The 56,067-nt window shown below is 63.6% G+C and carries 53 protein-coding genes, 2 tRNA genes and 2 pseudogenes (1 of these 57 only partly in view); 21 read left to right on the forward strand and 36 right to left on the reverse strand.

The annotated features are described in order from the left end of the window. A pseudogene (locus E8E91_RS19035) lies at window positions 1-229 on the forward strand (IS481 family transposase); the annotation flags it as partial. Between the two features lie 196 nt (window positions 230-425). After that, on the forward strand, window positions 426-1,682 hold the full coding sequence (locus E8E91_RS19040; protein ID WP_280377822.1) for an MgtC/SapB family protein: 1,257 nt from the start codon (window positions 426-428) through the stop codon (window positions 1,680-1,682). Between the two features lie 4 nt (window positions 1,683-1,686). Here E8E91_RS19040 and E8E91_RS19045 read toward each other — a convergent pair whose 3' ends face one another. After that, window positions 1,687-2,496, reverse strand: coding sequence for a MerR family transcriptional regulator (locus E8E91_RS19045; protein WP_280377824.1), 810 nt, complete (start codon window positions 2,494-2,496; stop codon window positions 1,687-1,689). Between the two features lie 261 nt (window positions 2,497-2,757). On the opposite strand from E8E91_RS19045, the gene E8E91_RS19050 reads away from it, so the two are divergent. Genes E8E91_RS19050 through E8E91_RS19060 form a run of 3 tightly spaced genes read left to right on the forward strand, consistent with a single transcriptional unit; the run spans window position 2,758 to window position 6,279 of the window. Continuing rightward, window positions 2,758-3,624: a M24 family metallopeptidase gene (locus E8E91_RS19050; RefSeq protein WP_280377827.1), complete on the forward strand. Its 867-nt coding sequence runs from the start codon at window positions 2,758-2,760 to the stop codon at window positions 3,622-3,624. Beyond that, window positions 3,621-5,384, forward strand: coding sequence for an SDR family oxidoreductase (locus E8E91_RS19055; protein WP_280377829.1), 1,764 nt, complete (start codon window positions 3,621-3,623; stop codon window positions 5,382-5,384). The genes E8E91_RS19050 and E8E91_RS19055 overlap by 4 nt, the downstream gene beginning before the upstream one ends. Before the next feature lie 10 nt (window positions 5,385-5,394). Further along, window positions 5,395-6,279 (forward strand): metal-dependent hydrolase, encoded by an 885-nt coding sequence (locus tag E8E91_RS19060; protein ID WP_280377831.1) that lies wholly within the window; start codon window positions 5,395-5,397, stop codon window positions 6,277-6,279. Window positions 6,280-6,655: 376 nt separating this feature from the next. Here the strand turns inward: E8E91_RS19060 and rmuC are convergent, their stop codons facing one another. Both rmuC and E8E91_RS19070 read right to left on the reverse strand, forming a co-directional pair. Beyond that, window positions 6,656-8,020, reverse strand: a complete 1,365-nt coding sequence (gene rmuC / locus E8E91_RS19065; RefSeq protein WP_280378214.1) for a DNA recombination protein RmuC — start codon at window positions 8,018-8,020, stop codon at window positions 6,656-6,658. Between the two features lie 166 nt (window positions 8,021-8,186). Beyond that, window positions 8,187-8,597 carry a sel1 repeat family protein gene (locus E8E91_RS19070; protein ID WP_280377832.1) on the reverse strand — a complete coding sequence of 137 codons (411 nt, stop codon included), beginning with the start codon at window positions 8,595-8,597 and terminating at the stop codon, window positions 8,187-8,189. Window positions 8,598-9,174: 577 nt separating this feature from the next. On the opposite strand from E8E91_RS19070, the gene E8E91_RS19075 reads away from it, so the two are divergent. Then, on the forward strand, window positions 9,175-9,657 hold the full coding sequence (locus tag E8E91_RS19075; protein WP_280377835.1) for a GreA/GreB family elongation factor: 483 nt from the start codon (window positions 9,175-9,177) through the stop codon (window positions 9,655-9,657). A gap of 31 nt (window positions 9,658-9,688) precedes the next feature. After that, window positions 9,689-10,099: a hypothetical protein gene (locus tag E8E91_RS19080; RefSeq protein WP_280377838.1), complete on the forward strand. Its 411-nt coding sequence runs from the start codon at window positions 9,689-9,691 to the stop codon at window positions 10,097-10,099. A gap of 230 nt (window positions 10,100-10,329) precedes the next feature. On the opposite strand, the gene E8E91_RS19085 is transcribed toward E8E91_RS19080, so the two are convergent. The 5 genes from E8E91_RS19085 to E8E91_RS19105 all read right to left on the reverse strand — a co-directional run bounded on the left by E8E91_RS19085 (window position 10,330) and on the right by E8E91_RS19105 (window position 17,731). Then, window positions 10,330-10,641: a hypothetical protein gene (locus E8E91_RS19085; RefSeq protein WP_280377841.1), complete on the reverse strand. Its 312-nt coding sequence runs from the start codon at window positions 10,639-10,641 to the stop codon at window positions 10,330-10,332. 156 nt (window positions 10,642-10,797) lie between these two features. Further along, window positions 10,798-13,878 (reverse strand): error-prone DNA polymerase, encoded by a 3,081-nt coding sequence (locus E8E91_RS19090; RefSeq protein WP_280377843.1) that lies wholly within the window; start codon window positions 13,876-13,878, stop codon window positions 10,798-10,800. Continuing rightward, window positions 13,875-15,290, reverse strand: a complete 1,416-nt coding sequence (locus E8E91_RS19095; protein ID WP_280377845.1) for a DNA polymerase Y family protein — start codon at window positions 15,288-15,290, stop codon at window positions 13,875-13,877. Before E8E91_RS19095 ends, E8E91_RS19090 begins: the two co-directional genes overlap by 4 nt. Before the next feature lie 7 nt (window positions 15,291-15,297). After that, window positions 15,298-15,912, reverse strand: coding sequence for a translesion DNA synthesis-associated protein ImuA (gene imuA, locus E8E91_RS19100; RefSeq protein WP_280368421.1), 615 nt, complete (start codon window positions 15,910-15,912; stop codon window positions 15,298-15,300). A gap of 205 nt (window positions 15,913-16,117) precedes the next feature. Continuing rightward, entirely contained in the window at window positions 16,118-17,731 is a 1,614-nt protein-coding gene (locus E8E91_RS19105) for a M28 family metallopeptidase (protein WP_280377848.1), read from the reverse strand. A 268-nt stretch (window positions 17,732-17,999) separates the two neighbouring features. On the opposite strand from E8E91_RS19105, the gene E8E91_RS19110 reads away from it, so the two are divergent. Beyond that, complete coding sequence (locus E8E91_RS19110; protein WP_348532221.1) at window positions 18,000-18,716, forward strand: SOS response-associated peptidase; 717 nt, start codon at window positions 18,000-18,002, stop codon at window positions 18,714-18,716. A gap of 24 nt (window positions 18,717-18,740) precedes the next feature. On the opposite strand, the gene E8E91_RS19115 is transcribed toward E8E91_RS19110, so the two are convergent. Then, window positions 18,741-18,983, reverse strand: coding sequence for a hypothetical protein (locus E8E91_RS19115; RefSeq protein ID WP_271472082.1), 243 nt, complete (start codon window positions 18,981-18,983; stop codon window positions 18,741-18,743). Between the two features lie 305 nt (window positions 18,984-19,288). On the opposite strand from E8E91_RS19115, the gene E8E91_RS19120 reads away from it, so the two are divergent. Beyond that, window positions 19,289-19,675 (forward strand): hypothetical protein, encoded by a 387-nt coding sequence (locus E8E91_RS19120; RefSeq protein ID WP_280377850.1) that lies wholly within the window; start codon window positions 19,289-19,291, stop codon window positions 19,673-19,675. Window positions 19,676-19,729: 54 nt separating this feature from the next. Here the strand turns inward: E8E91_RS19120 and E8E91_RS19125 are convergent. The 4 genes from E8E91_RS19125 to dapA all read right to left on the reverse strand — a co-directional run bounded on the left by E8E91_RS19125 (window position 19,730) and on the right by dapA (window position 22,960). Then, window positions 19,730-19,819 (reverse strand) — tRNA-Ser (locus E8E91_RS19125). A 159-nt stretch (window positions 19,820-19,978) separates the two neighbouring features. Next, the gene (locus tag E8E91_RS19130) at window positions 19,979-20,848 is read right to left on the reverse strand and encodes a phosphoribosylaminoimidazolesuccinocarboxamide synthase (RefSeq protein WP_151136152.1); all 870 of its coding nucleotides are present in this window, start codon (window positions 20,846-20,848) and stop codon (window positions 19,979-19,981) included. Window positions 20,849-20,943: 95 nt separating this feature from the next. Further along, window positions 20,944-22,062 carry an outer membrane protein assembly factor BamC gene (gene bamC, locus E8E91_RS19135; protein ID WP_280377853.1) on the reverse strand — a complete coding sequence of 373 codons (1,119 nt, stop codon included), beginning with the start codon at window positions 22,060-22,062 and terminating at the stop codon, window positions 20,944-20,946. Window positions 22,063-22,081: 19 nt separating this feature from the next. Further along, the gene (dapA, locus tag E8E91_RS19140) at window positions 22,082-22,960 is read right to left on the reverse strand and encodes a 4-hydroxy-tetrahydrodipicolinate synthase (protein WP_190831253.1); all 879 of its coding nucleotides are present in this window, start codon (window positions 22,958-22,960) and stop codon (window positions 22,082-22,084) included. Window positions 22,961-23,138: 178 nt separating this feature from the next. Between dapA and E8E91_RS19145 the strand changes: the two genes are divergently transcribed. Next, the gene (locus E8E91_RS19145; RefSeq protein WP_151136158.1) at window positions 23,139-23,696 is read left to right on the forward strand and encodes a glycine cleavage system protein R; all 558 of its coding nucleotides are present in this window, start codon (window positions 23,139-23,141) and stop codon (window positions 23,694-23,696) included. A gap of 13 nt (window positions 23,697-23,709) precedes the next feature. Next, window positions 23,710-24,183 (forward strand): peroxiredoxin, encoded by a 474-nt coding sequence (locus E8E91_RS19150; RefSeq protein WP_280377856.1) that lies wholly within the window; start codon window positions 23,710-23,712, stop codon window positions 24,181-24,183. Between the two features lie 75 nt (window positions 24,184-24,258). Here the strand turns inward: E8E91_RS19150 and E8E91_RS19155 are convergent, their stop codons facing one another. Further along, complete coding sequence (locus tag E8E91_RS19155) at window positions 24,259-25,332, reverse strand: AI-2E family transporter (protein ID WP_280377859.1); 1,074 nt, start codon at window positions 25,330-25,332, stop codon at window positions 24,259-24,261. A 38-nt stretch (window positions 25,333-25,370) separates the two neighbouring features. Beyond that, window positions 25,371-25,622 (reverse strand): sulfurtransferase TusA family protein, encoded by a 252-nt coding sequence (locus E8E91_RS19160; RefSeq protein ID WP_280377862.1) that lies wholly within the window; start codon window positions 25,620-25,622, stop codon window positions 25,371-25,373. Window positions 25,623-25,779: 157 nt separating this feature from the next. On the opposite strand from E8E91_RS19160, the gene E8E91_RS19165 reads away from it, so the two are divergent. After that, on the forward strand, window positions 25,780-27,213 hold the full coding sequence (locus tag E8E91_RS19165) for a M48 family metalloprotease (protein WP_280377865.1): 1,434 nt from the start codon (window positions 25,780-25,782) through the stop codon (window positions 27,211-27,213). Window positions 27,214-27,270: 57 nt separating this feature from the next. On the opposite strand, the gene nadA is transcribed toward E8E91_RS19165, so the two are convergent. From nadA to E8E91_RS19180, 3 genes are all read right to left on the reverse strand, one after another. Continuing rightward, entirely contained in the window at window positions 27,271-28,329 is a 1,059-nt protein-coding gene (gene nadA / locus E8E91_RS19170) for a quinolinate synthase NadA (RefSeq protein WP_151136168.1), read from the reverse strand. 382 nt (window positions 28,330-28,711) lie between these two features. Next, window positions 28,712-29,005, reverse strand: coding sequence for a hypothetical protein (locus E8E91_RS19175; protein ID WP_280377868.1), 294 nt, complete (start codon window positions 29,003-29,005; stop codon window positions 28,712-28,714). A gap of 357 nt (window positions 29,006-29,362) precedes the next feature. Next, window positions 29,363-30,004 (reverse strand): response regulator transcription factor, encoded by a 642-nt coding sequence (locus tag E8E91_RS19180; protein WP_280368397.1) that lies wholly within the window; start codon window positions 30,002-30,004, stop codon window positions 29,363-29,365. 280 nt (window positions 30,005-30,284) lie between these two features. Here E8E91_RS19180 and E8E91_RS19185 point away from each other — a divergent pair, with 280 nt between their 5' ends. Further along, window positions 30,285-34,583: a response regulator gene (locus tag E8E91_RS19185; protein ID WP_280377871.1), complete on the forward strand. Its 4,299-nt coding sequence runs from the start codon at window positions 30,285-30,287 to the stop codon at window positions 34,581-34,583. Window positions 34,584-34,619: 36 nt separating this feature from the next. Further along, entirely contained in the window at window positions 34,620-35,765 is a 1,146-nt protein-coding gene (locus E8E91_RS19190; protein WP_280377873.1) for a response regulator, read from the forward strand. 82 nt (window positions 35,766-35,847) lie between these two features. On the opposite strand, the gene E8E91_RS19195 is transcribed toward E8E91_RS19190, so the two are convergent. From E8E91_RS19195 to aspS, 15 genes are all read right to left on the reverse strand, one after another. Next, a tRNA-Lys gene (locus E8E91_RS19195) sits at window positions 35,848-35,923 on the reverse strand. Window positions 35,924-35,981: 58 nt separating this feature from the next. Next, window positions 35,982-36,656 (reverse strand): 7-cyano-7-deazaguanine synthase QueC, encoded by a 675-nt coding sequence (gene queC / locus E8E91_RS19200; RefSeq protein WP_280368391.1) that lies wholly within the window; start codon window positions 36,654-36,656, stop codon window positions 35,982-35,984. Window positions 36,657-36,724: 68 nt separating this feature from the next. After that, the gene (gene queE / locus E8E91_RS19205) at window positions 36,725-37,372 is read right to left on the reverse strand and encodes a 7-carboxy-7-deazaguanine synthase QueE (protein ID WP_280377875.1); all 648 of its coding nucleotides are present in this window, start codon (window positions 37,370-37,372) and stop codon (window positions 36,725-36,727) included. Window positions 37,373-37,498: 126 nt separating this feature from the next. Then, window positions 37,499-38,323: a tol-pal system protein YbgF gene (gene ybgF, locus E8E91_RS19210; RefSeq protein WP_280377878.1), complete on the reverse strand. Its 825-nt coding sequence runs from the start codon at window positions 38,321-38,323 to the stop codon at window positions 37,499-37,501. Window positions 38,324-38,329: 6 nt separating this feature from the next. Next, complete coding sequence (gene pal, locus E8E91_RS19215; protein ID WP_028627602.1) at window positions 38,330-38,827, reverse strand: peptidoglycan-associated lipoprotein Pal; 498 nt, start codon at window positions 38,825-38,827, stop codon at window positions 38,330-38,332. A 58-nt stretch (window positions 38,828-38,885) separates the two neighbouring features. After that, window positions 38,886-40,190, reverse strand: a complete 1,305-nt coding sequence (gene tolB, locus E8E91_RS19220) for a Tol-Pal system beta propeller repeat protein TolB (RefSeq protein ID WP_280368384.1) — start codon at window positions 40,188-40,190, stop codon at window positions 38,886-38,888. Continuing rightward, window positions 40,187-41,227 carry a cell envelope integrity protein TolA gene (gene tolA / locus E8E91_RS19225; protein WP_280377879.1) on the reverse strand — a complete coding sequence of 347 codons (1,041 nt, stop codon included), beginning with the start codon at window positions 41,225-41,227 and terminating at the stop codon, window positions 40,187-40,189. The genes tolB and tolA overlap by 4 nt, the downstream gene beginning before the upstream one ends. Beyond that, window positions 41,227-41,685 (reverse strand): protein TolR, encoded by a 459-nt coding sequence (gene tolR, locus E8E91_RS19230; protein WP_151136188.1) that lies wholly within the window; start codon window positions 41,683-41,685, stop codon window positions 41,227-41,229. The genes tolA and tolR overlap by 1 nt, the downstream gene beginning before the upstream one ends. 34 nt (window positions 41,686-41,719) lie before the next feature. Continuing rightward, the gene (gene tolQ / locus E8E91_RS19235) at window positions 41,720-42,415 is read right to left on the reverse strand and encodes a protein TolQ (protein ID WP_190831225.1); all 696 of its coding nucleotides are present in this window, start codon (window positions 42,413-42,415) and stop codon (window positions 41,720-41,722) included. Window positions 42,416-42,417: 2 nt separating this feature from the next. Further along, window positions 42,418-42,864 (reverse strand): tol-pal system-associated acyl-CoA thioesterase, encoded by a 447-nt coding sequence (ybgC, locus tag E8E91_RS19240; protein WP_271472139.1) that lies wholly within the window; start codon window positions 42,862-42,864, stop codon window positions 42,418-42,420. A 92-nt stretch (window positions 42,865-42,956) separates the two neighbouring features. After that, window positions 42,957-44,009: a Holliday junction branch migration DNA helicase RuvB gene (gene ruvB, locus E8E91_RS19245; RefSeq protein ID WP_280377882.1), complete on the reverse strand. Its 1,053-nt coding sequence runs from the start codon at window positions 44,007-44,009 to the stop codon at window positions 42,957-42,959. Window positions 44,010-44,015: 6 nt separating this feature from the next. After that, window positions 44,016-44,621, reverse strand: coding sequence for a Holliday junction branch migration protein RuvA (gene ruvA / locus E8E91_RS19250; RefSeq protein WP_151136196.1), 606 nt, complete (start codon window positions 44,619-44,621; stop codon window positions 44,016-44,018). Between the two features lie 21 nt (window positions 44,622-44,642). Continuing rightward, window positions 44,643-45,167: a crossover junction endodeoxyribonuclease RuvC gene (ruvC, locus tag E8E91_RS19255; protein WP_280377885.1), complete on the reverse strand. Its 525-nt coding sequence runs from the start codon at window positions 45,165-45,167 to the stop codon at window positions 44,643-44,645. A gap of 294 nt (window positions 45,168-45,461) precedes the next feature. Further along, window positions 45,462-46,211 carry a YebC/PmpR family DNA-binding transcriptional regulator gene (locus E8E91_RS19260; RefSeq protein ID WP_190831218.1) on the reverse strand — a complete coding sequence of 250 codons (750 nt, stop codon included), beginning with the start codon at window positions 46,209-46,211 and terminating at the stop codon, window positions 45,462-45,464. A gap of 62 nt (window positions 46,212-46,273) precedes the next feature. Next, window positions 46,274-48,049 (reverse strand): aspartate--tRNA ligase, encoded by a 1,776-nt coding sequence (aspS, locus tag E8E91_RS19265; protein ID WP_280377888.1) that lies wholly within the window; start codon window positions 48,047-48,049, stop codon window positions 46,274-46,276. 271 nt (window positions 48,050-48,320) lie between these two features. Here aspS and E8E91_RS19270 point away from each other — a divergent pair, with 271 nt between their 5' ends. From E8E91_RS19270 to E8E91_RS19290, 5 genes and pseudogenes are all read left to right on the forward strand, one after another. After that, on the forward strand, window positions 48,321-49,139 hold the full coding sequence (locus E8E91_RS19270) for an SDR family NAD(P)-dependent oxidoreductase (protein ID WP_280377891.1): 819 nt from the start codon (window positions 48,321-48,323) through the stop codon (window positions 49,137-49,139). A gap of 134 nt (window positions 49,140-49,273) precedes the next feature. Next, window positions 49,274-49,744 (forward strand): Dps family protein, encoded by a 471-nt coding sequence (locus E8E91_RS19275; protein ID WP_151136205.1) that lies wholly within the window; start codon window positions 49,274-49,276, stop codon window positions 49,742-49,744. A 105-nt stretch (window positions 49,745-49,849) separates the two neighbouring features. Then, window positions 49,850-50,917 (forward strand): GGDEF domain-containing protein, encoded by a 1,068-nt coding sequence (locus E8E91_RS19280; protein ID WP_280377893.1) that lies wholly within the window; start codon window positions 49,850-49,852, stop codon window positions 50,915-50,917. A gap of 151 nt (window positions 50,918-51,068) precedes the next feature. Continuing rightward, a pseudogene (locus E8E91_RS19285) lies at window positions 51,069-51,389 on the forward strand (cold shock domain-containing protein membrane protein); the annotation flags it as partial. Between the two features lie 57 nt (window positions 51,390-51,446). Next, window positions 51,447-51,671 carry a cold-shock protein gene (locus E8E91_RS19290; protein WP_162945915.1) on the forward strand — a complete coding sequence of 75 codons (225 nt, stop codon included), beginning with the start codon at window positions 51,447-51,449 and terminating at the stop codon, window positions 51,669-51,671. Window positions 51,672-51,717: 46 nt separating this feature from the next. Here the strand turns inward: E8E91_RS19290 and E8E91_RS19295 are convergent, their stop codons facing one another. Then, a complete protein-coding gene (locus E8E91_RS19295; RefSeq protein ID WP_280368365.1) occupies window positions 51,718-51,924 on the reverse strand; it encodes a SlyX family protein in 207 nt (68 codons plus the stop codon). Window positions 51,925-51,927: 3 nt separating this feature from the next. Then, the gene (locus E8E91_RS19300) at window positions 51,928-52,353 is read right to left on the reverse strand and encodes an HIT domain-containing protein (RefSeq protein ID WP_280377895.1); all 426 of its coding nucleotides are present in this window, start codon (window positions 52,351-52,353) and stop codon (window positions 51,928-51,930) included. Window positions 52,354-53,059: 706 nt separating this feature from the next. Here E8E91_RS19300 and E8E91_RS19305 point away from each other — a divergent pair. Continuing rightward, window positions 53,060-54,397 (forward strand): OprD family porin, encoded by a 1,338-nt coding sequence (locus tag E8E91_RS19305; RefSeq protein WP_280377897.1) that lies wholly within the window; start codon window positions 53,060-53,062, stop codon window positions 54,395-54,397. 107 nt (window positions 54,398-54,504) lie between these two features. Here E8E91_RS19305 and E8E91_RS19310 read toward each other — a convergent pair whose 3' ends face one another. After that, window positions 54,505-54,912, reverse strand: coding sequence for a PaaI family thioesterase (locus E8E91_RS19310; protein ID WP_280378218.1), 408 nt, complete (start codon window positions 54,910-54,912; stop codon window positions 54,505-54,507). A 113-nt stretch (window positions 54,913-55,025) separates the two neighbouring features. Between E8E91_RS19310 and E8E91_RS19315 the strand changes: the two genes are divergently transcribed. After that, window positions 55,026-56,067 carry the 5' portion of a proline--tRNA ligase gene (locus E8E91_RS19315; RefSeq protein WP_280377898.1) on the forward strand. The gene runs 674 nt beyond the window's last position, so 1,042 of the gene's 1,716 nt are visible here — the first part of the coding sequence; its start codon is at window positions 55,026-55,028; its stop codon lies off the right edge, out of view.

The following is a 56,067-nucleotide window of genomic DNA, read 5'->3' on the forward strand; positions in this document are numbered from 1 at the left end:
GCGCAGCTACCCTGAGCACTTGCCGGAGATCGAGTACGACCCGGGCGATCGGGTGCTCAAGGTCGGACGCATCGGGCAGGTCCGCTTCAATGGCCGGAGCCTGTTTGTCGGCGGCGGCCTGGCGGGAGAGCGGGTTGCCATCCGTCCGACCACGACCGACGGCGTCTTCGACGTGGTGTTCATCCGTAAGACCGTGCGCCAGATTGATCTCAGGCAACCCAAGCCATGACCATCAACCCGTTACCCATGTCTCCCGACAAGCGTTACCCATGTATACCGGCTGAACACTGCGCGCACCGCATCGGCGTGCGCAGCGAATCAAAGGAACGGCGCCCGGAAAATGTTGGGCTTCGCGTAGCTCAGCCACAACCTACAGGTTCGTGCCGCCGTCTAGACTGCTTCCATTCCCACCGAAAGGAAGCGCCATGCCTGAGGCCACGGAAGTCCTGCTCGATTTCGCCAGCGCCCTTGCCGTCGGCCTGTTGATCGGCGCCGAGCGTGGCTGGCGCGAGCGCAACAAGGAAGCGCTGCGACTGGTTGCCGGCATCCGCTCGTTCGGTCTCACCGGACTGCTCGGCGGATTCGCCTCCTTCCTTGGCGAGCAGTTCGGCACGGCGGTGTGGGTGGCGATCTTCGCCTGCTTCGCCGTGCTGGTCATCGCCTCCTACTTTGGCGAGCTGGTGTATATCGGCGACCTCGGGCTCTCCACCGAACTGGCATTGCTGATCACCTTCCTCCTCGGCAGCCTGGCGGTTGCCGGCCACCATGTGCTGTCCGGCGCCGGTGCCGTGGTGGTTGCGCTGCTGCTGAGCCTCAAGGACGCGCTGAACCACGCCCTGCAACGACTCAGCGAGGAGGAGCTGCTGGCCGCCCTCAAGCTGTTGTTCATCTCGGTGGTGCTGCTGCCGATCCTGCCCAACAAAGGCTACGGCCCGTGGGAAGTGTTCAATCCTTATGCCACCTGGTGGATGGTGGTGCTGATCGCCGCGCTGGGCTTCGCCGCCTATTTCGCCATCCGCCTGGTGGGCACCCAGCGCGGATTGCTGCTCACCGCCTTGCTCGGCGGCACCGTGTCCTCCACCGCCATGACCATCACCCTGTCCCACCTGCAGGAACACCGGGCCCTGCGCCCGCTGCTGGCGGCCGGCCTGCTGGCTACGTCGGCGCTGATGTTTCCCCGCGTGCTGCTGGAGGTAGGGCTGGTGAACCCGGCCCTGCTGTCACGCCTGGCCTGGCCGCTGGGTATCGCGGCGCTGGTCTATGCAGCAGGGGCACTGTTTTTCTGGCGAGTCGCGGCCAACCGCGAATCGCCCAATGCCGAGCCGCCGCTGAAGAACCCCTTCGAGTTGGGCCCTGCCCTGCGCTTCGCTGCCCTGCTGGCGTTGATCCTGCTGCTGGTAGAGGCCGCCCGGCGTTACCTGGGGGACGTGGGCGTCTACCTGGTCTCGCTGCTCTCGGGACTGACGGACGTCGACGCCATCACCCTGTCCCTGGCGCGGGGCGCGAACCGTGAACTGGGGGCGGAAGTGGCCGTACGTGGCATCTTCCTGGCGGTGCTGAGTAACAGCCTGGTCAAGGCGGGACTGATCGTGGTGATCGGCGGCAAAGGGCTGGCGCTGCGCACCTTCCCCTTCATCGCCGGCGGCCTGCTGGCCGGTACGGTGGCCTTGCTGATGGTCTAGGGATTCAGCGCTTGAGGAAGCCTTTCAGCAGCTCGCCAACGCGCTCGCCCAGTTCCTGGTTGGCCGAGAGTTGCAGCCCTCGCGCCAACTCGCTGTCCACCACCTGTTCCACCAACGGACGCAGCGCCAGCAACTGGCGATTGAGGTCGTCCAGTTCGCTGACATGGGGCAGGCTGTTGGACAGCAGCGGGTTGACCAGATGCTCGACGATCATCCGCACGATGCCGGCGGACACCGGCTCCACCTGGCGGCGGATCGCGACGAACTGGGCAAGCAGCACGTCCAGCGGAATCCCGGAGCGGTAGAGCTGGACCCCGGCGCTGAACACGCGTGGATTGAGCACCCGCAAATGGTCACCGGCGAATTCGATCAGGCCCAGCTCGCGGGCGCGGTCCATGTTGTCGTCGGTGAGGTCGGCGCCGAACAGCGCCTGCACTTCGTCGAAGCCCAGGCGAGTAGGTTCCACCAGGTTCCAGGCGCCGACGATGGCCTGCTCCAGTCCCAGCACGTGTGCCAGGTCCTGGCCCTGTTCCCAGGCTTCCAGCAGTTCGCGGATGCTGGCGATGCTGTAGCCGCGCTCCAGCAACTGGCCGATCAGCCGCAACCGCGCCAGGTGCTCGCCGTTGTAGATGCCCACCCTTCCGCGCCGCTCCGGTGGCGGCAGCAGGCCGCGGTCCTGATAGGCGCGCAGGTTGCGTACCGTGGTTCCGGCCTCAAGGGCCAGTTCGTCCACCGTGTATTCGGCGTCCGGCACTACCGGAGGCTCGGCGGCCTGGTTGAGGAGCTTGCTGAGAAAGGAGGGGACATTTTTCATGGGCCGGATCATATCGCCGCCCCTCTTCCGCCAACAACAGCCCCCGGATTGGCCCAACCATTGGCTGGACTTGTCGTGTGACGGCGTTCGCGGCGATGGCAAAACTTCGCCGCAGAGGCTCTATTTCGCGGCCTGTAACCACTCGGTAACGCGGTAACAGCGGCGGCGCCAGGCACCGGGGCGCTATGGCAAGGGCGGGAATCCCTGTTCAAGAATGACCGTGACATTGACTGATGTAACAGTCACAACACGGAGATTCCCATGCCTGCCCCTGCCCTCAGTGCCCAAGATCTGTCCGAGTTCCGCAATGTGCAGCAACTGGCCTATCGCTGCGCACAAGCCATCGCCGCCGAACTGAAGCCCGGCATCAGCGAAAAGGAAGCCGCCGCCCTGATGAAGAGCTGGTTGCAGGATCACGGTGTGCGCGACTGGTTCCATCAGCCTTTCGCCTGGTTCGGTCCTCGCACCGCCTTCAAGGGATTCGACGGGCTGCGTCACCTGGGCGGATTCAACCTGGCCTTCTACCCCGGCAAGCAGCGCCTGGAGGAAGGCATGCCGTACATCCTCGATTGCGCGCCGACCCTGGGCGCCTACACGGCGGATATCGGCTACTCCGGTGCCCTGGGCAGCAACCTCGTGGTCGAGCGCCTGATGGACGACCTGATGGAGCATCGCCAACTGATCCTCGACCTCGTGCAGCAGCGCCAGCCGCTGGCCAGGGTCAGCCAGGCGGTGGACAACCTCTGCGCCCGCCAGGGCACCCTGCCCCGGCACAAGGCCTATCCGTTCGAGGTGCTGGCCCATCGGGTGGAAAAGCTCGGCGAGCGCAAGCAGGGCCTGTCCATCGCCCGCTTCGGCGTGCGCAACATCTACACCCTGACCCGCAACGCATTGATCACCGGCCGCCGCGAAGGCTGGTCGCCCCTGTGGTCGAGCAACAGCCGCTCGGAACATCCGCCAACCCCTGGCCTCTGGGCGGTGGAACCGCACCTGGGTTTCCGCGGCGTCGGCGCCAAGTTCGAAGAACTGCTGGTGGTGACCGAGGACGGCGCCTTCTGGCTGGATGACGACCTGCCCCACGTGCGCCGCTGGCAGGCCCGCCAGCAGGGCAAGCAGGTGGCTGCATGAACGCGCCACTGATGCTGGAACCCCAGCGCTTCGCCGTGAAGGGCGATGGTGTCGAACTGGCCGCCTACCGCTGGGGCAATGCCGCCGGCCCGACACTGCTGCTGGTCCACGGCTACCCCGATAACCACGAGGTCTGGTTGCCGCTGATCCGCGAGCTGGCCGCCGACTGCCAGATCATCGCCTACGACGTGCGTGGCGCCGGCGCCTCGGACATTCCGCGCAAGACCCGCGACTACCGGCTGGAGAAGCTGGCCAAGGACCTGGAAGCGGTGATCAAGGCCGTCAGCCCTGATCGCCCGGTGCATCTGGTGGCCCACGACTGGGGCTCTATCCAGTCCTGGGAAGCGGTGACCGAACCCCGCCTCCAGCCGCTGCTGGCCTCCTACACCACGATTTCCGGCCCCTGCCTCGATCATGTCGGCCACTGGATGCGTGCGCGTCTGAAGGAGAAGCGCCCGCGTGCGTTCGGCCAGGTCATCGGCCAACTGGTCAGCTCCTGGTACATCGGCTTCTTCCATACCCCGCTGGTGCCGGAACTGCTCTGGCGCGCCGGACTGGCCCGCGCCTGGCCGACCCTGCTGCGGCGGCTGGAAGGCGTACGCGAATCACGCCCCAATCCGACCCAGGCGTCCGATGGCCAGCACGGGGTCAAGCTGTACCGCGCCAACTTCATCGCCAGCCTGTTCCGCCCGCGCCAGCGCCCAACCGAGGTGCCGGTGCAACTGATCGTGCCCACCCGCGACCGCTTCGTCCGTCCGCAGTTGTTCCAGGATCTCGATCGCTGGGTGCCGCGCCTGTGGCGCCGCGAGGTGGCCGCCGGCCACTGGCAACTGATGGCCGATCCGAGTCGCCTGGCCGGCTGGATTCGCGAGTTCGTCGATCACCTGGAAGGAGGCGACGCCAGCCGCGCCCTGCGACTGGCCAAGGTGCGCCCCGGCAGCGGCAGCTTCGCCGGCAAGCTGGTGCTGGTGACCGGCGCCGGCGGCGGTATCGGTCGCGCCACGCTGCTGGAGTTCGCCGAGCGCGGCGCCAATGTGCTGGCCGCCGATATCGACCTGGCCGCCGCCGAGCGTAGCGCGGAGCTGGCCAGGGCCCTGGGCGCGGAAGCCTGGGCCAGGCAGCTGGACGTCAGCGACAGCGCGCAGATGGAAGCCTTCGCCGACTGGGTGCGGGACGAGTTCGGCAGCCCGGACCTGGTGGTCAACAACGCCGGCATCGGCATGGCCGGCGCCATGCTCGACACCCGTCCCGAGGACTGGGAACGCCTGCTGCGGGTCAACCTGTGGAGCGTGATCGACGGCTGCCGGCTGTTCGCCCGGCAGATGCTGGAGGCCGGCAAGGGCGGGCATATCGTCAACGTTGCCTCGGCGGCGGCCTTCGTGCCCTCGCGCAACTACGCCGCCTATGCCACCAGCAAGGCCGCGGTGCTGATGCTCAGCGAATGCCTGCGTGCCGAACTGGCCGGCAAGGGCATCGGCGTTACCGCGATCTGCCCGGGGCTGGTCAACACCGGAATCATCCAGGCCACCCGCTTCAACGGCCTGGACGGGGAAGCCGAAGCCAAACGCAAGGCCAAGGTGCAGCGCCTCTACCAGCGCCGCAACCTCACCGCCGAAACCGTCGCCCGCCGCATCGCCGATGCGGTGGAGCGCAACAAGCCGGTGCAGGCCGTGGGCAGCGAAGCCCACCTCAGCGTCGCCCAATGGCGCTTCGCCCCCTGGCTGTCGCGCCTGTTGGCGCGCCTCAACCTGTCTGCCTGAGGACCTGTCCATGAGCCAAGAGCATCACCGCCTGGAACAGCGCAAGGTGCGCTTCGACTTCGCCGACACGCCGCTGCACTGGGTACCCGGCGAGCCGGAGGCCTCGCACATCATGAACACCCTGCACCTGATCCTGCCGGCCGGGGAATTCTGGTTCTGCCGGGTCTACAACAAGGCCCTGCCGCTGATTACCGATGAGCAGCTACGCGAGGACGTGCGCGGTTTCGTGCGCCAGGAAGCGCAACACGCCCGCGCCCACGACAGCGCGCTCACCCCCTATCTGGAACGCCACGGCATCGACCCGACGCCCTTCACCAAGGGCATCTACTGGCTGTTCGAGAAGGTGCTGTGCGACTACCCCCTGGGCGAAAACACCTTCACCCGCTGGCTACAGCCCTGGTGGCTGCGCCAGCGGGTTGGCCTGATTGCTGCCGTGGAGCATTTCACCTGCGTGCTGGGCAACTGGATCATCACAACCCGCAGCCTGGACGACGCCGACCCGGTGATGCTCGACCTGCTGCGCTGGCACGGCGCCGAGGAGGTGGAACACCGCTGCGTGGCCCACGACCTGCACGTTCACCTGAAAGGCAGCCTGCTGATGCGCTGGTTCTACATGCTGGTGGCCAGCGGTGCGCTGATCTTCCTGTTCAGCCAGTCCATGCACACGCTGATGCGCCAGGACCCGTCCACCCGCTACCACTGGGGCTTCCTCCGCCTCTGGCGCGCCCTGGGCAAGCGCGGCCTGCTGCCGCCCATGGGCAGCATCGGCGTCGCGGTCATGCGCTACTTCCGGCCGGACTTCCACCCTCGTACCGAAGGCAATTTGCAGGTGGCGCTGGATTACCTCGCCAGCTCCCCTGCCGCACAGCGGGCTGCGGCGGAGGCGGCGGGTTGAACTTGTGGGGGAATGCATTCGCGATAGGAATGTGTAGCCGGGAGTTCCGCGTGGGCTCCACTACCCTCACCCCCAGCCCCTCTCCCTGAAGAGGAGAGGGGTGCCTCGCGCCGGTTACTCCGTGCCAACCGGCAGACACCTTTCCTGTGGGGGCGATTTCAATCGCCAAGCAGCCTTGGTGGGCTTTAGCCCACGCTGACCTGCTGGTGGGGTGAATTTATGCGCGGTGGGGGAAAGGTTTAGCCGAGAAATCCGTCGCCCTCACCCCAAACCTCTCCCAGAGGGAGAGGGGGCTGTCCGTGCAGGACGCTGGCCTGGCACATTCCTGTAGGGGCGAATTCATTCGCCAAGCAGACCGCAGGCCTGCCCTACACACTCACCCCTCGAACTGCTCATCCAGCAACGGCAGACCCGCCGCCCTTTCCAACAGGTCGTTGGGCAGGCTCTTGCTGGCGCGGGCGCCGAGCAGCTTGAGGTTTTCCACCCGGCCGATGAGGTTGCCACGGCCATCCACCAGCTTGTTGCGGGCGTTGGCGTAGGCCTTGTCCAACTGTTGCAGGCGGCTGCCCATCTCATCCAGGTCCTGGACGAAGGCGACGAACTTGTCGTACAGCGCACCAGCGCGCTCTGCGATCTCGCGGGCGTTCTGGCTCTGCCGCTCCTGGCGCCAGAGGCTGTCGATCACCCGCAGGGTGGCCAGCAGGGTGGTCGGGCTGACGATCACGATGTGCTGCTCGAACGCTTCCTGGAACAACCCCGGATCAGCTTGCAGGGCAGCGGCGAAGGCGGCTTCGATGGGCACGAACAGCAGCACGAAGTCCAGGCTGTGCAGCCCTTCCAGGCGCTGGTAGTCCTTCACCGACAGGCCCTTGAGGTGGCTGCGCAAGGACAGCACGTGTTGCTTCAGGGCCTGGCTGCGGGCGGCTTCGTCGTCGGCGGCGATAAGCGCCTGGTAAGCGGTGAGGCTGACCTTGGCGTCCACCACCACCTGCTTGTCCCCCGGCAGCTGGATCAGTACGTCGGGCTGGAATCGCTCGCCCTCGGCACTCTTCAGGCTGACCTGGGTCTGGTATTCGCGCCCCTTCTCCAGGCCGGCGTGTTCCAGCACCCGCTCCAACACCAGCTCGCCCCAGTTGCCCTGGGTCTTCTGGCCTTTCAGGGCACGGGTCAGGTTGGTGGCTTCATCGCCCAGACGCTGGTTGAGCTGTTGCAGGCGCTCCAGTTCCTTGCCCAGGGAGAAGCGCTCGCGGGCTTCCTGTTGATAGCTTTCTTCCACCCGCTTCTCGAAGGCCTGGATGCGCTCCTTGAGGGGGTCGAGCAACTGGCCAAGGCGCTGCTGGCTGGTTTCGGCGAAGCGCTGCTCGCGCTCGTCGAAGATCTTCCCCGCCAGTTCGGCGAACTGCGCCCGCAGGTCGTCGCGGGCCGCCTGCAGGTCGGTCATACGCTGTTCGTGGGATTCGCGCTGCTCCCGCAGTTCGGCTTCCAGGCTGGCACGGTCGGCATCCAGGCGACGCAACTCGGCATCCTTGCGTTCACGTTCCTGGTTCCAGGCCAGCAAGGCTTCCCGGGCACTCTGGCGCTCGACGCCGAGCAGCTCGGCCTCGCGGCGCAGGGCTGCCAGTTCGGCCTGTTGGGCAGCGTTCAGGTGGTTGAGCTCGCGATTTTCCTCGCGACTGTCGTCCAGCTGGACGATGAGGCCATCCTGGGCCAGTTGGGCATTGGCCAGGCGCTCTTCGAGCAGGGTCTGTTCGGTTTGCAGGGCAGTGAGCTTGCGCTGCTGCTGCCAGGCCAGGCCCAGCAGGGGTACGGCGGCGGCCAGCAGGCCGATCAACAGGTTGGGGATATCTAGGGGCATGAGCGGCTCCGCGCTGGAATGCCGGGAGTATACCCAGCGGCGCGCGGCGCGATCAGGAATGCTGAGGGAGGCGGCTGAGCAGGCGCTTGGCCTCGTGGGAACCCTGGGAAGCGGCCTGTTCCAGCCAGTGGCGGGCCTGCTCCGGTTCGTTGACGCGGGGCTGGCTGCACAGGCGCCCCAATTCAAGCTGTGCGCGGCGGTCGCCGGCGCGGGCGGCCTGGCGCAGCATGTCCAGGCCGATGCGGCGGTCACGCTGGTTGCCGCAGTCGCGGCAGAGCATCTGGCCCAGGCGGCTTTGCGCCACGACCACGCCTTCCCGTGCCGGCTGCTTGAGCAACTTGCCAGCGATCCGCTTCACGCTCTGCGCCTGGCCCAGGCGCGGGCTGTCCAGCAGCCAGAGGGCAACGCGGGTGGGCAGGGTTTTCTGGCTGGAAACAGACTCAGCGGGGACGCGGAACTTCATGAAAAGGGGCAGGTGGCCGGAAAGGCGCGCAACTCTACTCCTTTTTTGTGGCAGGTAAAGTCTTGCAATTGCCGCAGATGGCGTTCTAGAGCAAGTGCTCAGGACAAATCCACAGAACCTGTGGATAACTCTGTTGAGAAGATGCTCGAAACGTCACCGAGTGCTCATGGCTCGTGGGCTCCGCTCAAACTGATGATTTTTTCACCAATTATAAAATTCCTTATTTTTCATGTAGTTACGAAATCATCTCTGAGAATCAAGCGTTTACGGGACATTTCATCAGCCCTTTGCGAGGCTGCATCGCAACTGTGCACAACTTGAAACTGTCAAGCCCCTACCCGCCCCGTTACGGGGCATTTTGCTCTGAAATGCGCCTGGAACCTGTGTTGCACGGGCGTTCCAGACGGCGACGAATGGCACGAAAAAAGCGCTCCGGGCACTCTCCGCAAGCTGGTACGAACGTCCTCCTGCGCCAACACTGTGCACAAGTTCGTCCCCCTCTTGTACGAACCCGTTTTCCTCCCACGCGGGAAGGCTTTTAGAATGCCCAATCCGGCCCTTCGACCCTTGCTGCCCCATGGACAAAGCCCGCATCCATCGCCTGATCCTCGACAAGCTCGCCGCCGACCTGCAATTGCTGCAACGCGCGGCGCAGACCGCCTACGAGGCGGCTACCCACGAGGAAAACATCGCCGAGAACAAGTACGACACCCTCGGCCTGGAAGCCTCCTACCTGGCCACCGGCCAGGCGCGCCGTGCCGCGGAAATCAAACAGGCACTGGGGATGTTCGAGAGCCTCAACCTGCGCCCCTTCGACCCCGCGCGCGGTATCCAGCTCAGCGCCCTGGTGCTGCTGGCAGCCGAGGATGGCAGCGAACAGCGGTTGTTCCTCGGCCCCGAGGCCGCCGGCCTGAAAGTGGTCGAGGAAGGCGAGGAAATCACCGTGATCAGCCCGCGTTCGCCCCTGGGCCAGGCGCTGCTGGGCAAGGCCGAAGGCGCCGAGGTGACCCTGACCATCGGCAATGGCCAGCAGACCTTCGAGGTGCTGGAGGTACACTGAATACCTGCCGCCACACCGTTTTGGAGGCTCCATGGCTCGCCCACGTCGCATCCTGCGCATCAGCTTCAATCCCCTGGTCCTGACCCTCAGCGTCGCCCTGGGGGTCTGGCTCGGTTTCATTGCCATCGGCCTGACCACCTACTTCGGTTACCAGCTCTACACGGCCGACAACAAAGCCCCGGTGGCCGAGGTTTTCATCCCGCCGCCTGCGCCGCCGCAAGCGGAACCGGAGCCGGCGCCCCTGCCACCGAGCACGGGCGAAGAGCGCCTGCAGAAGTACGAGGAGAACTACAACGCCGCCCAGCGCGCGGACAACGAGCGCCAGGAACGGCTGGAGGAACAGCGTCGGCTGAACGATGCCAAGTGCCAGTTCTGGACCGAGCAGTACCGCAATGCGCCGACCGAGAAGGCCAAGCGCAACATGGCCCAGGAGTGTGGTTAGCAGGCGCACCTCGTCTGATTTCAGTGTGCCAGCCGACCAAAGGCAGCCGGCTTCAATTGGCCGTCACACTGACCCGGCTAGACTCATGACGTGCGCCCTCCACTTCGGCGCCAGAGGCGGTTCGCAATGGGTCCCGAAATTTTCATAGCCCTGATGATCATGGGCTGGCTGCTGGCAGCGGTCGCGTTGCTGTGGGCCATGCTCAGGATCTCCCACCATCACCACCACCATCACAGCCGGCCTTCGCCTCCCCACTCTTCCCGCTCGTTCCGACGGCACAAGACGAAGAACGCACCGGTTGCTCCGCACTGAACCTCTTGTTGAGCCGGGGGCGCTTTGCGCCCCTTGGCGAATGAATTCGCCCCTACAAAATCCACCAATGCGTCGGCATTTTTGGCGAATTGAGCGTTTGTAGGATGGGTTGAGCTTGCGATACCCATCGCCTTTTCCCCTGTGGGAGCGATTTCAATCGCGAATGAATTCGCCCCCACAAAAGAATGGCCTGCGGAACACCCCGTTGTAGGGGCGATTTCAATCGCCATGGGCAGCGCAGCTGCCCTAAAGAGGTCAAGGCCGGACCTGCAGCCCGGTTGGCGAATGAATTCGCCCCTACAGAAAAAACGGCGACCTCGATGGTCAGCTCAAAGGCAAATCGCTCCCACAGGAATTTCTGTAATACGGTAGCGATCTTCTTCGATCTAGTGGAAATCCCTACTTCTCACATCCAGCCCCGACAGCAGCGACGTCAGGTCGTGCAGGCGGCGGGCGATGAGGTGGCGAACACCGTCCACCGACTCCAGGCGACCGTCCACCTGCAATAGCTGGGAGCCCACCAGTACCCGGCGCTGGCGTTCGGCCAGGTCGTGCCAGACCACCACATTGACCATGCCGTGTTCGTCTTCCAGGGTGACGAAGATCACCCCGCTGGCGGTCTGCGGACGCTGGCGCCCGACCACCAGGCCGGCAACGCTGACGTTCCGTCCGTGATCCACCGCCAGCAGCTCCCGCGAGCTGCGGCAGCGCCGCTTGTGCAAGGCCGCGCGCAACAGGGAAACGGGGTGCGGCCCGAGGGTGGTGCCCAGGGTGGCGTAGTCGGTGAGCATGTCTTCCCCCACGCTGGGCAACGGCAAGGCCACCTGCATTTCTTCCTGCTCCGGCAGGCCGGCGAAGAGCGGTGCCTGGACCTCCACCCCGGCGACCGCCCAGCGCGCCCGGTGACGATGCCCGGCCAAGCCGCGCAGGGCGCCGGAGTCGGCCAACAGTTCGCGGGCGCGGGCGTCCAGATGGGCGCGCTGGACCAGGTCGGCGACGCTGCTGAAGGGGGCGGCCTGCCGCACGGCCTCCATGCGCCTGGCATCGTCCTCGCGAAAGCCCCGCACCATCCGCAGTCCCAGGCGAATGGCTGGCTCACCCTCCTCTCCCGCCGGCTCCAGGGAGCAATCCCAGTCGGAATGACGCACATCCACCGGACGCACCTCGATCCTGTGGCGGCGCGCGTCCTGCAGTACCTGGTCGGGGCTGTAGAACCCCATCGGCCAGCTGTTGATCAGGGCGCAGGCATAGGCGGCCGGCTCGTGGCATTTCAGCCAACAACTGGCATAGGTGAGCAGGGCGAAACTGGCGGCGTGGGATTCGGGGAATCCGTAGCTGCCGAAGCCCTTGATCTGCTCGAAGATCCGCTCGATGAAGTCCAGTTCATAGCCCTTGGCGAGCATCCGCGACGTCAGCCGCTGACGGTGGTGCTCCAGGCCGCCATGACGCTTCCAGGCGGCCATGTTGCGGCGCAGTTCGTCCGCTTCGCCGGGCGTGTAGTCGGCGGCGACTATGGCCAGCTGCATCACCTGCTCCTGGAACAGCGGCACGCCCAGGGTGCGCTTGAACACCGGGATCAGCTCGTCCTTGGGATAGGTCACCTTCTCCTCGCCCTTACGCCGTCGCAGGTAGGGATGGACCATGTTCCCCTGGATCGGCCCCGGACGGACGATGGCGACCTGGATCACCAGGTCGTAGAACTCCCTGGGCTTCAGGCGCGGCAGCATGGACATCTGCGCCCGTGACTCGATCTGGAATACGCCGATGGTGTCGGCGCGGCCGATCATGTCGTAAGTGGCCTCGTCCTCCTTGGGCAAGGTGGCGATGGTCCACTGGATGCCGCGATAGCGCTCGATCAGGGCGAAGCAGCGGCGCAGCGCGCTGAGCATGCCCAGCGCCAGCACGTCCACTTTCAGCAGCCCCACCAGATCGAGGTCGTCCTTGTCCCACTGGATGACGGTGCGCTCGGCCATGGTGGCGTTTTCCACCGGCACCAGGCTGTCCAGCGGTGCTTCTGAAATCACGAAGCCGCCGGGGTGCTGGGACAGGTGGCGGGGAAAGCCGATCAGCTCGTTGGTAAGAGCCACTACCCGGCGCAGCACCGGGCTTTCCGGGTCGAAACCCACCTCCCGCAGACGCTCCGCCGAAGGCCCCTGGTCGCTCCAGCCGCCGCAGCAATCGGCCAGGGCGTTGACCTGGTCCGGCGGCAGGCCGAGAGACTTGGCCACATCACGTACCGCGCCGGCGCCGTGGTAGGTGTTGACCACCGCCGTTAGCGCCGCCCGGCCCCGTCCGTAGCGACGGAATACGTACTGGATGACCTCCTCGCGGCGCTCGTGCTCGAAGTCGACGTCGATATCCGGCGGTTCGTTGCGCTCCTTTGACATGAAGCGCTCGAACAGGAGTTCAGTGGTGCTGCAGGGGTCCAGCTCGGTGATGCCCAGGGCGAAGCACACCACCGAGTTGGCCGCCGAGCCGCGCCCCTGGCAGAGAATGTTCTGACGGCGGGCGAACTCGACTATGTCGTGCACCGTGAGGAAGTAGCTCTCGTAGCCCAGCTCGGTGATCAGCGCGAGCTCCTTTTCCACCAGCGCCCGCGCCTTGGCCGGCACGCCGTCGGGCCAGCGTCGCAGCATCCCCTCCTCGGTGGCGGCACGCAGCCAGGTGCTGGGGCTGTGCCCGTCCGGCACCAGCTCGCGAGGGTACTGGTAATCCAGCTGGCTCAGGCTGAACTCGCAGCGGCGGGCGATGCGCAGCGATTCGGCCAGCAGCTGCGCCGGGTAGAGGCCAGCCAGCGCCTCGCGGCGGCGCAGGTGGCGCTCGCCATTGGGGAACAACCGCAGCCCGGCCTCGGCCACCGTGCAGTGATGGCGCACGGCGGTCATGCAGTCCTGCAGGGCGCGGCGGCCACGGGCATGCATATGCACATCGCCAGTCGCCACAGGCGGGATGCCGACGCGCTCGGCCAGGGCCAGCAGGCGCTCCAGACGGCCGGTGTCGTCCGGTCCCTGGTGCAGTTCCACCGCCAGCCACAGGCGTTCGGGGAAACACTGGCGCAGCCACGAACCTTCGCGGCCGTCGTCTTCCCGGTCCGGCACCCAGAGGGCCAGCAGGCCATCCGTGGGTTCGGTCAGGTCATCACGCAGCAAGCGGTACTCGCCCTTCTTCGCCCTCCGCCGGGCTTGGGTGATGAGCCGGCAAAGGCGCTGGTAGCCGGCCAGGTTTTCCACCAGCAGCACCAGCTTCGGGCCGCCCTCAACCCGTACTTCGCTGCCGATCACCAGGGGCAGCTCGCTCTTCTTCGAGGCCTGCCAGGCGCGGACGATGCCGGCCAGGGTGCATTCGTCGGTGATCGCCAGGGCTGCGTAGCCATGCTCCTTGGCACGCTTGAACAGCTCATCGGCGCTGGAGGCCCCGCGCTGGAAGCTGAAGTTGGACAGGCAGTGCAGCTCGGCGTAGGCGTTCATGCGAACCAGCCGTGCAACAGCAGCGGCCCCTCCCCGTTCACTGTGCGGAAGGCCCAGCCACGCTGGCCACCGCGGGTTTCCACCAGGTAGTAGTCGCGGCGCACGTCGCCGCCATCCCACCAGCCGGACTCGATGCGTTCGGGGCCGGCGAGGATGCGGACGGACGACTCCCGCAGGGGCACGGGTTCACGCAACAACCAGCCGGGACGGGGCGGACCAGGCGGGAGCGGCGCCTGCGGGCCCTCCGCATCCAGTTGCCAGGCGCATTCGGGACGGTGGTCGGCACGGGCAGCCAGACCGTGCACCGCGTCGTCTCCCAGGCGTGCCCGCAGGCGTTCGCGCAATTGCTCCCAGGGCAGGGATTGCTGCGGGCGCTCGTCGAACAGCTCGCGCCGCTCCGGGACGAAGGCCGGCAGGTCCCGCGCCTGCAGACGGAAGGCGCGCACCGGGGCCGGAACCTGCAACTGCTCCAGGCGCCCACGGGCCAGTTCGAAGAGCATGGTCGCCTCACGCTCGGCGCTGAGCAGCCCCACTGGCACCCGGGTTTCCGGCAGGTCGCGGTGTTCCAGATGGAGAGTGAAGCGCTGCACGCCGCTGTCACGGCAGGCGAGGAAAGCGGCCAGGTCAGCGGTGAGACGGCGCAGGGGGAACAGCAGCGCCTGATGGGATTCCACCTCGAAGTTCAGCTCGATGCGCAGGTCGAACTCATCCGGCGGCCGATAGCACTCCAGCGCCAGGGGGCGGTCGCCCAGCAGGGTATCGAGGTGCTGCAACACGTCTCCCGGGAAGCGTCGGGCCACCGTCTCCCGGGGCAGCGCCAGCACCTGCTCCAGGTGGCGCAGGCCCATGCGGGCGAAGGCGGTGGCGGAATCCCGTGCCAGGCCGGCGCGATCCACCGGCATGCGCCCGAGGGCTTCACGCAATTCGTCCTGGCTCGCCACCGCCAGGCCATCGTAGGCATTGGCCAGCACCCGCGCCGCCGCCGGGTTGGGCGCCGCGACGATGCGATGGCGGAAACCCAGGCCCGTAAGCTCCCGCCGCAACCGGGCCTCGAAGCGCGGCCAGGGGCCGAACAGGGCGAAGCTGGATTCCACCTCCAGCAGCAGGCAACGCGGATAGCGCAGGCTGATCTGGGAACTGAAGCGATAGGCCCAGGCGGCCAGCAGTTGCTGCCAGTGCTCGATCCGCGCCGGGTCGTACTCCACCAGGGTGAAGTCGCGGGTCAGGACGTGGGCGGCGGTCAGCGACTGGCCGGGGCGCAGTCCCAGGGCCTTGGCCGCCGGGTTGAGGGCACGCAACACGCGGCGTTGGGGCGTGCCCGTCACCAGCGCCAAGGGCGCTTCGGGGTCGGGGTGGACGCGCAGCACGCCATCCAGCGCCAACTGCGGCAGCAATATGCAGGCCCAGCGCATGACGGCATCACCGGGACAGGGCGATCGGCGCCGCGGGCGGCAGGCCACCCCGGCACTTGAGCACCCGCAGCTGCGCCGGCCAGCCGTCGACGGCGATGCGCAAGGCCGCCGGCGAGGGGTTCAGGGCGGCATCCAGCGGGCGGTAGGCGAAGGCCAGGGTCTGGCCGGTTTCGGCAGCCACCTGCAGGCGGCGCAGGGCGCGGTCATCGGCCTGTTGCGGCCAGCACAGCACCGCTGCGCAACTGCCGGAACGCAGGCATTGTTCGGCCGCCCAGAGGGCATCGCGGCCGCTGGCCTCCACCAGCGCCAGCCAACGCAGGTCAACGCCGGCGGCCTGCCAGGCCTGTGGATAAGGGATATGCGGCGGCGCCACCAGCACCACGCGCTCAGCGCTGGCGGTCAGCCGTGCCAGTGTGGGCCAGAGCAGACGCAGCTCGCCCAGGCCTGCGGCCGGAACGAGGATTTCGCTGAGCGCAGCCTCAGGCCAGCCACCGCCGGGCAGGACCCGGTCCAGGGCGGCAAGGCCGGTGGGTTGGTCGCTATCGGACGGCAGCGCGCCGGGCTGGCCTTTCCAGACCCGCCGCTCATTGAGCAGGGCGTCGAGGGCAACGACAGCGCCCATCAGCTCCACTCACTGCCAGAAGAGAAAAACGGCAGCCCCGGGGCGGGGCTGCCGAAAGGGCCAGGAACAATCATCAAGGCCATTAGGGGAAATCCTACGAATACTGTATTTATATACAGTAAATCGCAGAGACTTCCTACGGTCAATTCAGAAAAGACGGAAGGCCTGCGAAAGCACGAGACTCCGCAGGCCCGCCGCCCTTCCGTCATTTCACGAAGTGATTACCCCAGCGCTCGGACTGGCGCACCGACTGCACACGCAGGGTCTTGGCACCCTTCGCTTGCTCGGCGGCCGCGGCGATCTCGTCGTCGATAATCTTCGTCGACAGCGACAGCCAACTGGTGGCGAAGGCCATGGCGTCCCCGTTGATCTCCAGCGCGTTCAGGTCAATGTTGGCGGTGTTGTCGCAGCCTTGGTGGTAGCAGGGATCGAAGGGCTGGCCGGCGGCGCCGCCGTACTTCTGCGCCTGCTCTTCGCTCTTGATGTCTTCGGCGCCGGTGAACAGGCCGCCGAAGGGAATGCCCACCTCGAAGAACTGCGCATAGTCGGAGCGGAAGTCGATCTGGGTGCCTTCGGCAGGCTCGCCACGCAGCTTGAAGTAGGCCTCGAACAGACGCTCGATGGCAGCCGAGCCGGGCGGGCCCTGCAGGCCAAAGGAAGAGCCGTCGCCGTCATAGATGAAGTTGCCGAAGTTCGGCGAACCGATCATGTCGAAGTTCAGGTACGCCTTGATCTGCTTCCGTTCCTCATCGCTCAGGCTGTTGACGTAGAAGGTCGAACCCACCAGCCCGGATTCCTCCGCGCCCCACCAGGCGAAACGCACCTTGTTCTGCGGATGCGCCTTGCGCAGCAGCACGGCCATTTCCAGCAACGCTGCGCTGCCCGAGCCGTTGTCGTTGATGCCGGGGCCTTCGAACACCGAATCCAGGTGCGCGCCGGCCATCACTACGTTCTTCGGATCGCCGCGCCGGGTTTCGGCCACCAGGTTGAAGGTCTGCGTCTTCTCGCGGATCACGTCCGCCACCATGCGCAATTGCAGGCCGGGGGTCTGGGACCAGGCCACGCCGTTGTCATAGGTGGCGAACAGCACCGGGATGCCGCCCTCGTAGGTGTCGCCCAGGGTGACGTTTTCCAGACCTTTGCGCTCCTCGGTATTGCCCTGGTTGAAGATGATCACACCCGCCGCACCAGCCGCCGCGGCGTTCTCCGCCTTCAGCTCGAAGTTGCAGCTGCCGCGCTGGACCAGGGCGATGGCGCCGCTGGGAAATCCGGCGAAATCCTCCGCCTCGCAACCGCTGGTGGAGGTGTTGCCGGCACCGAGGGACAGGTCCACCGGCACCACCGGGGCGCTGACGTCTCCGGCATCGGTCTGCGACAGGTAGGTGAAGTCCTCCTCCCAGACGTATTCCGCCGGTTGCGGCGTCAAAGCCTGCAAGGTGCCCGGCCCCTTGGGAAAGTAGGCGGTGAAGGGGAACGGCTGCACCCGCACCTGGTAACCGGCGTGCTCCAGGGTCTGCTTCACGTAGTCGATCGAGGCCTGGTAGCCCGGCAAACCAGCCGCGCGGTTGCCATCGTTGAGGGTGGCGATGTCCTGCAGCTCCTGCAGGCGCTGCATCACATTGCTCGCCTGCAGACATCGCGGCAGGCCCACGGGCGTGCCAACCAGCACCGGTGATTTGCAGAGAGCGGGGTTGGGTTTGCCGGGACTCCAGTAATCGCCGAAGGCATCGCCTTCAGGCGCCGGGGCGGCAAGGGTGGAAGTGGAAGCGGCGAGAATCAGAGAACCAACAACACGTCTGACGTTGTTCTTGTGGGTCATGACTTCAATCCTTTTGAAGTGGTTGTAGGCGGCCTGCCGTGGCATTGCGCCACTGTCCTGTACGGCATCCTCGGGTGCAGGCCTGAGAGAACAGACTGGCGCAAGGTCATTCGGTTCTTTCGGGCACGTGTAAAAAACGTGCACTTTGTCGCCTTTTTCGCAGCAAATGGCCGGAGATACGCCACTGGATAGCCATCAAATAGATGGCCACCTCATATCACCAGCGCATATGGCAGCTGTGCGGGTTCTATGCTGAAGGCATTCCCCGATGCAGGAACCAGCCATGTGCGGCCGCTACGTCAGTCCCTCCGATCGCGCCATCGAAGACTACTGGCACATCGGCGCGCGGGACTCGGGTCGCTGGATCCAGAGCTTCAATGTGGCCCCCACCAGCCAGGTGCCGATGCTGCGCCTGGACCAACAAGGGGAGCTGGAGCTGGTGTCGGCGCGTTGGGGCCTGATCCCCTCCTGGTGGAAGGAGACGAAGCCACCGACCATGTCCTTCTTCGCCCGCAGTGAAGAGGCCGCCGGCAAGCCCCTGTGGCGCCAGAGCCTGCGCAGCCACCGCTGCCTGATGCCCGCCCAGGGCTGGTACGAGTGGAACCCGAATCAGCAGGTTCGCAACGCCAGCGGCCGCCTGGTCCACCAGCCTTACTACCTCTACAGCCCGAATGACCCGCTCCTGGCCATCGCCGCGATGTGGGCCACCTGGACCGGCCCGGACGGACAGGCGATCACGTCGTGCGCCCTCCTCACACGGGAAGCTGCACCGGCCATTCGCACCATCCACCAGCGCATGCCGGTGATACTGCCGCCGGAACAGTTCGCGCTGTGGCTGGCCCCCGAAACGCCCGGCGAGCACGTGCAACACGTCATCGCCCAGGCACGCGATGACTTCACCGGGCATGCGGTCTCCACGCGGGTGAACAGTGCTCAGAACGATGACGAGGGGTTGATCGAGGCGATTGCCGAGCCAGGCTGCTGAAGAGCCCGGCCCGTTTAGGGTGGATTATTCGCCAGCCACCAGCCGCAATCGGGCGGGCGTCGACGTTCGCACGTCGATATACGAAGAGAGGGTCGTGTACGCGCTGATGGCTATCCGTTCAGCCACCAACAGCCGCTCGAACTCCATCATCTGGTCATCCGACCAAGGGACTGCTGCTTCTTCCAGAAAAGCCACCATGGCGATGTGCGCGGCAGAAACATTGAGCGAGAGCCGGCGCAGCTCCGCCCAGTAAACCGGTTCGATCACGAATCGCTCCTGGTGCATCAAGTTTCCAGATGCACTTGATTAGCAATAGCGTACCAACCTCAAGCTCGCCAGCCGGGAACGAGAAATCCGGTGAACGGCACTCGTAGCGTCGCAAGCGGCCCTCTTCAAGACCGGCGCCCTTTCGTTCGCCCGATGCCGGCATACACTTGTTCCGCACAGGCAGCGGCCAACCGGGGGAGGATTCCCGCCCCCTTCGTCGACGGCCTCCGCCCCCAGGCGCCCTGCCCCGACGGCTAACCGACAACAAGCCGGGTAGCCAAATGCACCAGCCTGGAGCAACAGCCATGAAAAAAAACCACCCTGGCAACCCTTCAGCTTCATTCCTCGGCGGCAGTGTCCTGATCCTTTCCACCCTGCTGATCGCAACAGGCTGTGCGCAGAACCCCGATATCAGAAGCAGCCGGGACGGCACGTCCGGCATCACCAGCCGGGCCAATTCCGACTACGTGAACTGCGTGAAAGGTGGCATTCGGCACGACGCCGAGACTTTCACCTCGGAAGAGAACGGCAAGACCCTCCTCTTCGTCGGCAGCACCGACCCCAACGAGGCTTCAGGGCTGGTCGAACTCTCCGACGGCCAGGGACAGAAACAATTCTCCGTCTTCCAACGTAATGCCTGGCAGGACAAGGGCCGGCTGATCAATGCAGCCATGATGTGCTCGAACTCCTGAGCCCCCGAAAGCAAAAAGCCCCGCAGTCTTTCGACTGCGGGGCTTTTCTGGATATGGCGGGAAGATAGGGATTTGAACCCTAGGTGCCATTGCTGACACAACGGATTTCGAATCCGTCCCGTTCGGCCACTCCGGCATCTTCCCGAACGGCGCGCATGATACCAGCTGAAAGGCCATTGGCGAAGCCCGTAGGGGAGATTTTTTCGCGTGGTTTCAGATGGTTGCGGTGCGAGAGGGATCGCGGCGCGATCCTTGGCGAATGAATTCGCCCCTACAAGGAGGGGCGAATTCCGGGTGGAGCGATCAGGAGGTCAGCTTGGTCAGGGCTTCGCGGTACTTGTCGGCGGTCTTCTGCGCGACTTCGGCGGGCACAGCGGGCGCCGGCGGTTCCTTGTTCCAGCCGGTGGATTCCAGCCAGTCGCGGACGAACTGTTTGTCGAAGCTCGGCGGGTTCTTGCCTTCGACGTAGCTTTCCACCGGCCAGAAGCGGCTGGAGTCGGGGGTCAGCACTTCGTCCATCAGGGTCAGGGTGCCATCTTCATCGATGCCGAATTCGAACTTGGTGTCGGCGATGATGATGCCGCGGGTGGCGGCGTATTCGACGGCGGTGGTGTACAGGGCGATGGCGGTGTCACGGACCTTGGCGGCCAGTTCCTTGCCGATGATGGCTTCGCACTGCTCGAAGGAGATGTTCTCGTCGTGGTCGCCAACGGCGGCCTTGGTCGAGGGAGTGAAGATGGGCTGCGGGAGCTTGGAGGCTTCCTTCAGGCCGGCCGGCAGCTGGATGCCGCAGACGGTGCCGGTCTTCTGGTATTCCTTCCAGCCGGAGCCGACGATGTAGCCACGCACGATGGCTTCGACGGCCACGGGCTTCAGGCGCTTGGCGACTACGGCGCGGCCTTCCACCAGCGGCAGTTCGGCGGCCGGAACCACGTCTTCGACCTTGTCGCCGGTGAAGTGGTTGGGCACGACGTCCTGGAGCTTGTCGAACCAGAAGTTGGAGATCGCGGTGAGGATCTTGCCCTTGTCGGGAATCGGCTGCTCGAGGATCACGTCGAACGCGGAAAGGCGATCAGTGGCGACCATCAGCATGCGCTTGTCGTCGATTTCGTAAAGGTCGCGGACCTTACCCGAGTAGATCTTCTTCAGGCTGAGGGTGGTGGGTGTGCTCATGTCGTTTTCCGCCTTTATCAAACGAAACAGGCGAAACCCGGGGGTTTCGCCTTGTTGTTTCCACGATCCGCCGCGGTGCGGCGTACCTCTTGCTATTAGCCGAGGTTTTCCTGGATCAGGGTCAGCACGCGGCGCGCCACTTCAGCAGGAGCCACGGTGTTGATGTCCTTCTCCACGGTGACCTGCACGCTTTCGCCAACGCGGGTCAGGCGAACCTGATAGCGCTCGGCGCGGGCTTCGATCTCTTCCTCGCTGGGGTCGCTGCCCCACAGGCTGGCGAAGAAACCGGGTTTCTCGTCTTTCTTCACCGCGCCTTCGGCGAGGTTGATGTAGTAGACGCCCAGGCTGCGGTTGAGGTCGTCGACGCGAACGTCGGCGGTTTCCAGGGCGCGGCCGACGCTGGACCAGGAACGGTCGAAGTCGGCGCCGAGGCTGAGCATGGGGTTGCCGTTGCCGTCTTCGGACAGGGTTACGCGGCTCGGGGCGTCGAAGTCGCGAGCGGCGAGCAGGGACACGGAACCGCCCTGTTCGGAGCTGCGCGCCATGCTGGCGAGCATTTCATCCAGCAGTGCGGCTTCCAGGCTCGGGCTGTCGGAACGGCTCGGCCAGCCGGTGTCGGCAGAGCTGCCGGCCGGACGGGAAGTAGTCAGGACGAAGATTTCGCTGGTGTTGCGCTGCACGCCCGGCTCGATACGCACACGGGCACGGATTTCGCTGTCCGGCTCGACACCGCTGACGCGGCTACCCAGGCGACGGGCCAGGGGACCGGAGAGCTGGTCGAGGCGCTGCCAGTCAGTGCTGAATTCGCCGGTTTGCGGACGCTCGTCGGCGATGCGGAAGCCGCCGTCCTCGAAGAACTGGCGGGCTACCGGCCAGACTTCGGCCGGTACGCGCTGGGCAACTACCCAACGGGATTCGCCGCTCTTCTGCAGGCTGTAGTCGCTGACTTCGCCCTTGGCCTGGAGGGCCTGCGGGCGCGGTACGTCGAATTCGCCTTCGGCGCGGCTGTCGGCGACGTTCATCGGCACCGGCAGCAGCGGGTCGAGGCGCTTGGCGTCGACATTCGGCGGGAGCTGCATGGGTGCAGTCTGGCGTGATTCGAGATAGTCGCTGCCGCGGTCGCGGAAGTAGCCATCTTGGCCCCAGAGCCAGCCGCAACCGCTGGTGCTGGAAATGATCAGGGCGAGTGCGGAGAGTCCGGCCAGTCGCTTCATGCGGATTGTTTCCTTGGAATTAGGCCAGTACGCCGGTCTGGCGCATGGCTTGACGCAGAGGCTCGTGGCAACGCGGGCTGAGCCAGGTCAGCGGCAGGCGGATGCCGTCCGGGATCAGACCCATTTCGTGCAGGGCGAACTTCACGGGGATCGGGTTGGACTCGATGAACAGCGCCTTGTGCAGCGGCATCAGCTTGTCGTTGATGGCGCGGGCGGCTTCGGCCTCGCCACGCATGGCGGCGGCGCAGAGATCGGCCATGGCGCGCGGAGCGACGTTGGCGGTTACCGAGATGTTGCCCTTGCCGCCCATCAGCATCAGCTCGACGGCAGTGGCGTCGTCACCGGAGTAGACGAGGAAATCCTTGCTGACGCGGTTCAGTACTTCCTGGCCGCGCTGCAGGTCGCCGGTGGCTTCCTTGATACCGATGATGTTGCTGATCTTCGACAGGCGCTCGACGGTTTCCGGCAGCATGTCGCACACGGTGCGGCCCGGTACGTTGTAGAGGATCTGCGGGATGGCCACGGATTCGGCGATGTGGCGGAAGTGCTGGTACAGGCCTTCCTGGGTCGGCTTGTTGTAGTACGGGGTCACCAGCAGGCAGGCATCGGCACCGACTTGCTTGGCGGCAGCGGTGAGTTCGACGGACTCACGAGTGGAATTGCCACCGGTACCGGCGATCACCGGGATGCGGCCATTGACCTGGTCGACCACTCGGCGGATCACTTCGACATGCTCGGTGACATCCAGCGTGGCGGATTCGCCCGTGGTGCCGACGGCGACTATGGCGTTGGTGCCCTCTTGAAGATGGAAGTCAACGAGCTTGGAAAGGCTGTCCCAGTCCAATTGACCCTGCGCATCCATGGGCGTAACCAGTGCCACCATACTGCCCGCAATCATGCAACCGCTCCTGCCGGAAAAAGAGAGCCGTAATGGTACTGTCGGCTCTGGCCTTGCACAAGGTGAACGCAAGCGCCGTCAGGCGGTTACGGCATTTCCCTCGGCGGCGCTTTTCGCTAACCTTCCCCGTTTGAACAGCGCGGCCCCGGCCGCCCTCCCCTCGTTTTAGGAATGCTGCATGTCCACCACCCCGCCCCGCGAACAATTCCTCTTGATCAGTGCCCTGGGCCGCAACCCGATGGAGCTGACCAACGTGCTGTGCCGAGCCAGCCAGGAAAACCGCTGCGCCGTGGTCAGCAGCCGCCTGACCCGCCACGGCGAATTCAGTGCCCTGGTGCTGCAGATCTCTGGCAGCTGGGATGGCCTGGCGCGCCTGGAGTCGGGCGTGTCGGCCCTTTCCAAGCGCCATGGCTTCACCGCCAACATGACCCGCAGCCACGCCATGGAGATTCGCCCCCAGGCCCTGCCCTACGTGGCCTACGTCAGCGCCGCCTATCGCCCGGACATCCTCAACGAGCTGTGCCAGTTTTTCATCGACCACCGCGTCGAACTGGAAAACCTCACCTGCGATACCTATCAGGCGCCGCAGACCGGCAGCACCATGCTTAATGCCACCATCACCGTGACCCTGCCCGCGGGCACCCAGATCAGTTGGCTGCGCGACCAGTTCCTGGACTTCGCCGACGCCCTGAACCTGGACGCCCTGATCGAGCCCTGGCGTCCGCAACACCCCTGAGGAGCCCCGAAACATGGCCGTTTCCCTGAACCAGCCCGTCGCCGATTTCACCGCCCAGGCCACCAGTGGCGTGGAAGTCAGCCTGTCGGCCCTCAAGGGCAAGCAGGTCGTGCTGTATTTCTATCCGAAGGACAGCACCCCCGGCTGCACCACCGAAGGCCAGGGCTTCCGCGACCAGCACCAGGCCTTCCTGGCGGCGAACACCCTGATCTTCGGCGTCTCCCGCGATGGCATGAAGTCCCACGAGAACTTCAAGTGCAAGCAGGAGTTCCCCTTCGAGCTGATCTCCGACAAGGACGAATCCCTCTGCCAGCTGTTCGACGTGATCAAGCTGAAGAAGCTCTACGGCAAGGAATACATGGGTGTTGACCGCAGCACCTTCCTGATCGGCACCGACGGTGTGCTACGCCAGGAATGGCGCGGTGTGAAAGTCCCAGGCCACGTGGATGCGGTGCTCGCCGCCGCCCAGGCGCTGAACAAGGGCTGATAGCCCCCAAATGAAAAAGGCCGCGATTGCGGCCTTTTTATTGGGCTGTGGATAGGTACAGCCCGATCGTCCCGGTTATCCCCCTGCGGCCACATTCCCGGGGCCTGCGCGGGGCCAGGCGTCCAGTACGGCCTTGAACAGGGTGGCCAGCGGAATGGCGAAGAACACACCCCAGAAGCCCCAGAGCCCGCCGAACAGCAGCACGGCGCAGATGATCGCCACTGGGTGCAGGTTCACCGCCTCGGAGAACAGCAGCGGCACCAGCACATTGCCGTCCAGGGTCTGGATCACGGTGTAGACCACCATCAGGTAGATGAACTGGTCGCTCCAGCCCCACTGGAACAGCGCGATCAGCGCCACCGGCACCGTCACCACCACAGCGCCGATATAAGGCACCACCACCGAAAGCCCCACCAGCAGGGCCAGCAGCGCTGCGTAGTTGAGCCCCAGCCAGACGAACGCCACGTAGGTGACCCCGCCGCAGATGACGATTTCGATCACCTTGCCGCGGATGTAGTTGGCGATCTGGATGTTCACCTCTTCCCAGACCTGGGTCATCAATCCGCGCTCGCTGGGCAGGTAGCCACTGAACCAGCGCCCGATCAGCTCCCGGTCCTTGAGGAAGAAGAACACCAGGATCGGCACCAGCACGAGGTAGATCATGATGTTGACCAGCAGCGGCAGGCTGGAGAGGGAGAAGGTCAGCGCCCACTGGACAAACTTGGCCACTTCGTTGCGCGTGACTTCGATAGCCCTCAGCACCTGCTCGTCGGTCACGACATGGGGGTAGCGCTCGGGCAGGAGCAGCAGCAGCGACTGCCATTCAGCGAGCATGCCCGGCAGTTCCTGGAGCAGAGTGCTGACCTGCTGCCAGAGCAGCGGCACCAGGACGCCGAGGATCAGCGCCAGGGCGCTGATGAAGAGGGTGAATACGATCCAGACCGCGAAGGTCTGCGGCAGCCGCAGGCGCTCCAGCAGGTTGACCACTCCCTGCATGAGGAAGGCCAGCACCATTCCCGCCAGCACCGGCGCGAGCATGTTGCCGAGGGTGAGGACTGCGGTGAAGCCGAGAACCAGCACCACGGCCAGCACCACGGCTTCTTCATCCGAGAAGTAGCGCTGGACCCAGTCGCGAAGCACCTTGAGCATCAGAGTTCCTTGGATGGCCCGCCGTGGGGGGCCCTTTGTCAGGCTTTTCGCAGCCAGTAGCGGAATACGCCGTCTTCGACCTCTTCTCGCAGCAACTGGTGCCCGGCCAGTTGTGCAAAGGCACGGAAATCCCGCTGGGAGCCGGCATCGGTGGCGATCACCTTGAGCACCGCGCCGCTGGGCAGCCGGTTGAGTTCGAGCTTGGCCTTGAGCAGCGGCAAGGGGCAATTGAGGCCGCTGGCATCCAGCTCGACGTCGAAGGCTTCGGCTCGACTGGCGATGTCAGTCATGGTGGTTCTCCGGGAAAGGTGCCTGGCGGCTCGCTCGGGAAGGTCGCGGGGCGGTAATACTTGAGCGGACGGTTAGGATACCGAAGGCAGAGCGCCGCTGGCCAGCCGGCGCTGCTGGAGGCTACATTTAGGCCTTTGCCGCCAACGAGCCCAGTGCATGAATCTTCTGCGCCCTACTCTGCTGACGCTTGCCTGCTTCCTCGCTACACCCGTCATGGCTGACGACCTGCCTTCGCTTGGGGACTCCAGCTCTTCCATCGTTTCCCCGGAACAGGAACACCAACTCGGCCGCGCCTGGCTGAGTCTGCTGCGCGGCCAGGTGCCGCAACTCGACGACCCGCAGCTCAAGGACTACGTGGAATCCAGCGTCTATCGCCTGGCCGAGACCAGCCAGCTGCAGGACCGGCGCCTGGAATTCGTCCTGCTCAACAGCCCCCAGTTGAACGCATTCGCCGCACCGGGCGGAATCATCGGCGTCAACGGCGGCCTCTTCCTCTACGCACCCACCGAAGCCGAATACGCTTCGGTACTGGCCCACGAACTGGCGCACTTGTCCCAACGCCACTTCGCCCGTGGCGTCGAGGCCCAGCAGCGCATGCAAGTGCCGGTGATGGCGGCAATGCTGGCGGGTATCGTCGCCGCCGCAGCCGGTGCCGGGGATGCCGGCATGGCCGCAATCCTGGGCACCCAGGCCGCGGCCATCCAGGAACAGCGCCGTTTCTCCCGGCAGAACGAACAGGAAGCCGACCGAATCGGTCTGCTCAACCTGGAAAAGGCCGGCTACGACCCGCGCGCCATGCCTCGCATGTTCGAGCGCCTGATGCGTCAGTACCGCTACGACGCCAAGCCGCCAGAGTTCCTCCTCACCCACCCGGTGACCGAGAACCGTATCGCCGACACCCGCAACCGCGCCGAGCAATTGCCGCCCGGAGGTGTCGAGAACAGCCTGCGCTACCAGCTGATGCGCGCCCGCGTGCAGCTGATGTTCGAAGAAACCCCGGGGATAGCCGCCAAGCGCTTCCGCGCGATGCTCGACGAAGACCCGAAACTGGATGCGGCCCGCTATGGTCTGGCCATCGCCCAGATCAAGGGCGGCCAGCTCAATCAGGCGCGGGATAACCTGGCGCCTCTGCTGGCCAAGGCCCCGAACGAGATTGTGTACAACCTGGGCCAGGTGGATCTGGACATCACCGCCAACCGTCTGGCCGAAGCCCAGCAGCGCGTCGACCGCCTGCTCGCCCAATACCCCAACAACTACCCGCTGAAGCAGATGCGCAGCGACCTGCTGCTCAAGCAGAGCAAGCCAAAAGACGCCGAGAAGGTGCTCGACGGGCTGCTCAAGAGCCGACCGAACGACCCGGATGTCTGGTACCAGGTGGCCGAAGTCCGCGGTCTGGCCGGCAACACCATCGGCCTGCACCAGGCTCGCGCCGAATACTTCGCCCTGGTGGGCGAATTCGACCAGGCGATCGAGCAGCTAGGCTTCGCCAAGCGTCGTGCCGGCAGCAACTTCCCGCTAGCTGCACGCATCGACGCCCGCCAGCAGGAGCTGATCCAGGAGCAGCAGATGGTCAAGCAGATGATGCGCTGATCAGGCCCCCGAAAACGAAAAAGCCCGGACTGGTCCGGGCTTTTTTCTGGGCGGGAATCAGGCGTTGCCGGCCTGCTTGAGGCGCGCGGCCTGGGTGAAGTCCAGCATGCGTTTGAGCGGCTTCACCGCCCGCGGGATCAGCGCCGGTTCGACGAAGATCTCGTTGGTGCCTTCACGCAGGCACTGCAAGGTGCGCTCCAGAGTGTTCATCGCCATCCACGGGCAATGGGCGCAACTGCGGCAGGCCGCGCCGTTGCCGGCGGTGGGTGCCTCGATGAACTGCTTGTCCGGGCACAGCTGCTGCATCTTGTAGAAGATGCCGCGGTCGGTGGCGACGATGAAGGTCTTGTTCGGCAGGGTCTGCGCGGCCTTGATCAACTGACTGGTGGAACCGACCGCATCGGCCAGTTCGATCACCGCCTCGGGGGATTCCGGGTGCACCAGTACCGCGGCATCCGGGTACAGGGCCTTCATGTCTTCCAGCTGCTTGGCCTTGAACTCCTCGTGCACGATGCAGGCACCGTCCCAGAGCAGCATGTCGGCGCCAGTTTCACGCTGGATGTAGCGGCCCAGATGCTGGTCCGGCGCCCAGATGATGGTTTCGCCGTTGTCCATCAGGCTCTCGACGATTTCCAGGGCGCAGCTGGAGGTCACCACCCAGTCGGCGCGGGCCTTCACGGCCGCCGAGGTGTTTGCGTAGACAACCACAGTGCGCTCGGGATGCTGGTCGCAGAACGCGGAGAACTCATCGACCGGGCAACCCAGGTCCAGGGAGCAGGTGGCTTCCAGGGTGGGCATCAGGACGCGTTTTTCCGGATTGAGGATCTTCGCGGTCTCACCCATGAAACGCACGCCGGCCACGACCACGGTCTGCGCCGAATGCTGGTTGCCGAAACGGGCCATTTCCAGGGAGTCGGATACGCAGCCTCCGGTTTCCTCGGCCAGCGCCTGGATCACCGGATCGCAGTAGTAATGGGCGACCAGCACGGCATCGCGCGCCTTCAGCTCGGCGGCAATGGCGGCACGGTAATGTGCCTCCTCCTCGGCCGTCAGCTGTTTGGGCTGCTTGGCGGCAAGGTGGGCCTGGACCAGAAAGCGTTCGGAAAGCTGTGTCATGGGAGCTGAACCTGCGAGCGCGTGGCGCAAAGACATTGTACACCTGCCCCTTCTGGCTCGGACGCCAGCGGGAGCGGGGGCGCGGATCATAACGCAGATTTGGCGGCTCCGGGACAACCCTGACAATCACCGTCCGTCCCCTTCCCTGGTAACATTTCTCCTTCGCATTTGGCTGTTTTCCAGCCCTGAAAACAGGCAATAAAAAGCCCGCCTCTACAAGGCAGGCTTGGACCAGCTACGCCTGTACCACTCCTTTCACCTGACCGGGCGCGCTCCGCGCTGGCTTAGTCCCATGGACTCCCGAAGTCCCAACATCAACACCAACTGAAACTCGACCAGTTCCGGGCTCCCCCGGGCGCGGCCGCCTTGCAAAACAACAGGCCTATCGCTGTCCCTTCATGCAAACCATGGCCAGATACCCTCCAAAAATCACACTCGCCAGAGCGACCAACTGGTCGAAGTCAAAGTCGCTCTGGTTTCCCAGCATCAGTGAAAACTCGACAGACAAGCACAGTGCGCCCGCCACCAGAGCAAGCAGATAGGTGCTGCTGGTCCTGGTTCGCCTTAGCAGGAGCACCTTGCTCATGCCGTCGGCTTTCCACTCCCGGCTTGGAATGCACTGGACTTCCTCCAAAAGCACCAAACCCCACAGCAAGGCACACAGCCAGTAACCCATTGTTCGTCCTCCAGCTTGCTCGTTCATTGGACATAGTTGCGGCACTCGTTCCAGGCTGGACGTCCCACATCTGGCCCTACCCTGGTGCCGAACAGTTTCACGGGCGCATGTATCAGCGCGACTGAGGACGAACCCGGCACTTTCGGTGTCGGTAATTCCGAATCAATTGTTCAAGGTTGCTGGCGAAGGTATGTACCCCCACCAGTCATGGGATTCGGCAATGGGGGCAACTATGCGGGAGCCGCACAAATGCAGGTATCGTCGTTAGCGCGTACCTGATGTCGTGGAATCGGCCAATGGCGTGTAGGGGTTCGACTACAGGACGTTGCGCTTGAAGGGAAAGACCAGGTTTGAGCCTTAGGTCAGCAGGCCATTCTCGAGGGCATAGCGCGCCAGCTTGGCGTTGCTGTCCAACCCGGTCTTTTCCAGGATGCGCGCGCGGTAGGTCGTGACGGTGCTCGGGCTCAGGTGCAGGAGTTCGGCGATACGGACGATCCGCTCTCCCGATGCGAGCAGCTTCAGCACTTCAAGCTCGCGGTCCGACAGGGATTCGTGGGGGGCTGCGCCACCGCTGCCAATGGCGTTGAGGAGCTTTTCCGCCAGTTCCGGGGTGACGTGCTTGCCGCCCTGGGATGCCTTGCGCACGGCATCGACCAGGGTGGACGCCGAGATGTCCTTGGTGAGGTAGCCCGAGGCGCCCTGCTTGATGGCGCGCAGGGCGTAGGCCTCGATCGAGTGCATGCTGAGCATCAGCACCGCCATGCCGGGCTTCTCGGTACGCATCATGCGCAACAGATGCAGGCCGCTTTTGTCGGGCAGGCTGATGTCCACCACTGCGACATCGAACTCCTGGGCCTGGACCAGCCGCATCGCTTCCTGGGCGGATTCCGCTTCACCGGTGACGTCGATCTCGCCGGCAGTCTCCAGCATGCGCCGCACGCCGCTGCGCACAATGCTGTGGTCGTCCACCAGGAGGACCCTGGTTCTGCGGTCATTCATCTGACGCCTCTAGGCAGGCTCTGCCCTGCACATTCAGCTTTACCGACATTTCACACTATCCCTGCGGCCGGTACCCGGCAAGCAGCACCGCCGGGCGGCGGAAACGCCCCTCCCCGCGCCCAGCCTACCCGGCAGCTATATTTTCAGGATGCGCACACGGGCACCGTCCCGGGTGAGTTCCAGTCCGGGGCAGCTCCACCCTGGCGCCAGCGCATCCTGCCGACGCGAAACGCTCCGGGAGAAGGATTCATGTCCGACATCGATCCTGGCGGAGCAGACCATGGCTAGAGAGACGCCACCCGAAACACTGGACCTGGCGACCTTGCTCGCGACCCTCAGGGCATTTCGCAAGGGCGATTTCAGGGTGCGCATGCCGGACGACTGGACAGGGACGCCAGGCAAGGTCGCCGACACGCTCAACGAGATCATCGACGTGGCCGCCGACACCGTCGGCGAGCTCGAACGCGTGGCACGGCTGGTGGGCAAGCAGGGCAAGGTCCACGAGCGCGTCCAGCTGCCGATGCTCAGGGGTTCCTGGCGCACCATCGCCGAGTCGAGCAATGCCCTCACCAATGACCTGATCAGCCCCATGAGCGAGATGACCCGCGTCATCGGTTCGGTGGCTGACGGCGACCTGCGCCAGCGGATGCCCACGGAGTTCGACGGCCAGAAGTTGAAAGGGCAGTTCCTCAAATCGGCGGAGACCGTGAATACCATGGTGACGCGCCTCGGCGCTTTCACCGCCGAGGTGACTCGCGTCGCGCGTGAAGTCGGCACCGAAGGCATCCTCGGTGGTCAGGCCAAGGTCCCGGGCGTTTCCGGCACCTGGAGCGACCTGACCGACTCGGTCAACCGAATGGCCGCCAACCTCACCAACCAGGTGCGCAACATCGCCGATGTAACCACGGCCGTGGCACGGGGCGACCTCGGCAAGAAGATCACGGTGGAAGCCAAGGGCGAGATCCTCGAACTGAAGAACACCGTCAACACCATGATCGACCAGCTCTCCACCTTCGCCGACGAAGTGACGCGGGTGGCCCGCGAAGTGGGCACCGACGGCAAGCTGGGCGGCCAGGCCACCGTGACGGGCGTCGGCGGCACCTGGAAGGCCCTCACCGACTCGGTGAACAGCATGGCCGCCAACCTCACCAACCAGGTACGCAACATCGCCGACGTGACCACGGCCGTGGCCAAGGGCGATCTCGGCCGCAAGATCAGCGTGGAAGCCAAGGGCGAGATCGTCGAGCTGAAAAACACCATCAACACCATGGTCGACCAGCTCTCCAACCTCGCCGACGAGGTGACGCGGGTGGCCCGCGAGGTGGGCAGCGAGGGCAAGCTCGGCGGCCAGGCGCAGGTGGTCGGGGTATCGGGAACCTGGAAGGACCTGACCCAGAACGTGAATTTCATGGCCGCCAACCTGACCAACCAGGTGCGCGGCATCGCCAAGGTAGTGACTGCGGTGGCCAACGGCGACATGAAGAAGAAGCTCACCCTGGAGGCCAAGGGCGAGATCGCCGAGCTGGCCGACACCATCAACGACATGACCGACACCCTGGCGCTGTTCTCCGAGCAGGTCACGTCGGTGGCACGGGAAGTGGGCGTCGAGGGCAAGCTGGGGGGCCAGGCCAACGTGCCCGGCGCCTCCGGCACTTGGCGCGACCTCACCGATAACGTCAACGGACTGGCCGCCAACCTGACCAGCCAGGTGCGCGCCATCGCCGACGTGGCCACCGCCGTGACCAAGGGCGATCTGACCCGCGAAGTGCAGGTGGAAGCCAAGGGCGAAGTGGCGGAGCTGAAGGACAACGTCAACGAGATGATCCGCAACCTGCGCGAGACCACGCGGCAGAATGCGGAACAGGTCTGGCTGAAGGCGAACCTGGCGAAATTCACCCGCCTGCTCCAGGGCCAGCGCGATCTGTACGCCGTCGCCAGCCTGGTGCTGTCCGAGCTGGCGCCGCTGATCGAGGCCCAGCACGGCGTCTTCTACATGATGACCGAGGCCCCGCCCGAGGCGCCAAAGCTCAAGCTACTGTCCACCTACGCCTTCAAGGAAAACATCAACGTCAACGACGAATGGCGCCTCGGCGAAGGCCTGGTGGGACAGTGCGCCTACGAGAAACGGCGGATTCTGCTGACGGAGGTTCCCAGCAGCTACGTGGCCATTTCCTCCGGCCTGGGCGCGGCCGCACCGCGGAACATTGTCGTGCTGCCGATTCTCTTCGAGGACAAGGTGAAGGCCGTGGTCGAAATGGCCTCGCTCACCGCCTACAGCACCATTCACCAGCACTTCCTCGAACAACTCGCCGAATCCATCGGCATCGTCCTCAACACCATCGAAGCCAACATGCGCACCGAGCAACTGCTGGCCCAATCGCAGTCGCTGGCCAAGGAGCTGCGAAGCCAGCAGGAAGAGCTGAAACAGACCAACGAAGAGCTGGAATACAAAGCGCGCCTGCTGGAAGAACAAAAGGCCGAAGTCGAGAGCAAGAACCGCGAAGTGGAGACCACCAAGCTGTCGCTGGAGGAAAAAGCCGAGCAGCTGATGCGGACGTCCAGGTACAAGTCCGAATTCCTCTCCAGCATGTCCCACGAGCTGCGGACGCCCCTGAACAGCCTGCTGATCCTGGCCCAGCAGTTGAGCGAAAACACCGAACGCAACTTGACGCACAAGCAGGTGGAATACGCCCGGACCATCCACGGCGCGGGCAAGGATCTCTTGGAACTGATCGACGAGATTCTCTACCTGTCCAAGATCGAGTCCGGCACCGTCACCCTGGAGCTCGACGAAACCCTGTTCTCCGACCTGCACCATCAGCTCGAACGCACCTTCCGCCCTGTTGCGGAGAGTCGCGGCCTGACCTTCTCCATCGATCTGGCACCCACCCTGCCCTCCCGAATCTGGACCGACAACAAGCGCCTGCTGCAGGTGATCAAGAACCTGCTGTCCAATGCCTTCAAGTTCACCGATAGCGGAGGCGTCAGCCTCAGCATCGCTCCCGCCATCTCCGGCTGGAGCGAGGACCATGCCGAACTGAATGAAGCGGGCTCGGCGGTAGCGTTCGTGGTCACCGACTCAGGCATCGGCATCTCCGCCGACAAGCAGGGCATCATTTTCGAAGCCTTCCAGCAGGCCGATACCGGCACGTCGCGCAAATACGGCGGCACGGGCCTCGGCCTGTCGATCAGCCGTGAACTGGCACGACTGCTGGGCGGCGAGCTGAAGCTGCTCCACAGCGAAACCGGCAAGGGCAGCAGCTTTGCCCTGTTCGTTCCGGTACGGGCCCATGAGGTGAGCCGGCAGTTCCCCGAAGCGCCGCTGGACACCACCGATTCCGTGGCACCACCGCCGCAACCGGTCCAGGCGCCCCAGACGACCGATGACCGTGAGTCCGTAGAACCCGGGGACCGCGTGTTGCTGATTCTCGGCGCGGATGCGCTCCTCATCGCCACCTGGCTCACCACCGCTCGCCAACAGGGCTTCAAGGGCGTGGTCAGCCCGCGCGGCGCCGACGCGATGGAACTGATCGAGCGCTTCGCTCCGGCGGCCATCGTCCTCGACCTGGATGTCCCCGACATCGACGGCTGGCTGGTACTCGAACAGATCAAGCTCCAGCTCGCGACCCGGCACATTCCGGTGCTGGTCGTCGCCAACGAGGACAAGCGGGTACAAGGCCGGCGCCTGGGCGCCTTTAGCTACCAGGTCAAACCCCTGTCGGAGAGCGACGCCAGGCAGGCGCTCGCCGCACTGGTGAAACACTCCCAGCGCAAGGGCAGGAGCCTGCTGATTATCGAGAGTGACGAGGGCCAGCGCGCACGCATTCTCGAACTGCTCGGCGACGGCAATGTGCAGTTGGAAGCGGGGGTTGGTGAGGACGCTCTGAAGCGGCTGGCACGGAAACGCTTCGACTGCGTGGTGGTGGGTCTGGAGTCCAGCGGCGCCCAAGGGATCGAATTGCTCGAAGCATTGCTGGAGAAGGACACGACTCGTGACCTGCCGATCATTGTCTTCGGCGGAGAGTCCCTCAGCCGAGCCGAGCGCAAGCGACTGGGCGCAGTAATCAATCGTGGCGTGATAAAGGAAGTCCGGTCGCTGGAGCGCATGCTCGATGAAGCGACCCTGTTCCTGCACCGGGCAGCCTCCGGTCTGCACGAGCCACAGCGCAGGGTGCTGGAACGGTTGCACAAGGCCTCGGAGAACCTGGAGGGCCGCAAGGCCCTGGTGGTGGATGACGACGTGCGAAACATCTTCGCCCTGACCAGCGTGCTCGAGTCCAATCATATGCAGGTGATGTCGGCGGAAAACGGTCGTGCAGCCATTGAATGCCTGCAGCAGCACCCGGACATCGACATCGTGCTGATGGACATCATGATGCCGGAGATGGATGGCTTCGAGACCATGCGCCAGATACGTCGATATAAGCAGTTCGAGGCTTTGCCCATGATTGCGCTGACCGCCAAGGCGATGAAAGGCGACCGGGAGAAGTGCATCGACGCCGGCGCGTCGGACTACGTGAGCAAACCGGTGAATACCGAGCAGCTCCTGTCTTTGATACGCAAATGGCTCTATCGCTGAAACCCTGCGAGCCACAGGTAAGCACAGGTAACCGACATGGGAACCGACCAGCGAGAAACACCCGTATTCCGGGAGGGAGCCCAGCGTCGCCAACTGACACCACCTGACGGAGTGCCGGCATCCATCCTGTTGGTGGATGACAACCCGGCCAAGCTCACGGCACTCGCGGCCGTGGTGGCGGACCTGGGCCTGGAAATCAGCACTGCCACCTCGGGACGCGAAGCCCTGCGCCTGCTGCTGCAACGTGATTTCGCCGTCATCCTGCTGGATGCGCGGATGCCGGGGATGGATGGATTCGAGACTGCGAGCCTCATCCATGGCCGGCCGAAATCGGCGCACACCCCCATCATCATCATCACGGCGGAGGTCGGTTCGGATGCCGAGCGAATTCGCGGCTATGGCTCCGGGGCGGTGGATTTCATCTTCTCGCCGATCCTGCCCGAAGTGCTGCGCGCTAAGGTCCGTGTATTCGTCGATCTCTTCTACCTGCAACGCAAGCTGGCGCTGCAGGCTGAGGAACTCCTCAATTCGAAGGGGCAATTGCGCGACCTCGCCAACTACGAGGAGCAGATCAGGGAGGAAGAGCGCAAGCGTATTGCTCGCGAGGTGCACGACCAGCTAGGGCAGAGCCTCCTGGCCTTGCGGATGGATGTTTCCTTGCTGCAGGAGCGTGGGGAAATACTGCCCGAGGATCTGAGGGAGAGGATCAGCGACGCGATGAATCACATCGACACCGCCATCCGTAGCGTGCGCGCGATCATCAATGACCTGCGCCCACCCGTGCTCGACCTGGGTCTGCAAGCGGCCATCGAATGGCAGCTCGAAGAATTCCGCCAGCGCACCGGCATCGCCTGCACCCTGCAGGTCCAGGGCGACGACTATCACGCGGATCAGGACGACAAGCGGGCCACCACGCTATTCCGGATCGTTCAGGAAGCGCTGTCCAACGTCACCCGGCACGCACAGGCAACTCAGGTACAGGTTGAGCTGAAACAGGGCGATCAGTGGTTGCAGCTACGCATCGGGGACAACGGCATCGGCATGCCGGAATGCCGCAAGGCGGATTCCTACGGGCTGGCTGGCATGAAGGAACGCATCGGCATGCTGGGCGGGGAAATTGGTATTTCCAGCACCCCGGGCGGCGGAACGACGCTGACCATCACCATGCCGCTCGACGCTTGAAGGCAATACCGCAGGCGATGCCAGGGCGGTAGAAACAAAAAAGCCCACCTGATTCCAGGTGGGCTTTTCGATCTTGCAAATTTGGTGGGTCGTGTAGGATTCGAACCTACGACCAATTGGTTAAAAGCCAACTGCTCTACCGACTGAGCTAACGACCCAACGCGAGGCGCATGATACTGATTTTATTCAGGAATTCAACACCTCTGTGAAAAAATTTTACTGATAGCGAGTTGGGTCCTCGACGCCAGCTGCAACGAAGCCCGCTGCACGCAGACGGCAGCTGTCGCATTTGCCGCAGGCACGTCCCTCGTCATCCGCCTGATAGCAGGAAACAGTGAGGCCGTAATCGACGCCGTGGCGGATGCCTGCCTGGACAATCTCGGCCTTGCTCAGGTTCTGCAGCGGCGCCTGGATGCGGAATCCGTCCCCTTCAACACCAGCCTTGGTGGCCAGGTTGGCCATACGTTCGAAGGCCTCGACGAACTCAGGGCGGCAATCCGGGTAGCCGGAGTAATCCACCGCGTTGACGCCGATGAAGATGTCGCGCGCACCGAGCACCTCAGCCCAGCCCAGGGCCAGCGACAGGAACACCGTGTTGCGCGCTGGCACATAGGTGACCGGGATGCCTTCGGTCGGGCTCTCGGGAACGTCGATGGAGGTGTCGGTCAGTGCCGAACCACCAATGCCGTTGAGGTTGAGTCCGATCACCTTGTGCTCCACCACACCCAGTTGGCGGGCAACACGCTCCGCCGCCTGCAGCTCGGCGCGATGGCGCTGGCCGTAATCGAAACTCATGGTGTAGCAGGCGTAGCCCTCGGCACGGGCCAGGGCGACCACGGTGGCCGAGTCCAGGCCACCGGACAACAGGATGACCGCTTTCTTCTCGCTCATGGGATATCCCTCGAAATCAGCCTGTCGCGCACGCCATGCGCAGGCAGGCAAGGTGAAATCGTGCCGGATCAGTGACCTGGCTCGTCGTTCCAGAGGATCTTGTGCAGTTGCAGTTGCAGGCGCACGGGCAGGTTGTCGGCCACGATCCAGTCGGCCAGGTCGCGGGCGCTGACTTCCTTGTGGCTGGGCGAGAACAGCACCTCACCCGCACGCTGATCCAGGCGGTATTCGATCAGCTTGGACACAGCCCAGTCATAGTCCTCACGGGAGCAGATGACGAACTTCACCTGATCGTTGGCCGTCAGGTGGGCAATGTTCTCGTAGCGGTTGCGGCCGACTTCGGCGGAGCCCGGGGTCTTGAGGTCGACCACCTTGCTCACTCGCGGATCCACCGCGGACACGTCAAGGGCGCCGCTGGTCTCGATGGACACCTCGTAGCCGGCATCGCACAGACGCTGCAGCAGCGGGATGCAATTGGGCTGGGCCAGCGGTTCACCACCGGTGACGCAGATGTAGCGGGGCTTGTAGCCAGCGACGCGTTCGAGGATGGCGTCCAGCGTCATGAGCTCACCGCCACTGAAGGCATAGGCGGTGTCGCAGTACTGACAACGCAGGGGGCAGCCGGTCAGGCGCACGAAGACCGTCGGCAGGCCGGCGGTACGTGTTTCCCCCTGCAACGAGTAGAAAATCTCGGTAATTCGCAGGGTTTGATGCATATCAGCCACGGGCGTGACGGCTAAACAGGCCATCCGCCTCCGTTGCGGGATTGAAGATTGGAGGTCGGCGATTCTAACGAAAAAACCCGCGACTGGCGCGGGTTTTCGTGAATCGGTGGTCCGGGATCAGGGCAGACGCTGCAGGTCGCGCTGGGCCAGTTGGGCGGCCGAGCTGCCCGGGAACTGGCTGATGACCTGCTGGAGGATGGTCTTGGCCTTGTCGGTATTGCCCAGGCGCTGCTCGACATCCGCCAGCTTGTACAGGGAGTCCGGCACCTTCGGGTGCTGCGGGTAGGCCTGGCCGACACGGGCAAAGGCCTGGCTGGCTCCTTGCAGGTCACCCTTGGCGAGGTTCACTTCGCCCAGCCAGTACTGCGCGTTGCCGGCGTACTGGCTGTTGGGGTACTTGCGCAGGAAGGCGTTGAAGGCCTGGCTGGCCTTGTCGAAGTCCTTCTGCTTGATCAGGTCGAAGGCAGCGTCGTAGTAGAGCTTTTCCTTCGCGGGGTCACCCGGCTCGCTGCTGGCAGCCGGTTGCTGCGCGGGAGCGGCGGGGGCGCCGTTGGCAGCGGGAGCGCCAGCGGCAGGGGAATTCGGGGCTACCGGTGCGCCAGCGGCGGCACCACCGGAAAGGCGACGATCGAGGTCCTGGTAACGCTCCAGGCTTTCCTGCTTCAGGCGCTGGATTTCGTACTGCTGCTCCTCGAGCATGCCACGCAGGCGAGTGATCTCTTCCTGCATCTGTTGGAGCTGCATGAACAGCTCGCCCTGCGCGGAGACGGGGGCCGCGGGGGCCCCTGTCCCGGCGTAGGCAGCGCCAGTCGTACCGTAACCGGCCGGCGGATAACTACCGCCGTAACCGGCGTCATTGTCCACCACGGGAACCTCAGCCAGCGCCGCGAACGGCAGACCGGAGAGGGCCAGGAAAGTCAGAGCACGACTGGGCTTGCGCATAGCGAATTACTTACGCAGTTCTACGCGGCGGTTTTGCGCCCAGGACTGCTCGTCGTTGCCAGTGGCAACCGGACGCTCTTCGCCGTAGGAAACCAGTTCGGCCTGAGCCGGGGAAACGCCCTGCAGAACCAGGTAGCGCTGAACGGCCTTGGCACGACGCTCGCCCAGAGCCATGTTGTACTCACGGGTACCACGCTCGTCAGTGTGGCCTTCCAGGACAACGCGGTTGCCGTTGGCTTTCAGGTCTTTGGCGTGTACGTCCAGAGCGCGCATGGCTTCCGGCTTCAGGTCGGAGCTGTCGTACTCGAAGTAGAAGGTGGTGATAGCGCGCAGAGCGGCTTCTTCGCTCATGCTGCCATCTACACCGCTACCACCGGCGTTGTAGCCAGCGTTCGGGTCAACGGCGCCTTCGCCAGTGCCTTCGCCGCCTTTGGACGAGCAACCAACAGCTACGGCCATAGCCAGAGCGAGAGCGGCAAATTTGCCGAATTTCAGCATTTCCATCATGTAACTCCTAATGAACCCCAGGTGTGTTTAGCAAAGGTATTTTTTAAGGACCGCTTCAGTTCAGGTATGGCGACCAGGACGGTTCGCGAATGTCGCCCTGAACTGTGGGAATCGGGACTCGTACGCGCCCGTTTGTAGACACGAGCATCAGCACGCCGCCCCCCTGCTGGCGAGTTGCGTAGATTAGCATGGTGCCATTAGGCGCAACAGTGGGAGAGTCGTCCAGGCTGGTGCCGGAAAGGATGCGCGGAGCACTGCCCGAGCGGGTCAGATCCTGGGCGGCCACCTTGAAGTTGGTGAAGCCGTCCTGACGGTGGATCATCACCAGCATCTTCTCGTCAGCCGAAAGTTTCGGGTTGGCGTTGTAGTTACCCACGAAGGTTACGCGCTGCGGCTCGCCACCGTTGATGTTGGCCTTGTAGATCTGCGGCTTGCCAGCACGATCCGAGGTGAAATAAATGGTCTGGCCATCAGCGCCCCAGAACGGCTCGGTGTCGATCGCCATGTTGTTGGTCACACGACGCAACTGGCGGCTGCCCAGGTCCATCACGTAGATCTCCGGGTTGCCATCGCGGGACAGCACGAACGCCAGGCGATTGCCCTCCGGCGACCAGGCCGGAGCGCCGTTCAGGCCTTCGAAGTTGGTGATCTGCTCGCGGCGGCCGGTGTCGATGTGCTGGACGAAGATGCGCGGACGCTTCTGCTCGAAGGACACATAGGCAATACGACGGCCATCCGGCGCGTAGCGCGGCGACAGGATCGGCTCGCGGGATTGCAGCAGGGTCACGGCGCGCTGGCCGTCATAGTCGGAACGCTGCAGGGTGTAACGGGTGTTGTTCACCGAGAAGCGCTCTGCGGTCACGTAGAGCATGCGGGTGGAGAACGCACCCTTGACGCCGGTGAGCTTCTCGAACGACTGGTCGGCGATGTAGTGCGCCATGTCACGCAGCTGGTCGGTGGAGCCGCTGACATTGCCAGCCATGACCTGCTGCTCGGTGGTGACGTTGAACAGGGCGAATTGCACCTGCAGGCGGCCACCGGCCGGAACGACGCTACCTACCAGCACGTACTGGGCGCCCAGGGCCTTCCAGTCGCGAAAGATAACTTCGCTGGCCTGGGTCGGCAGGCTGATCATGTTCTGGCGCGGGATCGGCTCGAAGTAACCGGAGTTGCGCAGGTCATTACCCACCACTTCGGAAATGTCGGTGGGCAGCACGGTGCCGCCCTGCCAGCCAAAGGGCACCACGGCGATCGGGGTCGCCCGGTCGGTACCGCTGGTGATCACCAGCGGGTCGGCGGCCTGGACGGAGCCAGCCAGCATGGCGACTCCGATCAGGACGATACGAATCAGGGTTTTCACAGACCTAAATCCTCCGGTTTGAAGATGATGCGGCGCTGCCTGTACATCTGGTCAAAGGTAGCGCGGTCCAATTGTTGCATTTCGGGGATGCGGCCAACGCTGCGGACCGCGCTAACGGCCGAGCTGTCGAAGGGCGCATCGCCGCTGGAGCGGGTGACACTGGCGTTGGTGATGGTGCCGTCAGGCAGCATCTCGATCAGTACCTCTACGCTCATGCCGTTACGTGCCGATGGCGGACGGCGCCACTGCTCGCTGACCAGCTTGATGATCAGGTCATCGAGACTGCCTGCGACCTGGTCACCGACCTCGTCAGCCAGGGCCTGCTGGTGACCCACATCCTCGGACAGCAGCTCGGCCAGGGCCGCAGCTTTCTTGTCCTCGGCAGCCTTGCGCTTGGCTTCGTCTGCCGATTTCTTCCTCGCAGCGTCAGCAGCAGCCTTCTTCTTGGCCTCTTCCGCGGCCTTCTTCTTCGCCGCCTCAGCTGTCGCTTTCTTCTTCGCCTCTTCCGCGGCCTTTTTCTTGGCCTCTTCAGCGGCTTTCTTCTTCGCCTCTTCGGCCGCCTTTTTCTTGGCTTCCTCTTCGGCTTTCTTCTTGGCGAAATCGGCCTGTTTCTTCTCTTCGACCTTTTTCGCCTCTTCAGCTTTCTTGGCTTCAGCTACCTGCTTGGCTTCCTCGGCCTTCTTCACCGCTTCGTCGGCCTTTCGAGCCTCCTCGGCTTTCTTTTGTTCCGCCGCCTTGGCTGCCGCCGCTACCTTCTGTTCCTCAGCCTTCTTCTGTTCCAGCTGCTCGGTTTCATACTGAGGAGCAGTGGTCTGCTTCTTCTCGCCGGCGATCTTCTGGTTGGTCTGGGTAGTGGCCTGGCTCTGGGATTTGAGCTGGTACAGGGTGGCCTGCACGATCGGCCGGGAAGGCGGCAATTCCGGGGTGAAGGCGAAGCTGACGAACAGCATGCCGAACATCAGGGCATGCAGGGACACGGCCCAGATGGTCGGCCAGAAGTAGCTTTCCGAGGAGGAGCGTTCGCTCTGCTGCTGCATCAGGGCGCCTCGGTGATCAGCCCGACGTTGGCCACGCCAGCCTTCTGCAGACCGCCCATCACAGCCATCACGGCGCCGTAGTCGACCGTCTTGTCACCACGGACGAAGACCTGCACGGTCTTACCCTGGCGGCTGTTCTCGGCCATGATGCCGGAGGCCGCCTGGACCAACTGATCGAGGGAAACCGAGGTTTCGCTCTTGCGGGTCTGGTCGGTCTGCACCTCTTCGCCCATGTTCCAGTAGTAGGACTTGTCGGCCTTGATGGAGATAGTCAGGACGCGGGCATTGTTGTCCTGCGGCAGGGCCTCGCTGGAGACCTTCGGCAGGTCGACCTTGACGCCCTGGTTGAGCATGGGCGCGGTGACCATGAAGATCACCAGCAGCACGAGCATGACGTCGATGTAAGGCACGACGTTCATCTCGGCGACCGGTTTGCGTTTTTGGCGGATTCTGGCCATTGCTTGAAACCTTTCCTGTCAGGGTTCCGGCGACTTACTCGTCGCTGGTGTGCACCTTGCGGTGCAGGATGGCCTGGAACTCGTCGGCGAAGGTGTAGTAGCGGCCAACAAGGGTTTCACCGCGAGCGGCGAAGCGGTTGTAGGCGATAACGGCCGGGATCGCAGCGAACAGACCAATCGCAGTGGCGATCAGAGCCTCGGCGATGCCGGGGGCCACAGTGGCCAGGGTCGCCTGCTGTACCTGGGCCAGGCCGCGGAAGGAGTTCATGATGCCCCACACGGTACCGAACAGGCCGATGTACGGGCTGGTGGAACCGACAGTGGCGAGGAACGGCAGGCTCTGTTCGAGCTTCTCTTCCTCACGGGAGATGGCCACGCGCATGGCACGGGCAACACCTTCCATCACCGCGTCCGGGTCGACGCCGGCCTGCTGGCGCAGACGGGAGAACTCCTTGAAGCCGGCACGGAAGATCTGCTCCACACCGCAGTCGGGGTCCGGGTTGCTGCCCGCCTGGCGGTACAGCTTGGACAGGTCGATACCGGACCAGAAGCGCTCTTCGAAAGTCTCCAGGGACTTCTTGGCGGCACGCAGCATGTTGCTGCGCTGGAAAATCATGATCCAGGAGGTGACCGATGCGGCCACCAGGGTCAGCATGACCAGCTGCACCACGATACTGGCGTTGCTGATCAGGCTCCACATGGAGGTATGGTCGACGACGTTGGCTTCCACGCTTAATCTCCTGCTGGGAATAGACCCGGGTCGGCGGCGAAGGCTTCACGCAGCGCTTCGGGAATCGCCCGGGGTTTCAAACTGTCGGCACGTACACAGGCAATCAGGAATTGCCCTTCGCATAGCAGTGCATCATCGGAAGCGCGCCTGACCTGTTGACGAAAACGCAGGCTCGCACGGTTCAACTCCATTACCTCGGCACTGACGTTCAGCTCGTCGTCCAGCTTCGCAGGCGCCACATAGCGCGCCTCGGCCGAATGCACGACGAACAGCAGGTTCTCCCCGGCCAGCTCGGACTGGGCAAAGCCCAGACTGCGCAGACGCTCGGTTCGAGCCCGCTCCATGAACTTGAGGTAATTGACGTAGTAGACGATTCCGCCGGCATCGGTGTCTTCGTAATAGACACGACAGCGATGCTGGAACGGCTGGGCCCCATTTTGCGCGCGCATACTCTAGTGCTTACTCCTAAGGTTGCCAATCCGGCCAGGCAACTGTTTTTTCATGACTGCATCCCTGCCGAGCGCTTCGACCACGGAAGCGTCTAATCGTCACCCGAACCGAACAGATCGGCGGTCGGATTGTCCGCCATACGTTTGGGCAGGTTCAGCCCGAAGTGTAAGTAGGCATGACGGGTGACCACCCTCCCCCTCGGCGTCCGCATGATGTAGCCCTGCTGGATCAGGTAGGGCTCAAGAACATCTTCGATCGTGTGGCGTTCTTCGCTGATCGCCGCCGCCAGGTTGTCGATCCCCACCGGACCGCCATCGAACTTGTCGATCATCGTCAGCAGTAGACGCCTGTCCTGGTGGTCGAAGCCACGTTCATCGACGTCCAGCAGGTTCAACGCCTTGTCAGCGATGATGCGGGTGATGTGGCCTTCGCCACGAACCTCGGCGAAATCTCGCACCCGGCGCAACAGCCGGTTGGCGATACGGGGCGTACCTCGCGCACGACGCGCGATCTCGAAGGCGCCTTCCGGCTCGATATGCAGGCCAAGGATGCCGGCGGAACGCGCAACGATGGTGGCGAGGTCCTGGGTGCTGTAGAACTCCAGGCGCTGGACGATGCCGAAGCGGTCGCGCAGCGGGTTGGTCAGCATGCCGGCGCGGGTGGTGGCACCCACCAGCGTGAAGGGTGGCAGGTCCAGCTTGATCGAACGGGCCGCAGGGCCTTCACCGATCATGATGTCGAGTTGGAAGTCCTCCATCGCCGGGTAGAGCACCTCTTCGACGATGGGTGAGAGGCGGTGGATTTCGTCGACGAAGAGCACGTCGCCGGCTTCCAGGTTGGTCAGCAGCGCCGCGAGATCGCCGGGTCGCTCCAGTACCGGTCCGGAGGTGCTCTTGATGGCCACGCCCATCTCGCTGGCGATGATGTTCGCCAAGGTCGTCTTGCCCAAACCAGGCGGGCCGAAGATCAGGGTATGGTCGAGGGCCTCGCTACGCCCCTTGGCAGCCTGGATGAACAGCTCCATCTGCTCGCGCACCACCGGCTGGCCGATGTAGTCGGCCAGCCGCAACGGGCGAATGGCTCGGTCCAGCTGCTCGTCGCGGTCGCGACTGCTGGCAGTGATGAGGCGGTCGGCTTCGATCATGCGGACTTACACCATTCCTTTCAGGGCGCGGCGGATCATTTCTTCACTGGACAGCCCGTCTTCCTTGATAGCGGAGACCGCGCGGCTGGCTTCCTGAGGCTTGAAGCCGAGGGCGATCAGCGCGGCCAGGGCGTCATTCTCCGCACTGGAGACTGCCACGCCAACCCGGGGTTCGACCACCAGGGTGGCGATGGCCGGCATGCTTTCCCAGGCCTTGAAGCGATCCTTGAGCTCTACCAGCAGGCGCTCAGCGGTCTTCTTGCCGACGCCCGGAATCTTCACCAGGGTAGAGGTGTCCTGCGCTTGCACGCAGCGCACCAGCTCATCCACTTCCAGGCCGGACATCAGCGCCAGGGCCAGTTTCGGACCAACGCCGTTAAGGCGGATCAGTTCCCGGAACAGCTCGCGCTCACGCTTCTCGAAGAAGCCATAGAGCAAATGAGCATCCTCGCGCACCACCAGGTGGGTGTGCAGGGTCACCGGCTCACCCACCGAAGGAAGGCGATAGAGGGTGGTCATGGGCACTTCCAGCTCATAGCCAACACCGTTGACGTCGAGAATCAGGTGCGGCGGTTGCTTTTCCGCCAGGTTGCCGCGCAGGCGTCCAATCACGAATAGCGTCCTTTGAATTGATTACAAACGGAGACGACCGCCGCGCCGCTTGGCGGTGGCCAGTCCATGGGGAATAAGGCTCTGCCGGTGGTGCGCGTGGCACAGGGCGATTGCCAGCGCGTCCGAGGCGTCGATCTGAGGTTTCTGCACCAGCTTGAGCAGGTGCATCACCATCATCTGCACCTGCTGCTTGTCGGCACCGCCGGTACCGGCGATAGCCTGCTTGACCTGGCTGGCAGTGTATTCGGCGATTTCCAGTCCAGCCTCGGCGGCCGCGACTATGGCAGCACCACGGGCCTGACCCAGCTTGAGTGCGGAATCGGCGTTACGCGCCATGAATACCTGCTCGATGCCCATGGTCACCGGCCCATAGGAGCGAATGACTTCGCTGACGCCGCGAAAGACGATCTGCAGGCGTTCATGCAACGCGCCAGCGCCAGTACGGATGCAGCCCGAGGCGATGTACTCGCAGCCACGCCCGGTGTCACGAACCACACCGTAACCGGTGATACGTGAACCGGGGTCGATACCAAGAATCAGGGTCATGCAGCCGCCAACTCCACAGGCCGACGCAAGGCCAGCACACTGTCTATTTATCCAGCCGCGAGTATACGGAGCCGTCCGCCAACAAAAAAGCCGGAAGCGCTCGGGGCGACTTCCGGCTTCGGGATCACGCCAGCACTCGAATCTGGTCACGATCGTGCGAGCTAGAGCCATGCAAGGCAAAAACAGGAGAGGAAGCGGACTGGGCTCGCACTCGAGTTTACGAGCTGTAAATGAGCATTCCGAGCCTGTTTTTAACGCCGCAGGGCCAACGCGCAGCTGATCGTGATCAGGTTCTCAGCCGAGCTGCTCCATGATCTCGTCAGATATCTCAGCGTTGTGGTAGACGTTCTGGACATCGTCCAGGTCTTCCAGCATGTCGATCAGCTTCATCACCTTCTGAGCGGTTTCCAGATCGGTGATGGGGGCAGTGATCGACGGGATCATCGCCACTTCAGCCTCGTCGCCCTTGAAACCGGCGGCGGTCAGGGCCTCGTTCACCGAGAGGAAGTCAGCAAAGGTGGTGTAGACCTCGACGGAGCCGTCTTCGTCAGCCACGACGTCATCAGCGCCAGCTTCCAGGGCTGCTTCCATCAGGGCTTCTTCGTTCACGCCCGGGGCGTAGCTGATCTGGCCCTTGCGGTCGAACATGTAGGCCACCGAACCATCGGTACCCAGGTTGCCACCGCACTTGCTGAAGGCATGACGCACTTCGGCCGCGGTACGGTTGCGGTTGTCGGTCATGGCTTCGATGATGATGGCCACGCCACTCGGCGCATAACCTTCGTAGCTGAGCTCGACCATGTTGTCGGCTTCGTTGGAGCCGGCACCACGGGCGATGGCGCGATCGATGGTGTCGCGGGTCATGTTCGCGGTCAGCGCTTTGTCCACAGCCAGACGCAGACGCGGGTTGTCCGCCGGGTTGCCGCCACCATGCTTGGCAGCAACGGTCAGCTCACGGATGAGCTTGGTGAAGATCTTGCCGCGCTTGGCATCCTGGCGTTCTTTGCGGTGCTTGATGTTGGCCCATTTGGAATGACCAGCCATAACTCACTCCGTACTTTCTATAACGGACGGCGCCCTGTGGCGCCGTCTTGGGTTGGTTCTGATTACTCGGCCTTGGCCTGTTCGCGCAGGCGAATGTTCAGCTCGCGCAGGGCCTTGGCGTCCACGGTACCCGGTGCCTGGGTCATGACATCGCCAGCGCTCTGGGTTTTCGGGAAGGCGATCACTTCGCGAATCGAAGAAGCGCCGGTCATCAGCATCACCAGACGGTCCAGACCGAAGGCCAGGCCACCGTGCGGCGGTGCACCGTACTTCAGCGCATCGAGGAGGAAGCCGAACTTCTCTTCCTGCTCCGCATCATCGATGCCCAGTACGCGGAACACCGCCTGCTGCATGGACTTGTCGTGGATACGGATGGAACCGCCGCCGAGCTCGGTGCCGTTGAGCACCATGTCATAGGCGCGGGACAGAGCGTTGGCCGGGTTGGCCTCCAGCTCCGCCGGGCTGCACTTGGGCGAGGTGAACGGGTGGTGCAGCGAAGTCAGGCTGCCGTCATCGTTCTCTTCGAACATCGGGAAGTCCACGACCCACATCGGCGCCCACTCCTTGGTGAGCAGCTTGAGATCATGGCCGACCTTGATACGCAGGGCGCCCAGGGCGTCGCAGACGATCTTGGCCTTGTCGGCGCCGAAGAACACGATGTCGCCATCAACCGCGCCAACGCGGTCGAGGATCACATTGAGGTTCTCTTCGGGAATGAACTTGACGATCGGCGACTGCAGGCCTTCGACGCCCTTGGCGCGCTCGTTGACCTTGATGTAGGCCAAGCCCTTGGCACCGTAGATGCCGACGAACTTGGTGTAATCGTCGATCTGGCTGCGCGGCATGGACGCGGCGCCCGGCACGCGCAGGGCTGCGACACGGCCTTTCGGATCGTTGGCCGGACCAGAGAACACCTTGAATTCCACGCCCTTCAGTTGGTCGGCTACATCGACCAGTTCCAGCGGGATACGCAGGTCCGGCTTGTCGGAGCCGTAGCGGCGCATGGCTTCTTCGAACGGCATGTGCGGGAACTCGTCGAACTCGACGTCCAGCACTTCCTTGAACAGCTGACGCACCATCTTCTCGGTGATTTCGATGATGTCGCTTTCTTCCAGGAAGCTGGTCTCGATGTCGATCTGGGTGAATTCCGGCTGGCGGTCGGCACGCAGGTCTTCGTCGCGGAAGCACTTGGCAATCTGGTAGTAGCGGTCGAAGCCGGCCACCATCAGCAGCTGTTTGAACAGCTGGGGCGACTGCGGCAGGGCGAAGAAGTGGCCCGGGTAGGTGCGGCTCGGCACCAGGTAGTCGCGTGCGCCTTCCGGAGTCGGGCGACCCAGGATCGGGGTTTCCACGTCAAGGAAACCGTTCTCGTCCAGGTAGCGGCGGATGCTGCTGGTGATGCGCGCGCGCAGCTTCAGCTTGGCAGCCATTTCCGGGCGACGCAGGTCGATGAAGCGGTAGCGCAGGCGGGTTTCTTCGCCCACGTCGGAGTATTCGTCCAGCGGGAACGGCGGAGTTTCAGCCTGGTTGAGGACTTCCAGCTCGTAGCCCAGCACCTCGATGGCGCCGGAGGCCATGTTGGCGTTGCGCGCGCCTTCCGGACGCAGGCGGACTTTGCCGGTGATCTTGACCACGAACTCGCTGCGGACACGGTCGGCACGGGCGAAGGTTTCTTCGCGATCCGGGTCGAACACCACCTGGGCCAGGCCTTCGCGGTCACGGATATCGAGGAAAATGACCCCGCCGTGGTCGCGGCGGCGGTGTACCCAACCGCAGAGGGTGACTTCCTGGCCGTCCAGGCTCTCGTTCAGTTGGCCGCAATAGTGGCTGCGCATCATGGTCGTGTTTCGCTTCTCTTGAGTCGTGAATTCGTCCGCCCGCCCTGAGGCGACGGAGCATCCGGCGGAGGTGCAACCCCCTGCCGGACAGGCCGGGGTTCGCGGCAAAGAGCGGGATTATATAGCGTAAATTGTCACCGCGCAGCCGCCCGCCCCGCAGCGCTCACGCGCCGACTGAGCGCGGGTTCGCTTGCTGGGCCACAGGGCAGTGTCTAAGCTCGCCTGCACTTGCCCGACGGACGGACACGTGACACACAAGGAAGGAGTGGAGATGCAATCGCTTGCAGGGAAAGTCGCAGTCATCACGGGAGCGGGGTCCGGCATCGGCCGCGCCCTTGCCCATCAGTTGGCAGACATGGGTTGCCATCTGGCCCTTGCCGACATCGACGCCGACGGTCTCGAAGCCACCGCAACGCCACTGCGCCGCGCGGGCCTGCAACTTTCCACCCACGCACTGGACGTCTCCGATCGCGAGGCCGTTCACGCTTTCGCCGACAGCGTTATGGCCCGACACGGGCGAACCGACCTGGTGATCAACAATGCCGGCGTGGCGGTTTCCCAAACCATCGCTGAGCTGCGCTACGACGATTTCGAATGGCTGATGGGCATCAACTTCTGGGGCGTGGTCCACGGCACCAAGGCCTTCCTTCCTCACCTGCTGAACCAGGGCGAAGGGCATATCGTCAACGTATCGAGCATCTTTGGCATCGTCAGCATGCCCACCCAGGGCGCCTACAATGCCAGCAAGTTTGCGGTGCGAGGCTTCACCGAAGCACTGCGACAGGAACTCTGCGGCACCGCCATCAAGGTCAGCTGCGTTCACCCGGGCGGCATCCGCACCAATATCGCCCGCTCGGCACGTTTCTATCGGGGCATCGATGGCAAGACAGATGCAGCCAAGGCGGCCGTCCATTTCGACAAGCTGGCGCGCACCTCGGCACAGCAGGCGGCGCAGGTCATCATCAAGGGCATGCAGGCCGGACAGCCACGCATCATGGTCGGAGCCGACGCCCGCTTCCTCGATCACCTGCAGCGTTTACTGCCCGCCAGCTACCCGCGGCTACTGGGCAAACTGCTAAATAAGAAATGAAGCCAGCGATGACCAATAACTTCTGAGCATTGCATTCATTGATAGAAGACAAGGCTGACCAGTACCCGGCCCGTGTTAGGCTTTTTCCATCACGGGCCCGGTCTGGGCCACAAGCTACCGAGAGGAGAACTGGTATGGAAATCAACATCGGAATCGCGGAACAGGATCGCGCAGCCATCGCAGAGGGCCTGTCCCGCTTGCTGGCTGACACCTACACCCTCTATCTCAAGACCCACAATTTCCACTGGAACGTCACCGGGCCGATGTTCAACACCCTGCACCTGATGTTCGAAGGCCAGTACAACGAACTCGCCCTGGCGGTCGACTCCATCGCCGAGCGTATCCGCGCCCTGGGCTTCGCAGCCCCCGGCACCTACGCCGCCTACGCCCGCCTGTCCTCCATCAAGGAAGAAGAAGGTGTGCCGGCCGCCGAAGACATGATCAAACAACTGGTGCAAGGCCAGGAGGCGGTAGTCCGCACTGCCCGTGGCATTTTCCCGCTGCTGGACAAGGTCAGCGACGAGCCCACCGCTGACTTGCTGACCCAGCGCATGCAAGTCCACGAAAAAACCGCGTGGATGCTCCGCAGCCTGCTCGCCGCCTGACCTTCAGGCGCTTCAAAAAGGCCCGGGAAACCGGGCCTTTCGCTATGCGCGACAGCCCGCCTGATCTATGCTCTGGCAATTCGACATCCCTCCACAGTGAAGTGCATGAGCCAGCCTCCGAAACATCCGTCGCTGCTTGAGCTTTTCCCCGAAGAAACCCGTGAGGCCGCCGACCTGCTCAAGCAGGCCGTTCCTCATATGGTGCGGCACTCCATTCCGCCGAACCCGGTGCATTACGCCCTCTGGTACACCTACAGCAAGGGCATGGAGCCTGACCTCAATCGCCGCCTGGACAAGATCACCAACGATTTCGACGTCTTCCCCCCCGATTCGGCCCTCAAGCTGTTTCGCGAGTACATCATCCGTGGCGAGCTTGAGGAAGCGCGCCAGGGGCAGCAGCAGGTCATCGACCTGGTGGATGATATCGAGGGTGATGTCAGCCGCAGCGTCAGCGGTAGCCAGGCGTACCAGAGCAGCCTGACAGCCGGACTGGCGGCACTCCACGAACCCATCATCGACGACCTTCCCAGCGTGCTGAACCACCTGCAGGAAAGCACCCAACTGATGCAGGAACAGCAGGAGCAATTCCTCTATCGCCTGCAGGCCGCCCAAGCGGAAATCCAACACCTGCGCAACCAGTTGGAGCGTGCACAGCTGGCTGCCACGCTGGATGGCCTGACCCAGGTATTCAACCGCCAGGCCTTCACCCGCCTGCTGGAACAGTCCCTGAAGAACGGCCAGGAAGGCCTCGCGCTGGTAATGCTGGATATCGACCACTTCAAACAATTCAACGACCAGTTCGGCCATCCGCTCGGGGATCGCGTGCTCCAGCACGTCGGCCAGCTACTGCGGGAACTGCTACCACCTCGCGGCATGGCGGGTCGTTACGGTGGGGAAGAATTCTGCGTGTTGTTGCGTGACTGCCAGAACCTGGACACAGCCCGCACCTTCGCCGAGCAATTGCGCAATAAAATGCAGGCGCTGCGCGTGAAGGTCCGCCGCACGGACCAAGTGCTCGATACCATCACCGCAAGCTTCGGCCTCGCCCTCGCGGAACCCGGCGACACCCTCGAAAGTCTCATCACCCGAGCCGACGACGCCCTCTACCAGGCCAAGCGCAATGGCCGCAACCAGGTGCATCCTGCAGCCCCTGAAGCAGCGCTAACCGCTTGATTTGAGTAGCCCTGTCCTTTGCTGTTAAATACAGCCGGTGCCGCAAGTCGACCTGTGACCTGCGGCATAGGCCGGCTCCATGCCCTTTTCATCCCGCATGTACCGGCTCCTTTCCGTCTGAGATTCCGTTTCCAAGGTGAATCCATTGAACATGTTGAAAATCGTCCATCTGTTGACGGGCGCTGCCGCTTTATTGCTGTCCTTCATTCCTAGCCTGCGCGCCGACGCCCTGCCCTACCTGCAACAACCCGAAGCCCTTTACCTGGCCTTCTTCGGTCTGCTCAACCTGCTGCTGGCACCGGTGGTTCCGGCCTGGGCCAAGGGACTGCACAACCAACTGCAGACCCTCGTCTCAGCCCTGCTGGTTCTGGCGGTGATCTTGCAAACGCTGATCCTCCTGGCGCCGATGCCCGAAATCGGTGCTCAACCAGCCATCCTCGTCAGCCTTCTGACCGTGATCCTCGCCGTTGCCCTGCACCTGACCATCAACCTGCGCAAGGTGACCCAGGCGCCGCTGCTGCCCCAGGACATGTCCAACCGCGAAACCGGAACGGTGAAGTGGTTCAACACATCCAAGGGCTTCGGCTTCATCTCCCGTGACTCCGGGGATGACATCTTCGTGCACTTCCGCGCCATTCGCGGGGAAGGCCACCGCGTGCTGATCGAAGGGCAGCGCGTAGAGTTCTCGGTCATCCAGCGAGACAAGGGCCTGCAGGCAGAAGATGTGATTGCCGCGCTACCCAGCCGACGCTGAGGCAGATGAAAAAAAGCCCGCCAATTGGCGGGCTTTTCTTGTGTGCTCAATAGTGAGGCGGCGGCGCCTCATCCTCGTTCGACCCGAACTGGCTGAGGAGCTCTTCCTGACGCCTGGCCAGAGCCGACACCTGGAGTTGCAGGCGATCCACCAGACGCTGCTGCTCGACCAGGATGTCATTGAGCGTCTGGATAGTGTCGTCCTGGAAGGCCAGCCGGCTCTCCAGGTCAGCGATTCGCATTTCCAGACTCATGCCTCAACCCTCCACAAAGCGGAAATCATCGGCCAACACCAGACGCAGCTTGGCGAGAATGGCGGCCACTTGCTCGGGCGAGTAGGCAACCGCCGGATGACGGCCCCAGACCGGCGACGGCCAGGCCGCGTCCTCGCGGCGACGCACGATCACGTGCATGTGCAACTGGCTGACCACATTGCCCAGGGTTGCGACGTTCATCTTGTCGGCACCGAAGGTGTCCTTGAGGGTCTCGGCCAGGAAAGTGGTTTCCTGCCAGAGCTGGCGCTGCTCGTCAGCACCGAGCTGGAACAGCTCGCTGACCTCTTCGCGACGCGGCACGAGAATGAACCAGGGGTATTGGGCGTCATTCATCAACAGCAGCCGGCACAGGGGAAAATCACCGATGGGCAGGGTGTCCTGCTGAAGTCTTGGGTCCAGGGCGAACATACTGGCCTCTCCTGTTCGACTGTAGGGAATTCGAGATTAGCACCCCCGACCGAACGACCGGCACAGGGGCGCGCAGCATAGCCAAGGCTCGTGGCGAGCGGAACTCGCTCGTTGGCGCCACCTATATAGAGGAAGCCTCTGTCACGACGCGCACCAGGATCGCGCACGATTAACATTTCGTTACCTACCGCCACACTCGGGTTACGCACCGCCTGCCACGACGCGGGGCAGAGGCCTCCCAAAACTGTTCAAGCAATGCCTGTCAATAGCCATCCAGCGCGCAAAATGCCTCATTTCAGGGCAGTGGCTACTCCCTTGCAACCACACGGGAATCAGGTGTTGAACGGGCTGGAACGAGCGCACCAGGCGGGCAAGGTAAATTTTTCCGGTTGTCACAAGGAATGTGCACGCTTGTTGCTTAAGAGCTGCCAGGTCACACGCAGGAACGGGAACGAATCCAATGGACGCCCGCCCGCACCGTGCCTCGGATACATAGGGGTTGAAGGGATGCAAGAGCGAACCTATAGATATGCGACACACTTCTTCCCGATTTGCGACAGCACTGTGAAGAAATCGTAAGGACTAGGTTTCAACTATCGCCAATATTGTCGCCGTGCTATAAGTTAGCGCCGACACAAAAAGAAAGAACCGCCTTCAATCAATAAAGAAAGCGGCGAGAATCTTCAAAACCAAAGGAGCAATCACAATGCAAGTGATGAAGTGGAGCGCACTGGCTCTGGCCGTGACCGCCGGTACCACTCAATTGGCTTTTGCCAGCGCCCAAAGCGATTCCAAGGGCTTCCTGGAAGACAGCAGCCTGAATCTGCTTAACAAGAACTACTACTTCAATCGCGACTTCCGCGACGGTGGTCGTAACAACTCCGGTCGCAATGCACTCAAACCCGCCAATGAGCGTAAGGGTTACCGCGAAGAGTGGGCCCACGGCATTATGGGCTTCTATGAGTCGGGCTTCACCCAAGGCACTGTCGGCTTCGGCGCTGACGCCTATGGCTTCCTCGGCATCAAACTGGATTCGGGCGGTGGTCGCACCGGCACTGGCCTGCTGCCGATCGGATCCGACGGTCGCCCGCAAGACGACTACAGTGAAGCGGGTGGTGCGGTTAAGCTGCGCCTGTCCAATACCGTGCTGAAATACGGCGAAATGCGCACCACCGCACCGGTGTTTGCCACTTCCCACAGCCGCCTGCTGCCGGAAACCGCCACCGGCTTCCACCTGAGCAGCGAAGAAATCGAGAACCTGGCTCTCGAAGCCGGTCACTTCACCGCCTACAACAACCGTGACTCCACCAACAGCGATGACGAGCTGCTGATCAACTACGGTGCCAATGAAGTCGGCAAGACCATGGACTACGTCGGTGGCGCCTACGGCATCAACGACCAGCTGAGCGTATCCCTGTACGGCGCCAAGTTCGAAGACACCTGGAACCAGTACTACGGCAACGCCAACTACACCCTGCCGATCACTGACGACCAGAGCCTGAACTTCGACTTCAACATCTACCAGACCAACGACACTGGTAAGAAGCTGCAGGGCGAGATCGACAACACCACCTTCAGCATCGCCTCCACCTACACAATTGGCGCGCACAGCTTCCTGCTGGCCTACCAGAAAGTAGACGGTGACACTCCGTTCGACTACGTCGGCGGTGACTCGATCTTCCTGTCCAACTCCATGCAGTACTCCGACTTCAACGGCGCGAACGAGCAGTCCTACCGTGCTGGCTACACCCTGAACATGGCTTCCTACGGCGTACCGGGCCTGACCTTCATGGCCACCTACGTTTACGGCGACGACATCGACGGCACCAAGGCTGACCCGGACGGCGGCTACGCCGGCCTGCAAGGCGCCGACGGCAAGCACCGCGAAACCAACCTGGACCTGAAATACGTAATCCAGGAAGGCGCAGCCAAAGACCTGTCCTTCCGCGCTCGTCAGGCGTTCCACCGCGCCAACGACGATCAAGCCGAAGGCGATATCGACGAGTTCCGCCTGATCGTCGAGTACCCGCTGAGCATCCTGTAATCACAGGATCGGTACTTCGATACATCAAAAAGGAAGCCCGGCATGAGAATGCCGGGCTTCTTTTTTTGGAAATGAATCAACTACTGCTCAAAAAACATTCACCACGTTCAGTGAGGCAATACATAAGTACCGGTCACGTGCGCAACGAGATCCTCTTCCGCCCCTTGTGAATAAAGTGAAACTTCACATACCGCCTGACGACGACCGAGTTTAAGAATCCTCGCCTCAGCAAGCAGATCCACAGGTTTTGGTCGAGCCAGGAAGTTGATATTCAAGTTGGACGTCACCGCCATTTCGACTTTCCCCAGACGACCCAACACAACCGCGTACATGGCGGCGTCCGCCAGCGCCATGATTGTCGGACCGGACAGGGTTCCTCCCGGTCGCACCAATCTGTGCTGGAAGGGTACCCGCGCCAGCGCTCCCCGTTCGTCCATCCGCTCGATCCGAAGGTCAATGTCTTCCGCCATTGGCACACCATTGCGAATGAGCGCCTCCACCTGCTCCGCTGTCAGACTCACTACGTCGCCCTCCTCGCCCTGCCGGACCACAATCCTGTACGCCACTTGATCAGCGCCGTACAATGCCGAGCCATTCAAACCCATCGCAACCGACAAAACGGCCAAACATGCGTACCAGTCAGTACCTGCTGTCTACCCTCAAGGAAACCCCCACCGATGCCGTGGTGATCAGCCACCAGTTGCTGCTGCGCGCCGGCATGATCCGCAAGCTCGCTTCCGGCCTCTACACCTGGCTGCCAATGGGCCTGCGTGTTCTGCGCAAGGTCGAGGCGGTGGTCCGCGAAGAGATGAACGCCGCTGGTGCGCTGGAAGTATTGATGCCCGCCGTGCAGCCTGCCGAACTGTGGCAGGAGTCCGGTCGTTGGCAGCAGTACGGCCCTGAGCTGCTGCGTCTGAAGGATCGCCACGAGCGCGATTTCTGCGTCGGCCCGACCCACGAAGAAGTCATCACCGACATGGCGCGCAACGAGCTGAATAGCTACAAGCAGCTGCCGCTGAACTTCTACCAGATCCAGACCAAGTTCCGTGACGAGATCCGTCCGCGCTTCGGCCTGATGCGGGGCCGCGAGTTCGTGATGAAGGATGCCTACTCCTTCCATATGAACCAGGAATCGCTGCAGGAAACCTACGACCGCATGCACCAGGCGTACTGCAATGTGTTCAGCCGCCTGGGCCTGGATTTCCGCCCCGTACTGGCCGACACCGGCTCCATCGGCGGCACCGGCTCCCACGAGTTCCACGTGCTGGCCGAGTCCGGTGAAGACGACATCGCCTTCAGCGATAGCTCCGATTACGCCGCCAACGTGGAAAAGGCCGAAGCCCTGCCCCGCGAGACCGAGCGTCCCGCACCGAGCCAGGAGCTGAAGCTGGTCGACACCCCGAACACCAAGACCATCGCCGACCTGGTGGAAAACTTCGGTCTGGCGATCGAGAAGACCATCAAGACCCTGGTGGTCCACGGCGCCGAGGAAGGCACCCTGGTGGCGCTGATCATTCGTGGCGACCACGAACTGAACGAAATCAAGGCTGCCAACCTGCCCCAGATTGCCAACCCGCTGGTGTTCGCCAGCGAAGCCGAACTACGCCAAGCCATTGGTGCCGGAGCTGGCTCGCTCGGCCCGCTGAATCTGCCGCTGGCTTGCATAGTCG

Source organism: Pseudomonas sp. BN515, assembly GCF_029873155.1.
Classification (GTDB): Bacteria; Pseudomonadota; Gammaproteobacteria; order Pseudomonadales; family Pseudomonadaceae; genus Metapseudomonas.

Bases quoted from the DNA above. Each gene is read 5' to 3' on its own strand.
- E8E91_RS19040 (WP_280377822.1), top strand. From the start codon at position 426: ATGCCTGAGGCCACGGAAGTCCTGCTCGATTTCGCCAGCGCCCTTGCC.
- E8E91_RS19045 (WP_280377824.1), bottom strand. From the start codon at position 2,496: ATGAAAAATGTCCCCTCCTTTCTCAGCAAGCTCCTCAACCAGGCCGCC.
- E8E91_RS19050 (WP_280377827.1), top strand. From the start codon at position 2,758: ATGCCTGCCCCTGCCCTCAGTGCCCAAGATCTGTCCGAGTTCCGCAAT.
- E8E91_RS19055 (WP_280377829.1), top strand. From the start codon at position 3,621: ATGAACGCGCCACTGATGCTGGAACCCCAGCGCTTCGCCGTGAAGGGC.
- E8E91_RS19060 (WP_280377831.1), top strand. From the start codon at position 5,395: ATGAGCCAAGAGCATCACCGCCTGGAACAGCGCAAGGTGCGCTTCGAC.
- E8E91_RS19070 (WP_280377832.1), bottom strand. From the start codon at position 8,597: ATGAAGTTCCGCGTCCCCGCTGAGTCTGTTTCCAGCCAGAAAACCCTG.
- E8E91_RS19075 (WP_280377835.1), top strand. From the start codon at position 9,175: ATGGACAAAGCCCGCATCCATCGCCTGATCCTCGACAAGCTCGCCGCC.
- E8E91_RS19080 (WP_280377838.1), top strand. From the start codon at position 9,689: ATGGCTCGCCCACGTCGCATCCTGCGCATCAGCTTCAATCCCCTGGTC.
- E8E91_RS19085 (WP_280377841.1), bottom strand. From the start codon at position 10,641: ATGGCGATTGAAATCGCCCCTACAACGGGGTGTTCCGCAGGCCATTCT.
- E8E91_RS19090 (WP_280377843.1), bottom strand. From the start codon at position 13,878: ATGAACGCCTACGCCGAGCTGCACTGCCTGTCCAACTTCAGCTTCCAG.
- E8E91_RS19095 (WP_280377845.1), bottom strand. From the start codon at position 15,290: ATGCGCTGGGCCTGCATATTGCTGCCGCAGTTGGCGCTGGATGGCGTG.
- imuA (WP_280368421.1), bottom strand. From the start codon at position 15,912: ATGGGCGCTGTCGTTGCCCTCGACGCCCTGCTCAATGAGCGGCGGGTC.
- E8E91_RS19105 (WP_280377848.1), bottom strand. From the start codon at position 17,731: ATGACCCACAAGAACAACGTCAGACGTGTTGTTGGTTCTCTGATTCTC.
- E8E91_RS19110 (WP_348532221.1), top strand. From the start codon at position 18,000: ATGCAGGAACCAGCCATGTGCGGCCGCTACGTCAGTCCCTCCGATCGC.
- E8E91_RS19120 (WP_280377850.1), top strand. From the start codon at position 19,289: ATGAAAAAAAACCACCCTGGCAACCCTTCAGCTTCATTCCTCGGCGGC.
- E8E91_RS19130 (WP_151136152.1), bottom strand. From the start codon at position 20,848: ATGAGCACACCCACCACCCTCAGCCTGAAGAAGATCTACTCGGGTAAG.
- bamC (WP_280377853.1), bottom strand. From the start codon at position 22,062: ATGAAGCGACTGGCCGGACTCTCCGCACTCGCCCTGATCATTTCCAGC.
- dapA (WP_190831253.1), bottom strand. From the start codon at position 22,960: ATGATTGCGGGCAGTATGGTGGCACTGGTTACGCCCATGGATGCGCAG.
- E8E91_RS19145 (WP_151136158.1), top strand. From the start codon at position 23,139: ATGTCCACCACCCCGCCCCGCGAACAATTCCTCTTGATCAGTGCCCTG.
- E8E91_RS19150 (WP_280377856.1), top strand. From the start codon at position 23,710: ATGGCCGTTTCCCTGAACCAGCCCGTCGCCGATTTCACCGCCCAGGCC.
- E8E91_RS19155 (WP_280377859.1), bottom strand. From the start codon at position 25,332: ATGCTCAAGGTGCTTCGCGACTGGGTCCAGCGCTACTTCTCGGATGAA.
- E8E91_RS19160 (WP_280377862.1), bottom strand. From the start codon at position 25,622: ATGACTGACATCGCCAGTCGAGCCGAAGCCTTCGACGTCGAGCTGGAT.
- E8E91_RS19165 (WP_280377865.1), top strand. From the start codon at position 25,780: ATGAATCTTCTGCGCCCTACTCTGCTGACGCTTGCCTGCTTCCTCGCT.
- nadA (WP_151136168.1), bottom strand. From the start codon at position 28,329: ATGACACAGCTTTCCGAACGCTTTCTGGTCCAGGCCCACCTTGCCGCC.
- E8E91_RS19175 (WP_280377868.1), bottom strand. From the start codon at position 29,005: ATGGGTTACTGGCTGTGTGCCTTGCTGTGGGGTTTGGTGCTTTTGGAG.
- E8E91_RS19180 (WP_280368397.1), bottom strand. From the start codon at position 30,004: ATGAATGACCGCAGAACCAGGGTCCTCCTGGTGGACGACCACAGCATT.
- E8E91_RS19185 (WP_280377871.1), top strand. From the start codon at position 30,285: ATGGCTAGAGAGACGCCACCCGAAACACTGGACCTGGCGACCTTGCTC.
- E8E91_RS19190 (WP_280377873.1), top strand. From the start codon at position 34,620: ATGGGAACCGACCAGCGAGAAACACCCGTATTCCGGGAGGGAGCCCAG.
- queC (WP_280368391.1), bottom strand. From the start codon at position 36,656: ATGAGCGAGAAGAAAGCGGTCATCCTGTTGTCCGGTGGCCTGGACTCG.
- queE (WP_280377875.1), bottom strand. From the start codon at position 37,372: ATGCATCAAACCCTGCGAATTACCGAGATTTTCTACTCGTTGCAGGGG.
- ybgF (WP_280377878.1), bottom strand. From the start codon at position 38,323: ATGCGCAAGCCCAGTCGTGCTCTGACTTTCCTGGCCCTCTCCGGTCTG.
- pal (WP_028627602.1), bottom strand. From the start codon at position 38,827: ATGGAAATGCTGAAATTCGGCAAATTTGCCGCTCTCGCTCTGGCTATG.
- tolA (WP_280377879.1), bottom strand. From the start codon at position 41,227: ATGCAGCAGCAGAGCGAACGCTCCTCCTCGGAAAGCTACTTCTGGCCG.
- tolR (WP_151136188.1), bottom strand. From the start codon at position 41,685: ATGGCCAGAATCCGCCAAAAACGCAAACCGGTCGCCGAGATGAACGTC.
- ybgC (WP_271472139.1), bottom strand. From the start codon at position 42,864: ATGCGCGCGCAAAATGGGGCCCAGCCGTTCCAGCATCGCTGTCGTGTC.
- ruvB (WP_280377882.1), bottom strand. From the start codon at position 44,009: ATGATCGAAGCCGACCGCCTCATCACTGCCAGCAGTCGCGACCGCGAC.
- ruvC (WP_280377885.1), bottom strand. From the start codon at position 45,167: ATGACCCTGATTCTTGGTATCGACCCCGGTTCACGTATCACCGGTTAC.
- E8E91_RS19260 (WP_190831218.1), bottom strand. From the start codon at position 46,211: ATGGCTGGTCATTCCAAATGGGCCAACATCAAGCACCGCAAAGAACGC.
- aspS (WP_280377888.1), bottom strand. From the start codon at position 48,049: ATGATGCGCAGCCACTATTGCGGCCAACTGAACGAGAGCCTGGACGGC.
- E8E91_RS19270 (WP_280377891.1), top strand. From the start codon at position 48,321: ATGCAATCGCTTGCAGGGAAAGTCGCAGTCATCACGGGAGCGGGGTCC.
- E8E91_RS19275 (WP_151136205.1), top strand. From the start codon at position 49,274: ATGGAAATCAACATCGGAATCGCGGAACAGGATCGCGCAGCCATCGCA.
- E8E91_RS19280 (WP_280377893.1), top strand. From the start codon at position 49,850: ATGAGCCAGCCTCCGAAACATCCGTCGCTGCTTGAGCTTTTCCCCGAA.
- E8E91_RS19290 (WP_162945915.1), top strand. From the start codon at position 51,447: ATGTCCAACCGCGAAACCGGAACGGTGAAGTGGTTCAACACATCCAAG.
- E8E91_RS19295 (WP_280368365.1), bottom strand. From the start codon at position 51,924: ATGAGTCTGGAAATGCGAATCGCTGACCTGGAGAGCCGGCTGGCCTTC.
- E8E91_RS19300 (WP_280377895.1), bottom strand. From the start codon at position 52,353: ATGTTCGCCCTGGACCCAAGACTTCAGCAGGACACCCTGCCCATCGGT.
- E8E91_RS19305 (WP_280377897.1), top strand. From the start codon at position 53,060: ATGCAAGTGATGAAGTGGAGCGCACTGGCTCTGGCCGTGACCGCCGGT.